At 48.8% G+C, this 57,671-nt stretch carries 59 protein-coding genes and 1 pseudogene (2 of these 60 cut by a window edge); 16 read left to right on the top strand and 44 right to left on the bottom strand.

Annotation, left to right across the window (positions count from 1 at the left end):
- From rpsA to EK22_RS09370, 23 genes are all read right to left on the bottom strand, one after another.
- A protein-coding gene (gene rpsA, locus EK22_RS09475; RefSeq protein ID WP_020160704.1) for a 30S ribosomal protein S1 crosses the window boundary here: on the bottom strand, positions 1-1,043 show its 5' portion. It extends 619 nt beyond the left edge of the window; the window shows 1,043 of its 1,662 coding nt (coding positions 1-1,043); the start codon lies at positions 1,041-1,043; its stop codon lies off the left edge, out of view.
- Positions 1,044-1,141: 98 nt separating this feature from the next.
- Positions 1,142-1,798, bottom strand: coding sequence for a (d)CMP kinase (gene cmk, locus EK22_RS09470; protein WP_020160703.1), 657 nt, complete (start codon positions 1,796-1,798; stop codon positions 1,142-1,144).
- Complete coding sequence (aroA, locus tag EK22_RS09465; RefSeq protein ID WP_036250361.1) at positions 1,798-3,117, bottom strand: 3-phosphoshikimate 1-carboxyvinyltransferase; 1,320 nt, start codon at positions 3,115-3,117, stop codon at positions 1,798-1,800. Before aroA ends, cmk begins: the two co-directional genes overlap by 1 nt.
- Positions 3,095-3,994, bottom strand: a complete 900-nt coding sequence (locus tag EK22_RS09460; protein WP_036250359.1) for a prephenate dehydrogenase — start codon at positions 3,992-3,994, stop codon at positions 3,095-3,097. The genes aroA and EK22_RS09460 overlap by 23 nt, the downstream gene beginning before the upstream one ends.
- Positions 3,987-5,099: a histidinol-phosphate transaminase gene (hisC, locus tag EK22_RS09455; RefSeq protein WP_036250356.1), complete on the bottom strand. Its 1,113-nt coding sequence runs from the start codon at positions 5,097-5,099 to the stop codon at positions 3,987-3,989. Before hisC ends, EK22_RS09460 begins: the two co-directional genes overlap by 8 nt.
- A 46-nt stretch (positions 5,100-5,145) precedes the next feature.
- Complete coding sequence (gene pheA / locus EK22_RS09450; RefSeq protein ID WP_020160699.1) at positions 5,146-6,231, bottom strand: prephenate dehydratase; 1,086 nt, start codon at positions 6,229-6,231, stop codon at positions 5,146-5,148.
- 14 nt (positions 6,232-6,245) lie between these two features.
- On the bottom strand, positions 6,246-7,325 hold the full coding sequence (gene serC, locus EK22_RS09445; protein ID WP_036250352.1) for a 3-phosphoserine/phosphohydroxythreonine transaminase: 1,080 nt from the start codon (positions 7,323-7,325) through the stop codon (positions 6,246-6,248).
- Entirely contained in the window at positions 7,325-9,925 is a 2,601-nt protein-coding gene (gene gyrA, locus EK22_RS09440; protein WP_036250351.1) for a DNA gyrase subunit A, read from the bottom strand. Before gyrA ends, serC begins: the two co-directional genes overlap by 1 nt.
- A gap of 172 nt (positions 9,926-10,097) precedes the next feature.
- Positions 10,098-10,817: a dienelactone hydrolase family protein gene (locus tag EK22_RS09435; RefSeq protein WP_020160696.1), complete on the bottom strand. Its 720-nt coding sequence runs from the start codon at positions 10,815-10,817 to the stop codon at positions 10,098-10,100.
- A 45-nt stretch (positions 10,818-10,862) separates the two neighbouring features.
- Entirely contained in the window at positions 10,863-11,345 is a 483-nt protein-coding gene (locus EK22_RS09430; RefSeq protein WP_036250350.1) for a low molecular weight protein-tyrosine-phosphatase, read from the bottom strand.
- Between the two features lie 459 nt (positions 11,346-11,804).
- The gene (locus tag EK22_RS09425; protein ID WP_036250346.1) at positions 11,805-12,419 is read right to left on the bottom strand and encodes an IncC plasmid conjugative DNA transfer DtrJ family protein; all 615 of its coding nucleotides are present in this window, start codon (positions 12,417-12,419) and stop codon (positions 11,805-11,807) included.
- 6 nt (positions 12,420-12,425) lie between these two features.
- Complete coding sequence (locus tag EK22_RS09420; protein WP_036250344.1) at positions 12,426-12,986, bottom strand: hypothetical protein; 561 nt, start codon at positions 12,984-12,986, stop codon at positions 12,426-12,428.
- A gap of 10 nt (positions 12,987-12,996) precedes the next feature.
- Entirely contained in the window at positions 12,997-14,817 is a 1,821-nt protein-coding gene (gene traD, locus EK22_RS09415) for a conjugative transfer system coupling protein TraD (RefSeq protein ID WP_036250341.1), read from the bottom strand.
- Complete coding sequence (gene mobH, locus EK22_RS09410) at positions 14,807-17,005, bottom strand: MobH family relaxase (RefSeq protein WP_036250339.1); 2,199 nt, start codon at positions 17,003-17,005, stop codon at positions 14,807-14,809. The genes traD and mobH overlap by 11 nt, the downstream gene beginning before the upstream one ends.
- A 3-nt stretch (positions 17,006-17,008) precedes the next feature.
- The gene (locus EK22_RS09405) at positions 17,009-17,710 is read right to left on the bottom strand and encodes a PH domain-containing protein (protein ID WP_036250337.1); all 702 of its coding nucleotides are present in this window, start codon (positions 17,708-17,710) and stop codon (positions 17,009-17,011) included.
- A 47-nt stretch (positions 17,711-17,757) separates the two neighbouring features.
- Complete coding sequence (locus EK22_RS09400) at positions 17,758-19,107, bottom strand: ATP-binding protein (RefSeq protein ID WP_051961831.1); 1,350 nt, start codon at positions 19,105-19,107, stop codon at positions 17,758-17,760.
- An 85-nt stretch (positions 19,108-19,192) separates the two neighbouring features.
- On the bottom strand, positions 19,193-20,269 hold the full coding sequence (locus EK22_RS09395; protein ID WP_036250334.1) for a hypothetical protein: 1,077 nt from the start codon (positions 20,267-20,269) through the stop codon (positions 19,193-19,195).
- The gene (locus EK22_RS09390) at positions 20,241-21,647 is read right to left on the bottom strand and encodes an MBOAT family O-acyltransferase (RefSeq protein ID WP_036250332.1); all 1,407 of its coding nucleotides are present in this window, start codon (positions 21,645-21,647) and stop codon (positions 20,241-20,243) included. The genes EK22_RS09395 and EK22_RS09390 overlap by 29 nt, the downstream gene beginning before the upstream one ends.
- A 345-nt stretch (positions 21,648-21,992) precedes the next feature.
- A complete protein-coding gene (locus EK22_RS24230; protein ID WP_235209266.1) occupies positions 21,993-22,730 on the bottom strand; it encodes a LysR family transcriptional regulator in 738 nt (245 codons plus the stop codon).
- Between the two features lie 15 nt (positions 22,731-22,745).
- Positions 22,746-23,675, bottom strand: a complete 930-nt coding sequence (locus EK22_RS24225) for a sulfite exporter TauE/SafE family protein (protein WP_152565064.1) — start codon at positions 23,673-23,675, stop codon at positions 22,746-22,748.
- A 13-nt stretch (positions 23,676-23,688) separates the two neighbouring features.
- Positions 23,689-24,744 (bottom strand): TSUP family transporter, encoded by a 1,056-nt coding sequence (locus EK22_RS09380; protein ID WP_081917829.1) that lies wholly within the window; start codon positions 24,742-24,744, stop codon positions 23,689-23,691.
- A gap of 54 nt (positions 24,745-24,798) precedes the next feature.
- Positions 24,799-25,158 carry a nitrate/nitrite transporter NrtS gene (gene nrtS, locus EK22_RS24920; RefSeq protein ID WP_200882589.1) on the bottom strand — a complete coding sequence of 120 codons (360 nt, stop codon included), beginning with the start codon at positions 25,156-25,158 and terminating at the stop codon, positions 24,799-24,801.
- Positions 25,148-25,408 carry a hypothetical protein gene (locus tag EK22_RS09370; RefSeq protein WP_152565063.1) on the bottom strand — a complete coding sequence of 87 codons (261 nt, stop codon included), beginning with the start codon at positions 25,406-25,408 and terminating at the stop codon, positions 25,148-25,150. The genes nrtS and EK22_RS09370 overlap by 11 nt, the downstream gene beginning before the upstream one ends.
- A 350-nt stretch (positions 25,409-25,758) precedes the next feature.
- Here EK22_RS09370 and EK22_RS09365 point away from each other — a divergent pair, with 350 nt between their 5' ends.
- From EK22_RS09365 to EK22_RS09315, 12 genes are all read left to right on the top strand, one after another.
- Positions 25,759-26,169 (top strand): heavy metal-responsive transcriptional regulator, encoded by a 411-nt coding sequence (locus EK22_RS09365; RefSeq protein ID WP_036250327.1) that lies wholly within the window; start codon positions 25,759-25,761, stop codon positions 26,167-26,169.
- 10 nt (positions 26,170-26,179) lie between these two features.
- Positions 26,180-26,620: a MerC domain-containing protein gene (locus EK22_RS23135; RefSeq protein WP_152565062.1), complete on the top strand. Its 441-nt coding sequence runs from the start codon at positions 26,180-26,182 to the stop codon at positions 26,618-26,620.
- 15 nt (positions 26,621-26,635) lie between these two features.
- Complete coding sequence (locus EK22_RS09355) at positions 26,636-26,899, top strand: thioredoxin family protein (RefSeq protein WP_036250325.1); 264 nt, start codon at positions 26,636-26,638, stop codon at positions 26,897-26,899.
- A gap of 448 nt (positions 26,900-27,347) precedes the next feature.
- Entirely contained in the window at positions 27,348-27,794 is a 447-nt protein-coding gene (locus tag EK22_RS24220; RefSeq protein WP_152565061.1) for a hypothetical protein, read from the top strand.
- A gap of 195 nt (positions 27,795-27,989) precedes the next feature.
- Positions 27,990-29,432, top strand: a complete 1,443-nt coding sequence (locus tag EK22_RS09350) for a TolC family protein (protein WP_081917828.1) — start codon at positions 27,990-27,992, stop codon at positions 29,430-29,432.
- Positions 29,429-30,916 (top strand): efflux RND transporter periplasmic adaptor subunit, encoded by a 1,488-nt coding sequence (locus EK22_RS09345; RefSeq protein WP_036250323.1) that lies wholly within the window; start codon positions 29,429-29,431, stop codon positions 30,914-30,916. Before EK22_RS09350 ends, EK22_RS09345 begins: the two co-directional genes overlap by 4 nt.
- A complete protein-coding gene (locus EK22_RS09340) occupies positions 30,910-34,065 on the top strand; it encodes an efflux RND transporter permease subunit (protein ID WP_036250320.1) in 3,156 nt (1,051 codons plus the stop codon). The genes EK22_RS09345 and EK22_RS09340 overlap by 7 nt, the downstream gene beginning before the upstream one ends.
- A gap of 162 nt (positions 34,066-34,227) precedes the next feature.
- Entirely contained in the window at positions 34,228-34,557 is a 330-nt protein-coding gene (locus tag EK22_RS09335; RefSeq protein WP_200882588.1) for a MerR family DNA-binding protein, read from the top strand.
- Between the two features lie 141 nt (positions 34,558-34,698).
- Entirely contained in the window at positions 34,699-34,962 is a 264-nt protein-coding gene (locus EK22_RS09330) for a thioredoxin family protein (protein ID WP_036250317.1), read from the top strand.
- A 154-nt stretch (positions 34,963-35,116) separates the two neighbouring features.
- Positions 35,117-35,431, top strand: coding sequence for a heavy-metal-associated domain-containing protein (locus EK22_RS09325; RefSeq protein WP_036250314.1), 315 nt, complete (start codon positions 35,117-35,119; stop codon positions 35,429-35,431).
- Positions 35,432-35,479: 48 nt separating this feature from the next.
- Positions 35,480-36,337, top strand: a complete 858-nt coding sequence (locus tag EK22_RS09320) for a transporter (protein WP_200882587.1) — start codon at positions 35,480-35,482, stop codon at positions 36,335-36,337.
- Positions 36,338-36,351: 14 nt separating this feature from the next.
- Positions 36,352-37,332, top strand: coding sequence for an NHL repeat-containing protein (locus EK22_RS09315; RefSeq protein WP_036250308.1), 981 nt, complete (start codon positions 36,352-36,354; stop codon positions 37,330-37,332).
- A 537-nt stretch (positions 37,333-37,869) separates the two neighbouring features.
- On the opposite strand, the gene EK22_RS09310 is transcribed toward EK22_RS09315, so the two are convergent.
- Genes EK22_RS09310 through EK22_RS09300 form a run of 3 tightly spaced genes read right to left on the bottom strand, consistent with a single transcriptional unit; the run spans position 37,870 to position 40,105 of the window.
- On the bottom strand, positions 37,870-38,589 hold the full coding sequence (locus EK22_RS09310) for a pirin family protein (protein ID WP_036250306.1): 720 nt from the start codon (positions 38,587-38,589) through the stop codon (positions 37,870-37,872).
- A complete protein-coding gene (locus EK22_RS09305; protein ID WP_051961828.1) occupies positions 38,574-39,212 on the bottom strand; it encodes a nitroreductase family protein in 639 nt (212 codons plus the stop codon). The genes EK22_RS09310 and EK22_RS09305 overlap by 16 nt, the downstream gene beginning before the upstream one ends.
- A gap of 11 nt (positions 39,213-39,223) precedes the next feature.
- The gene (locus EK22_RS09300) at positions 39,224-40,105 is read right to left on the bottom strand and encodes an SDR family oxidoreductase (protein WP_200882586.1); all 882 of its coding nucleotides are present in this window, start codon (positions 40,103-40,105) and stop codon (positions 39,224-39,226) included.
- Between the two features lie 127 nt (positions 40,106-40,232).
- Between EK22_RS09300 and EK22_RS09295 the strand changes: the two genes are divergently transcribed.
- The gene (locus EK22_RS09295; protein ID WP_036250301.1) at positions 40,233-41,129 is read left to right on the top strand and encodes a LysR substrate-binding domain-containing protein; all 897 of its coding nucleotides are present in this window, start codon (positions 40,233-40,235) and stop codon (positions 41,127-41,129) included.
- 30 nt (positions 41,130-41,159) lie between these two features.
- Here the strand turns inward: EK22_RS09295 and EK22_RS24215 are convergent, their stop codons facing one another.
- From EK22_RS24215 to EK22_RS09260, 8 genes and pseudogenes are all read right to left on the bottom strand, one after another.
- On the bottom strand, positions 41,160-41,420 hold the full coding sequence (locus EK22_RS24215) for a hypothetical protein (RefSeq protein WP_152565059.1): 261 nt from the start codon (positions 41,418-41,420) through the stop codon (positions 41,160-41,162).
- A gap of 40 nt (positions 41,421-41,460) precedes the next feature.
- Positions 41,461-42,216, bottom strand: coding sequence for an HD-GYP domain-containing protein (locus tag EK22_RS09290; RefSeq protein WP_036250298.1), 756 nt, complete (start codon positions 42,214-42,216; stop codon positions 41,461-41,463).
- 23 nt (positions 42,217-42,239) lie between these two features.
- Entirely contained in the window at positions 42,240-42,617 is a 378-nt protein-coding gene (locus EK22_RS23595) for an eL24 family ribosomal protein (RefSeq protein ID WP_081917827.1), read from the bottom strand.
- A 6-nt stretch (positions 42,618-42,623) separates the two neighbouring features.
- Entirely contained in the window at positions 42,624-43,049 is a 426-nt protein-coding gene (locus EK22_RS09285; protein ID WP_036250295.1) for a MerC domain-containing protein, read from the bottom strand.
- A gap of 23 nt (positions 43,050-43,072) precedes the next feature.
- Positions 43,073-43,438 (bottom strand): MerR family transcriptional regulator, encoded by a 366-nt coding sequence (locus EK22_RS23130; RefSeq protein ID WP_051961827.1) that lies wholly within the window; start codon positions 43,436-43,438, stop codon positions 43,073-43,075.
- A 2-nt stretch (positions 43,439-43,440) separates the two neighbouring features.
- Positions 43,441-45,111 (bottom strand): mercury(II) reductase, encoded by a 1,671-nt coding sequence (gene merA, locus EK22_RS09275; protein ID WP_081917826.1) that lies wholly within the window; start codon positions 45,109-45,111, stop codon positions 43,441-43,443.
- 286 nt (positions 45,112-45,397) lie between these two features.
- Positions 45,398-46,113, bottom strand: a pseudogene (locus tag EK22_RS25565) (mercuric transporter MerT family protein).
- Between the two features lie 157 nt (positions 46,114-46,270).
- The gene (locus EK22_RS09260; protein ID WP_036250291.1) at positions 46,271-46,675 is read right to left on the bottom strand and encodes a MerR family transcriptional regulator; all 405 of its coding nucleotides are present in this window, start codon (positions 46,673-46,675) and stop codon (positions 46,271-46,273) included.
- 512 nt (positions 46,676-47,187) lie between these two features.
- On the opposite strand from EK22_RS09260, the gene EK22_RS09255 reads away from it, so the two are divergent.
- A complete protein-coding gene (locus EK22_RS09255) occupies positions 47,188-47,688 on the top strand; it encodes a pirin family protein (RefSeq protein ID WP_235209265.1) in 501 nt (166 codons plus the stop codon).
- Positions 47,628-47,804 (top strand): pirin-like C-terminal cupin domain-containing protein, encoded by a 177-nt coding sequence (locus EK22_RS25245; protein ID WP_369798202.1) that lies wholly within the window; start codon positions 47,628-47,630, stop codon positions 47,802-47,804. Before EK22_RS09255 ends, EK22_RS25245 begins: the two co-directional genes overlap by 61 nt.
- 39 nt (positions 47,805-47,843) lie before the next feature.
- On the opposite strand, the gene EK22_RS09250 is transcribed toward EK22_RS25245, so the two are convergent.
- Positions 47,844-48,443 carry a hypothetical protein gene (locus EK22_RS09250; protein WP_036250289.1) on the bottom strand — a complete coding sequence of 200 codons (600 nt, stop codon included), beginning with the start codon at positions 48,441-48,443 and terminating at the stop codon, positions 47,844-47,846.
- A gap of 1 nt (position 48,444) precedes the next feature.
- On the bottom strand, positions 48,445-49,026 hold the full coding sequence (locus EK22_RS09245) for a hypothetical protein (RefSeq protein WP_036250286.1): 582 nt from the start codon (positions 49,024-49,026) through the stop codon (positions 48,445-48,447).
- 772 nt (positions 49,027-49,798) lie between these two features.
- Between EK22_RS09245 and EK22_RS09240 the strand changes: the two genes are divergently transcribed.
- Positions 49,799-50,539, top strand: a complete 741-nt coding sequence (locus tag EK22_RS09240) for a hypothetical protein (RefSeq protein WP_036250284.1) — start codon at positions 49,799-49,801, stop codon at positions 50,537-50,539.
- Between the two features lie 50 nt (positions 50,540-50,589).
- On the opposite strand, the gene EK22_RS09235 is transcribed toward EK22_RS09240, so the two are convergent.
- The 8 genes from EK22_RS09235 to EK22_RS09200 all read right to left on the bottom strand — a co-directional run.
- Entirely contained in the window at positions 50,590-51,528 is a 939-nt protein-coding gene (locus EK22_RS09235; protein WP_036250283.1) for a ParB/RepB/Spo0J family partition protein, read from the bottom strand.
- A gap of 72 nt (positions 51,529-51,600) precedes the next feature.
- Positions 51,601-52,440, bottom strand: coding sequence for a ParA family protein (locus EK22_RS09230; RefSeq protein ID WP_051961826.1), 840 nt, complete (start codon positions 52,438-52,440; stop codon positions 51,601-51,603).
- A 173-nt stretch (positions 52,441-52,613) separates the two neighbouring features.
- Positions 52,614-54,248 (bottom strand): tyrosine-type recombinase/integrase, encoded by a 1,635-nt coding sequence (locus EK22_RS09225; protein ID WP_161786413.1) that lies wholly within the window; start codon positions 54,246-54,248, stop codon positions 52,614-52,616.
- A gap of 56 nt (positions 54,249-54,304) precedes the next feature.
- Complete coding sequence (locus EK22_RS09220; RefSeq protein ID WP_036250277.1) at positions 54,305-55,225, bottom strand: DNA-binding protein; 921 nt, start codon at positions 55,223-55,225, stop codon at positions 54,305-54,307.
- A 5-nt stretch (positions 55,226-55,230) separates the two neighbouring features.
- Positions 55,231-56,547 (bottom strand): UvrD-helicase domain-containing protein, encoded by a 1,317-nt coding sequence (locus EK22_RS09215; RefSeq protein ID WP_036250275.1) that lies wholly within the window; start codon positions 56,545-56,547, stop codon positions 55,231-55,233.
- Complete coding sequence (locus EK22_RS09210; protein ID WP_152565058.1) at positions 56,544-56,834, bottom strand: DEAD/DEAH box helicase family protein; 291 nt, start codon at positions 56,832-56,834, stop codon at positions 56,544-56,546. Before EK22_RS09210 ends, EK22_RS09215 begins: the two co-directional genes overlap by 4 nt.
- Positions 56,824-57,171, bottom strand: a complete 348-nt coding sequence (locus EK22_RS09205; RefSeq protein ID WP_036250271.1) for a hypothetical protein — start codon at positions 57,169-57,171, stop codon at positions 56,824-56,826. The genes EK22_RS09210 and EK22_RS09205 overlap by 11 nt, the downstream gene beginning before the upstream one ends.
- 2 nt (positions 57,172-57,173) lie before the next feature.
- Positions 57,174-57,671 carry the 3' end of a PRTRC system protein D gene (locus EK22_RS09200; protein ID WP_036250268.1) on the bottom strand. It continues 501 nt past the right edge of the window, so only the last 498 of its 999 coding nucleotides appear in the window; the start codon falls outside the window, past its right edge — the gene reads right to left on this strand; it ends in the stop codon at positions 57,174-57,176.

Below are 57,671 nucleotides of genomic sequence, written 5' to 3'. Positions count from 1 at the left end.
TGTTTCATGCCCAAAGAGATACGACGACGTTCTTCGTCGATTTCCAGTACCATGACTTCAACTTCGTCGCCCAACTGTACGATCTTGGATGGGTTAACGTTTTTGTTGGTCCAATCCATTTCAGACACGTGAACCAGACCTTCCACGCCTTCTTCGATTTCAACGAAGCAGCCGTAATCGGTCAGGTTGTTCACTTTACCGAATACGCGCGTACCGGCTGGGTAACGGCGGTTGATGTTTTGCCACGGATCTTCACCCATTTGCTTCATGCCTAATGAAACACGATTCTTGTCCTTGTCGTATTTCAGCACCTTAACCTGGATTTCCTGACCGATTTCGACACACTCGGAAGGATGACGCACACGACGCCATGCCATATCGGTAATGTGTAACAGGCCGTCAATACCGCCCAGGTCGATAAATGCGCCGTAATCAGTGAGGTTTTTAACCACACCGGTAACGATTGCGCCTTCTTCGAGGGTTTTCAGCAATTCTTCTCTTTCAGCGCTGTATTCTTTTTCTACAACCGCACGACGTGACAGAACGACGTTATTACGTTTCTGGTCGATTTTGATAACCTTGAATTCCAGATCCCGGTTTTCCAGGAAAGTCGTATCTCTGATTGGACGCACGTCAACCAGTGAACCCGGCAGGAACGCACGCAATGCGCCAACGGCAACAGTGAAACCACCGCGTACCTTACCGGTAATACGGCCGGTAATCGTGGCTTCTTTTTCAAACGCCTCTTCCAGTTCAGACCAGGCTTTGTTTTTCTTTGCTTTATCTCGGGAAAGAAGTGTAGCGCCTAAACCATCTTCAAATAAATCAAGGGCAACTTCAATTTCGTCGCCGACTTTAACTTCCAGTTCGCCATCATTGTTCAAAAACTGCCATTTTGGAATGACACCTTCCGATTTGGAATGAGTACTGACAATGATCATATCGTTTTCGATATCGACTACTGTACCCATTAACATGGCGCCCGGGCGCATTTCTGTCTTGGTTAGACTTTCTTCAAATAATTCCGCAAAGCTTTCGCTCATTTTCAATTTTCCCAAGCCTGTCAAAATTCAAACAAGCCTTCTCGTTGTCAAAGTTAAAAAATACCACATCTAATGCATGCAGCTGTAAAAAAAGATCCTTAATGGATCAAATTTAGTATCTCGTCAATGACCGAATCAATCGTCATATCGGAGGAATCAATATAGAGCGCATCGCTGGCCATGGCCAATGGAGCCGTTTTTCGCTCCATATCACGACGATCCCGCTCTTCTATCTCACTCGTTAAGCGAGAAAGGTTAGCATCAATCCCTTTTTCCATCAACTGTTTATATCGTCTTTGCGCTCTTTCGGCGGCGCTCGCGGTTAAAAACACCTTTATTTCGGCATCAGGGAAAACTACCGTTCCCATATCGCGGCCATCAGCGACCAGCCCCGGCATCCTCCTGAAATCCCTTTGTTTTTCCAACAGCACGCGCCGCACTTCCGGCAATGCGGCAATCATTGAAGCCGCATTGCCCGTACTTTCAAGGCCCAGTTGAGGGGTAATATCCTCGCCATTGAGCTTGACGACCAGCTCATCATCACACTCAAACTCTAACGCCATTGATTGCGCTATTTTTACAATTTCAGGCTCATTAGTCAGTTCGACATGCTGTTTTAATACGGCAATGGCCAATGAACGATAGATAGAACCGCTATCGAGATAGTTCCAGCCCATTTTTTTTGCCACGGCCCGACTGACCGTGCCTTTGCCCGCCCCGCTAGGCCCATCAATCGTTAAAACCGGTATAGCCATTACCTCTCTCCGCAAACCAGATCGAGCCCCAGATGCTTGACCAGATCCTTGAATTCCGGAAAAGACGTATTCACATTCTCGCAATCATGAATGGTAATGGGGGCATCAGCACGCAACCCGGCAATTGAAAACGACATCGCGATGCGGTGGTCGCCATGAGAGATGACTTCGCCGCCGCCTATCTGTCCACCCTGAATGATCATGCCGTCCGCCGTCGGCTGCGCATCGACGCCTAAAATTTGTAAGCCATCAGCCATCACCTGAATCCGGTCCGATTCCTTGACCCGAAGTTCCTCCGCGCCTGTCAAGCGTGTTTGACCTTCCGCGCAGGCGGCTGCCACAAACAGCACCGGAAATTCGTCGATGGCCAACGGCACCAGCTCTTCCGGTATATCGATGCCTTTTAACGGACTGTAAACCACATGCAGATCGGCCACCGGCTCGCCACCGACCACGCGTTCATTGAGCACATCGATCCGGGCGCCCATCAATCTCAGGATATCGATCACGCCGGTACGCGTTGGATTTATGCCAACATGTTTTAACAATAAATCGGAACCCGGCGCAATGGATGCGCCGACCAGGAAAAACGCCGCCGATGAAATATCGCTGGGCACATCGATATCAGTCCCTTTCAAACACCCTTCGGCATTAATGCTGACCTTGCTGCCCTGCTTTCTTACCGGGTAAGAAAAGCCGGTCAGCATGCGCTCGGTATGATCGCGCGTCGGAGCGGGCTCGGTTACAGTGGTTTCACCCTGCGCATACATGCCGGCCAGCAGCAGACACGATTTGACCTGGGCGCTGGCCATCGGCATGACGTAATCGATACCGGTCAATTGCCCCGCCTTTCCGGTAATATGCAAAGGCGCCGTGCCATTCTCCGTCGTTTTTATATCAGCACCCATCGATGCTAACGGCTCGGTGACTCTTTTCATGGGTCTGCCTGACAGCGATTTATCGCCCGTCAGGATCGAATTGAACGCCTGCCCTGCCAGCAGACCGCTCAGCAGACGCATGGATGTGCCCGAGTTGCCTAAGTAAAGTTCTTTTGCGGGTGCTTTCAGGCCGTGTTTGCCGACGCCGTGAATCGTCAGCTCGCCGTTGACCGGCCCCTCAATCTGTACGCCCATGTCGCGAAAAGCCTGCAGCGTTGCCAAGGCATCTTCCGCTTCGAGAAAGCCCTTGACGTGCGTTACGCCCTCTGCCAACGCCCCCAGCATAATCGAGCGATGCGATATGGATTTGTCGCCCGGCACGCGTGCTTCGCCCTGTAATCGGCCACCCGGCTGAACCTTAAATGTTATTGTTTTCGACATTGTTACCTTCAAACTGATCAAGAAAGCGTTGCCGCGCATTTCGGGCATACGTAAAAGTTTCAAAAAGCTGCCGACTGTCATCGTTTGCCAGCATTTGTTCTATTTTATCCAGCTCATTCTTCAATTGTTGAATTAACGGGATGATTTGATTTTTATTAGCCGTGCAAATGTCCAGCCACATAGTCGGATCACTGGACGCAATACGCGTAAAATCCCTGAAGCCGCCGGCGGCATATTTGAAAATCTCGCTTTGTTCATCCTTGCGCCCGAGCATGTCCACCAACGAGTACGCCAGAACATGGGGTAAATGACTGGTGGCCGCCAAAACCGCATCATGCCGGTTAACCTCCATGATGGATACGGCAGAGCCCAAGCCTTCCCAGAAATGCTGGATTTTCTGCAACGCGTCCAGCCGGGTATTTTCAACCGGTGTGATAATCAGGCGCTTGTTCAGAAACAGATCGTCCACGGCGGCTTCCACGCCGCTTTGTTCCGCCCCGGCAATTGGATGCGCCGGCACCAGATTATCCGGTACGTTGCCAAATACCTGCCGTGCCGCGGCAATGACGCTACCTTTCGTACTGCCCACATCGGTATAAATGGCTTTTTCCGTCCAGAAAGGCTTCAGCAAAGATAATATACCGGCCATCGAACCAACCGGCGTGGCGATCACGACGCAATCGGTGTCTTTCAGCGCCGACTCGATGTCCAGATAGTAATCATCGATGACTTGCAGTCGTTTCGCCGTCCGCAGATTATTCGAATCCTGCTCGCGGCCATAGCCGACAATGTGCCGGCTCAACCCATGCAGCCTTGCGGCCCGCGCTATGGAGCCACCGATCAGCCCGACACCGATAATACAAAGCCGGTCAAACATCGCTCAATATATCGCTCAAGGCATTAAGAAAAATCCGGTTTTCCTCTTCCGTGCCTATGCTGACACGCAAATGGCTAGGCATTTCATAATTGGCCACGGGCCTGACGATGACGCCTTTTCTCAGCAAGGCCTCATAAACTGGCAATCCGGGCTGTTTCAAATCGACCGAAACGAAGTTGCCATGCGAAGGAATCCACTCCAGACCGAGTTTTCTGAAGCCGTCCGTCAACTGCTGCATGCCTCGTGCATTGCCAGTAATCGTCCGTTCTAGATGTTCAGCATCGGATAAAGCCGCTTCCGCGGCCGCCAAGGCCAGCATGTTGTTATTGAAGGGTTGCCGCACCCTATTCAATATATCGGCAAGTTCCGGGCTCGACAGACCGTAACCGACGCGCAATCCGGCCAGCCCATAAGCTTTGGAAAAAGTGCGGGTAATCAACAGATTGGGGTATTTTTTCAGCCAGCCTATCGAATCAACGGGATCCGTGCTATCGACAAATTCATAATACGCTTCATCGAGCACGCACAGACAGGTTTCAGGCAATGCCTTGATAAAACACTCCAGACTGGATTGATCGACCCATGTCCCGGTCGGATTATTGGGATTGGCGACAAAGACAAGCCGTGTTTTTTCATTAACGGCTTGCAGCATCGCGTCCAGGTCATGACCGTAATTCACGGCAGGCACAACCACGGCCTTGGCACCGACCGCCTGCGTCACGATCGGATAGACCGCGAAGGCATGCTGGGAAAACACCACTTCATGTTCCGTCGTCAGAAAAGCGCGCGCAACCAGCTCCAGAATCTCATTGGAACCATTGCCCAGCGTAATCTGGCCGGTCTCGACCCCGTACTTACGAGCCAGCGCCTGTTTCAAATTAAAGCCGTTACCGTCCGGGTACAGCGCCAATTGCGACAAAGTAGCCTGAATGGCGGCCAGCGCTTTTTTTCCGGGCCCCAACGGGTTTTCATTGGAAGCCAGCTTGATAATCCGGGTCAGCCCCATCTCCCGTTCCAGCTCTTCAATCGGTTTACCGGGAACGTAAGGAACAAGTTGCTGCACACCCGGTACGGCAAGATCGCAAATAGTATTGATATTAGTCATTTGTTATGTTTAAAGGCACGTGGTGCCATGCCATAAGGATAAAAATTTAAAGGACGGCTTTAGGATAGGAACCCAGGATATTGAGCATATGCACATTGCCTTTCAATAGTGCCAGAGCCTGAGCCACATCGTCATCCTCACAATGCCCTTCAATATCGATAAAAAAGACATAATCCCACAATCCCTGGCGCGAAGGCCGGGACTCGATATGAACCATGCCGATGCCGAATCTCGCAAAAGGCTCCAGGATCTTGTGCAATGCACCGGGTTGATTGCCCGTGGAAACGACCAGCGAGGTTTTATCGTTGCCCGTCGGGGCCGATGTTTGCTGCCCTATAATAATAAAGCGCGTCGTATTGTTGGGCTCATCTTCAATATTCTTTTCCAGGATATTGAGACCATACAGCTCGGCAGCCACCTGACCGGCAATCGCGGCCGCCTGTATCTTGTTCGACACCAGCCTTGCCGCCTCGGCATTGCTGGTGACGGCAATGCGCTGGGCCTGCGGCAAGTGGCGGTCCAGCCACTGACGGCATTGGGCCAGCGATTGCTGATGAGAAAAAATCTCGGTGATATCAGCCAGGCTTTCGACATTCCCCATCAGGTTATGATGCACCCTGATCTCAACCTCGCCGCAGATTTTCAACGGCGATGAAAGAAACCGGTCCAGGGTATGGCTGATCACGCCTTCCGTTGAGTTTTCCACCGGCACCAAACCGAACTGGCAATTACCGCTCTCGACCGAATTAAAAATCTCGTTAATCGTGGTGGAAGGCACGGTTTTAATGGCATGACCGAAATGCTTAAAAGCTGCCTGCTGGGTAAACGTGCCTTCGGGACCCAAAAAAGCCACATCCAGCGGCTTTTCCAGCGCCAGGCACGCCGACATCAGTTCTCTGAAGAAACGCACAGCGGTATCATCGGGCAACGGCCCCTGATTTAAATCCTTGATGCGCCTTAAGACCAGGGATTCGCGGTCAGGCCGATAAAAACTGCCGTTCTCGCCTTGCGCAATTTTGGTTTTAGCGACTTCCATCGCACAGGACGCACGCTGATTGATCAATTGCAGAATCTGCTGATCGATCGCATCAATCTTGTCTCTTAATTCAGAAAGTGGAGTGACTGAGGTCATTGGAGCGGCTCTCGTTAATGGGTTCTTTCAAATTCTGCCATAAAATCACATAGCGCCCGTACGCCTTCCTCGGGCATGGCATTGTAAATACTGGCACGCATGCCGCCGACCGAACGATGCCCTTTCAGTTCAAACAAGCCGTTCGCTTCCGCCGCCGCAAGAAAAGGCTTATCCAGATTCTGGTCGGCCAGAATAAACGGCACATTCATTCTTGATCGACAGGAAGGGTCCACCGGATTCCGGTACAGAGAAGATTGGTCGATAGTCTGATACAACAACTCGGCCTTGGCCATGTTACGCTGCTCGATGGCGTCGACGCCGCCCTGTTTCAGTAACCATTTCAGCACCAGTCCGACCAGATACCAGTTATAGGTCGCCGGCGTATTCAGCATGGAATGATTTTTAGCCTGATCGGCATAATTGAAGACCGGCGGCGTTTGCTTGCCGGACTTGCCTATCAGGTCGTCCCTGACGATCACAACCGTGACGCCGGCAGGCCCCATGTTTTTCTGGGTACCGGCATAAACCAGACCGAATCGGCTCAGATCGAATTTACGCGACAGGATATTGGACGACATATCCGACACCAACGGCAAACCGACGCTGTCGGGAATGTCGGAGAATTCCACACCATGGATGGTTTCGTTGGCCGTATAGTGCAGATAAGCCGCCTGTTCGTCCAGCACCCAGTCTGAAGGATCGGGAATGTTAGTGAATTTCGATGCCTCCGAACTCGCGCTGACGATGACCTCGCAATAGTTTTTCGCATCCTGTATGGCTTTTTCCGACCAGGCGCCGGTATTGACATAACAGGCCCTGGTTCTGCCATTCAAGATATTCTGCGGGATAAACGAAAACTGGGCCGTGGCGCCGCCCTGCATGAACAAGACCTTGTAATTGTCCGGGATAGCCAACAAGGTTCTGAGATCGTTTTCAAGCTCCTCTGCGATAAGGGAAAAAAACCGGCCGCGATGACTCATCTCCATGACGGACATGCCGCTATCGCGCCATTCCATCAATTCTTCCTGAGCCTGACGCAATACCGGCTCGGGAAGTGCCGATGGACCCGCACTGAAATTATAAATTCTGGACATTAGGATTCCTCTTCGGATTCAACTTCATTAGGCGCTCCCGATTCCAATTCCGCCACGTCTTCGTCGTCCTCGCCGGCCAGCCCTTCGATACGATCGACCCCGACGACTTTTTCTTTTTTATCCAGACGAATAACCGTGACACCCTGGGTATTTCTGCCGATTACCGAGATACCGTCGACGCGCGTGCGCACCAGTGTACCGGCATTGGTAATCAGCATAATTTCATCATGATCATTGACCAGCACGGCCCCGACCACCGCGCCGTTACGCTTCGACGTTTGGATGGCGATCAGCCCCTGGCCGCCGCGCCTGTGGCAGGTGAATTCTTCCAGTCGGGTGCGCTTGCCGTAACCGTTCTCGGTAATGTTCAGCACCATGCCTTCCGCCGCGATAATCAGGGAAATCACTTTCTGCCCTTCCTGCAGACGAATGCCGCGCACGCCGGACGCGGTCCTGCCCATGGAACGCACATCGGATTCATTGAAACAGACGGCCTTGCCATCACTGCTGAACAACAGCACGTTCCGCTGACCGTCGGTCACATCCACGCCGACCAGGGTATCATTTTCCTTCAAATCGATCGCGATCTTGCCGTTGGCGCGCTGGCGCTCGAACTCCAGTAACGGCGTCTTTTTGACCGTACCGCTGGCCGTCGCCATAAAAATGAACTTATTATCGGAAAATTCCCGGATCGGCAATATAGCATTAATACTTTCGCCCTGCTCCAGCGGCAACATATTCACAAACGGCTTGCCGCGCGAGGCGCGGCTGGCCATCGGCAATTGATAGACTTTAAGCCAGTAAACCTTGCCCAGCGACGAGAAGCATAAAATCGTATCGTGCGTATTGGCAACGATCAGCTTGTCGATAAAATCGGTTTCCTTGGTCGCCGTTGCCGACTTGCCCCGGCCGCCCCGCCGCTGCGCCTTGTAATCGCTCAACGGCTGAGCCTTGACGTAACCCTCATGCGACATGGTGACTACCATGTCCTCCTCGGTAATCAGATCCTCATCGGACAGATCCAGATGCGTTTGAATGATTTCAGTGCGCCGTTCGTCCGCGTATTGCTCCTTGATGGCGACCAGTTCCTCCCTGATGACTTCCATCAACCGCACATCGCTGCCGAGGATAGCCAGGTATTCATCGATCTGCTCCAGCAGTTGCTTGTATTCATTGACTATCTTGTCCTGCTCAAGTCCCGTCAAGCGATGCAGACGCAAGTCGAGAATAGCCTGGGCCTGTGCTTCGGAAAGACGATAAAGGCCATTGGCCAGGCCGAATTCGGGCGCGAGATCCTCGGGCCATGAACGGTCGGCATCGGCTCGCTCCAGCAGCGATGAAACCAGACCCGCATTCCAGGTTCTGGCCAGCAGCCCTACCTTGGCTTCAGACGGATTGCTGGCCGCTTTAATCAGGTCGATCATCTCGTCGATATTGGCCAGAGCGACGGCCAGGCCTTCCAAAATATGCGCCCGCTCGCGTGCTTTACGCAAATTGTAAAGCGTTCTGCGCGTGACGATTTCGCGCCGGTGATCGATAAAAGCGTTGAGGACCTCTTTCAGATTCAGACAATGCGGGCGACCGTTCAGCAACGCGACCATATTGATGCCGAAAACGGTCTGGAACTGTGTCTGCTTATAGAGATTGTTCAGGACCACTTCCGGCACTTCGCCGCGGCGCAGTTCGATAACCATGCGCATGCCGTCCTTGTCGGACTCATCGCGCAGGCCGGAGATGCCTTCGAGTTTGCCGTCTTTCACCAGCTCGGCGATTTTTTCCAGCAAACGCGCCTTGTTGACCTGATAGGGCAATTCGGTCACGATGATCGCCTGACGACTGCTGTCGCCAATATCCTCGAAATGACAACGCGCGCGCAGATAGATCTTGCCGCGCCCGGTCGTATAGGCATTATAAATACCGGAAGCGCCGTTTATGATGCCGGCGGTGGGGAAATCAGGCCCCGGAACATATTTCATCAATTCCTGAATCGTGGTTTCAGGCTGATCGATCAAGGCCAGACAGGCACTGATGACCTCGGACAGATTATGCGGCGGAATGTTTGTCGCCATACCGACGGCGATACCGGACGAACCGTTGACCAGCAAGGCCGGAATGCGCGTCGGCAGGACGGTGGGTTCGGATTCCGACTCGTCGTAGTTGGGCGCGAAATCGACCGTTTCCTTGTCCAGATCGGCCAGCAGTTCATGGGCGATTCTCGCCATGCGTACCTCGGTGTAACGCATCGCGGCGGGCGAATCGCCATCGACGGAACCGAAATTGCCCTGGCCGTCGATCAGCATATAACGCAAGGAAAAAGGCTGCGCCATGCGAACGATGGTGTCATAAACCGCCGTATCGCCATGCGGGTGATATTTACCGATAACATCACCGACTACACGCGCTGATTTTTTATAAGGTTTGTTCCAATCATTGCCCAATTCACTCATCGCATACAAAACGCGACGATGAACCGGTTTAAGGCCGTCTCTGACATCTGGAAGGGCTCGACCTATAATCACGCTCATGGCGTAATCGAGGTAAGACTGTTTCATCTCGTCTTCGAGATTGACCGGGATAATTTCTTTAGCGAAGTCTGACATTGATCCGTTTATACACGTTAATGCCGCACATAGCGTGCCGGCATGATTTTCCTTCATAAAGCAACCGCAAAGCGTTCAAAAATTCCTTTTAGCCCATGCGGTTGCACGGGATTAAATAACCGGTGGATTATAACAAATTGTCATTGTAGAGTCGAAGTGTTACAGCTTTTAGTTAAAGGAACAACTCCGCCAGAAAATTTTGCATCGCCTGCCAGGAACGGCGATCCGCATCGGCCTGATAAACCGTGCCGAATGCCGGGTCGTTGGCGACCGGATTGGTAAACGCGTGCATCGTATGGCCATAGGCATGCACCTGCCAGTCCGCGCCGGCCTCGGTCATTTCCTGTTCAAACGCCAGCACTTGCTCGGGCGACACCATGGGGTCGTCATGACCGTGCAGCGCCAGCACTTTCGCCTTGATGGCAGTGCCTCGGGTATTGTCCGGCGCGCCCAGCAAGCCGTGAAAACTGACCACGCCCTTGATATCGGCACCGGTTCTGGCCAGATCCAGCACGCACAAGCCGCCGAAGCAAAAGCCGATCGCGGCAATCTTGCTGTCATCGACCCAGGGCAACTGCTTGACGGCATACAGCGCTGCCTGTATGCGTTTTTGCAACAGAGCTCGATCGGCCATGAAAGGCTGCATCAGCCTGGCGTTTTCCTCGGGGCCCGAACCCAGAACCCCCTTGCCGTACATATCCAGGGCGAAGCCGACATAACCCAGTTCGGCAAGTTTGCGCGCCTTTTCGGCGACAAACTCATCCCGGCCGCCCCAGGCGTGATTGATTAAAACCGCCGGGCGACGGCCTGACAAGGCGTCGTCAAACGCGAAAAATGCCTCCAGTTGAACATCGCCATCCATGTAACCTATGGTATTCGATATGATTGCCATTATGCTGTCATCCTAATCAATGTTTATGAAAATCGGTGCCTGAAACTACAGGTGGCCAGCGCTCCGCAGGCTCTTCAGAAAGCCTTCCGACGCTTCCTCCACCATGTCCAGCACCCGTTCAAAACCGTAATCGCCGCCGTAGTAGGGATCCGGTACTTCACGAGTCCCCAAATGAGGCGCATAGTCGAGAAAATATTTGATTTTGTCTTTATAAGGCTCGGGGCAGGCATTGAGCAATATCGAATAATTATCGTTATCCATAGCCAGCAGGAAATCGAAATCCTCGAAATCGCCCATAATGACTTTCCTGCCCCGAATATGGGCTAACTCCACTCCGCGATCGCGAGCCGCTTTTTGCGCGCGCAGGTCGGGCGCTTCGTCGATATGATAAGCATGCGTGCCGGCCGAATCGACCAGAAAACGCTGATCCAGATTGCGCTCTTTCAACAGTTTCACGAAAACGCCTTCCGCCGTCGGCGACCGACAAATATTGCCCATGCAGACAAAGAGAACTTTAATTTTATTCATAATAAACAATAACTTATATCAATTAACACCCCCAAAAATACACGCGTAAACAGCCAATTGCGATCTAATTAAAACAATAAGTTATGCAATTATTTTGGGGAAGGATTTATATTTCACATGGCATTATAAGGTATGTTAAATCCAGACCCAAAAACCTTCGCTGAGTGCCCAATTACAGATGATTTCGTGAGCCTCAATGCATTGCATAAAAATGAATACTTCAACTCACATCTTCAACTAAGGAGTCAATGAACTATTCAACCCCCGTGCACTACATCACTACCAGGAAGTAGTTTTTTAAAAATATCCCATCAACTCAGCAATTTCTGCCGACTATCTAGATCCGTCTGCCGCCATCGGCGCGCGGATTTCGGCCTAAGCCCTCCAGCAATGGCAGCCTGAACAGGTATAAATTCGTCAACCCCAATCAGCGCTTACCTCAGAATATTGCTTTTTTGATCAGTAATTCGGATAGTGCGCGATTGCCAAACTAATAAAAACGCTGATCAGAACAGCAATAGTCGGAATAATGGGTAACGGTATTGGGAGAGGACAAATCAACCATAAAACCAGCATGCAACTTAATGCTAAAAGCATGTGTGCCGATGTGTTGTAAATAGGGGGCACAGGAGATGTAAAAGTCTCCGATTTCAGCCGTCTTTCAAAAACTCCAGCAAAGAAACCCATAACTATAGGGATCACTAACCAGCTTCCCCACTTTGATAAAATGACCATTCTCAAGGCAAAGCTGTAGGCTTGCAGTTTAACTGAAGCAGCCCAATCCCCAGGAATATCGGCGATCGCCTCTCCGATATGATCGCCACTATTTCGGTATTTATCCGAATCGTCATGTCGATCCCTGAAGTTATTGGCGAAAGTTGAAACCGAGGTAAGATTTTTTTTGTATAAATCAATTATTTCTTTATTGATTTCTTCTCTTTCTCCCAAAATGCTGATTGCTGAATTGTAATCGGCTTTTATATAGTTTGAAATTGTCTTAGGATTCAATAGCGCTGGGAGCAACAGCGGTGTAAAAAACATAATCATCAGCCATATGAGGAAATGTTTTCCCATCTCACGTTATTCCAGTAATCCAGCTAACTTTAACTCATTCATGGTAAACACCCTTGAAGCGCATAGTAATTCGCTTTGGGCGCTGGAAAAGGCGCGGTGTGGCTGCTTGACCCATGTCAATTCTTCGCTGGTTGTCGATTTCACGATTTCATCCAAGTAACCCTCAATGCTTGGATCGTAAATTGTCCACAGGCCGCTACGTTTGATCATGAGCGTCAAACCAAGGCACTGAACCAATTCGGCCGAAACTCGCGTGATAAATGCTTTTTGTTCAGTCAGATCGTTGTTATCTCTTGAGATAGATTTTTCAGCCTCCGCAAAGCCAGCGTCGAGACAATTAACCAATAAACTTTCACCGTCTTTCCTATGGTCTGGCCAATACAGTGTCAACAATGAGGTTAATCGCTGCGAAGCTTCCCGAAGATTAGGCCATCTCGTAAATAACTCCTGAGAGCTGGGATAGCGTTTCGTTGCCCTACAGGCCCTTTTCATTTCAATCGAAGCGGATTCAAGCGGATGTGGCAAAGGTTTTTTCAAAAAAATTATTTCGGCTGACTGATCATGCATGTTTTTAATCCTAATGGGTAATGATGGGCAGTCGTCCCTTAATGACCCTGCCGCCGGCGATTGATGCAATATAATGAAAATTGGGCAGATGCCCGAGAAGATGTTGCGGGAATAGGTCATGCTCACCAAAGCTCAATGATTGCCCACTATTTCCAGAATAATTGATGATGTTTTCGGCCGAATTAACCGCGCTTGAGATATTTTGTTGCACGGTTTTGATATAGGTTTGTCCAAATGTTTCCACAACAAATTGTTGGGTGTCACCATCCTTGATCCGGAGCGTGATGAGGTTATTGCAGTTGCCAACGACCTGTCTTGCTCTTGCCTCGTCTCCCAGCCTGGCCACAATGTCAGGTAGCGTTTGTGTCGCCATGACAACCTGAAACCCGGCGCCGCGGCCTTTATTAAGTATTTGGATGAAAGGCAAATTGACGACTTCGGCCGCCTCATCGACAAACATGGAGATTCGTCCTGGCTTTTTCCCGCTGTTGTAGATCATCCCGGCCACGGATGCGAAGTCAGCTAGAACTATCGAACCAATTGCTGAAGACACAATGGAATCCGATAAGGAATCTAGTCCTACGTATAAAACATGCTTGCCGGAAATGATCGTTGATGTATCAAATATCTGTCGGGAATCGCGGGTGTCATCTTCGTTTGGTGATAAAAGTTCGCCCAGGTCTCCAGATGTCAACATGTTTAGCACGGGGATAAGAGAGGCAATCATCTTCGAAAAATGAAGCCGATTGTGTTCGACAAGCGACAACAATCCATCGATCCCTTCAGAACCATTGGGCCCGTTACTCATCGTTGCGCGGTACCATTCAATCGTGGCCAGCCAATCTGAATTTGTAATTGTCTCCATTTTTTTCGCTTTGCCGGCCCTGGCCTTGGTAAAGAATGGTTCCGCGCTTTCTTCTTTCCAGTTAGGCTCAACGCGATTCGCATGTGCCTCGATCGCTTGTACCAATAGCGATTCTGCCCCACCTTCGATGTAATATCGCAGCCGTTTGATTGATGGGCGTTTGCCAGTTTCAAGAAGACCTTGTGCAACCAGATTTAGCGCCCTGAAAGCAAACGCAGTAAATGCATCCGACCCCCCCGTCTGAGATGGAAGTAATGAGGCTATCCTGGACGCAATTTCGGTTGTGCGAGTGAAGTTCCGCATTGGATCTAAACGGATTGAAGATTTAGGGAATGCCGGATGAAAGAACAAAAATGAATCATCTCGTCCTGCTCTTGCGCATTCGAGTTCCATGCGATCACGCAATTCTTTGTCGCCCTTTGGATCGATCATAATCACTGTATCGCCCCGGTGAATGGCTTGGGTAACCATTACTTCATAGGCTCTCGTTTTTCCTGCACCCGTCGTGCCAAACATGATGGTGTGACCTTCAAGCGATTTAAGCGAAATCAAAACGTCTTTTTCTTTTCCTAAGTTCAAACCATGAATCCAAGGACTCCCAGGACTCTCTTGGTCATGGTTTATTTTGGCGCCCGACAACATGTAATCAACTGCCCGTTGAGTATGAATAGGCATCCAGTCGAATCCCCAGCCAAACCACATTTTTTCTGGCTTGACCAATTCCAGAAGTTTTCCAACATCCATAAACGTCAGCATTTCGCCAACTTTTCCACGTCCAACTAAATCAAGCCCCTTAATAGCTGACTGAAGAGCCATGAAACCAAAACAGAGCCAAGGAATCATCATTGAGTTTCCACCAGGCAATACAATGTATCCGGCAAATGACGTTGCGGTAGCCACAAACCAAGCAGCGGCGATATACAATTCGTAGGGTTTGCGTATATAGGGATCGTAGTTATTTGCCATTCAGCAAGTCCGCCCTTACCAGGAAATAACGCGATTGAGGTTTTCCTGAGCTATCAAGGCCTGTTTCATAACCATCGATCATTTCAAGTAAACCAGATGCTTTCAGTACAGATATGCAGTCTTTCAGGTCCATTTTTGTATCTTTCAATCCTATTGATTTAATTTTTGTTAACCCGCCTGGCTGTGACTCAAGATATTCAATGGGTAGTTTTTTCAGTCTGTTTAAAATTAAACCGGCTCTCCCTGATCCATCATCGCTTTTTGCGTTCTCTTTTTCTTTTGTCTTTTTACCCAACAAGCTATCTAACTCGGGCACATTTGATTTTCCAGCTTCCTGTTCTTTCAGATTTGACTTGATTTTTTTAGGCTCATTTTTTGATGATCCAATTAAAAAACCTAAGGGATCTTCAGTACCATTGTTGTCCGTATGGATTTCTTTATTGGCATCCTGAATCGTTACTTGATTCTTTTCCGGTAGTTTCGCCTTCTCGTCACGCTCAAAAGCAAGTTCACCATATTCGTTTTCTTTTGCGGGTAGATAGTCGGCCGCATAATCATCGTCATAATTGTTTATTGCCAAGGTATCGGTATGGCTTTTATTATCAGAACTAAATTCATTATTTCTTTTATTATTTGAATTCCTCTTGGTTTTGTTTTTTGTTTGAGTTATTTCAGATTTTTGAAACAAAATGCTCGTATCGATTAACTCGTCATGAGTTGGCAAGACAGTCTGCACACCACCATCTGCATTGATATCGGTATTTTGGAGCTCGTCATTTTCATCGATCCCTTCTTGGTTGGGATCTGTTTTTCTCTCATGCGTATGCTCGATTTTTTCCGAATGAGTTTTGTCGAATTGATTCTTCGATGTATGTTCATGAGCTTCACTATCAATATTTGATTGGTCTTGTAATTCGATTCGGTCTGCCGAATTTTCGTTGTCATCAACTTTGATCCGAAGGTTTCCATCGATCGGTTTATGTTGAGTTTTTACAAACAGAATTTCATACCGGGCTAATTTAAGCGCTTCTAGATGCTTCTTCTCTTTGCTCTCAGCTGCAGGAACTTCAATATCAAACAGGTATCCGCCAAGTCTACTTTCCTCAATGATTCCGGCATCCAGGAGGATATCGGCCAATATCTCTTGCGTACTCGGAATAAATGGGCATTCCGCGGACTTTAATTGAACTTGCATATCGTTTGCTGCCAATGGCCACACCAGAAACACCCCGTCCTGACCGTGCCAAATACGGCCATTCTCATCATTGGGCACCCAACGTTTTTTCTGAACCAAATGCCGCATGGCATCGATCAACCAGGGTTCCAGATGCATGCCCGCCAATGGTTTGCCATAACGATCCGCATAGCTCCATTCATCTCGTTCCATGATTTTGTACTTCACCGTGTCAACGATGTTAGCCAGGGGATTGCTATGGTCTTTTTGGTCTTGCATTGCTGCATAAAGCGTTTTGTAAATCGCCTTTTCACCGGTAGCAAAAATATCCGTTTGTTCCTTCTGAATGGATTTTCCTGCCATGATATAAACCGTTGACCGATCTTCCTTATCGCTCCATCGGATGTGATAGCGTTTCAATTCATTTCTTTGAAGCCATTCATAAAGTGATTCAGCACCTGGTCGCCATTCAATACCCTTATCCTCGGCATACACCGATATTTTGGATATGGCTGTTATTGCCTCGCTAAATAAGCCTGTCAGGAATGCAGCGTGAGTCCAAAGAGATTCTTCGTCTTTTCTTATTTCAGGCGTTGCTCGTGTCAATATTCTTCGTTCTGCGTACCTGATTGAAAACAGAGAGACTTCCAGGCAGAAAGAAAATAATCCTCCCAACAACTTGAAATGATTTTTCTCGGAAGCAGGCAGCAAGTGCGTCATTTCAGCAAGATGCCTTACTGGGGACATGATCTTTTTTTCTACTTCATCCTTGTTATGTGCTCCAGCCAATCCTCTTGCCAAAATGATTTGCTTGATCATGTCCTTATTTTTTTCGACCAGCAAATCAGTTGGAATTACCGGTATACCAGTTGGAAATCCCGGTAATCTCTGAGAATATTCCTCAAAGATATCCAGGCTAATTGACTTGGTATTTACAACATCCGATTTCTCAAGATTTAACTTGCTACGTGGAAGCTTTTTTTTCGTAAAAATCGCAGCAATTTTTTTGATCATTATTTATCCATGAAACTTGATGTGATTATCGATGAGAATCTGAATATTTCGACGCATCCTTATAGGGTCGATGGTGTTTTTGAACTCTATGTCTACTGTTCCGTTCGTGCCGGCAGAATCCAAATGAACTGTGCCAATTCCCATCAATCTGTCTAATATGCCTTGTTGAACACCGATTGTTTTTATATCGCTAAATCGTATTTGTACTTGGGACTGAGCAAGAATCCCTTTTTTGAGGATGATGCCATCCTCATCAATGTAAAGTTTTTCGGCAAAATAACTGTAAATAAACCTCAGTCCATAAAGGATCAACAATACACCGCCCAATCCAAGTAAATCGCCAACGCCTTTTAAATTAAGCCATTCTGGTAGCGTTTCGATGCTCAAGCAATAAAACACCCAACCCATAACTCTGTATGGGTTCATAATTAGCAACAGTCCTAAAAAAATTTCAAAATAATTCGTTATGAATCCCCGCCAAGCTTGACGAAGCTCGCGCGCATTGAACTCACTTTCTATTTCTCCTTTTTTATTTGATTTTTTGATGCTTGATTGAATCCGATTTGCCGTAAAGCCCAAATGGTTATCAGGCATTACGGTGTATTCGTCGCCCGTTTCCCGTGACAACAATTCGCACATGTCCATCGCATCGTCGAAACTTGCAAACGAATTCATCCTTAAATTCATCAGTTTGTTTTTTGGCATTTCTGGTTCTCCTGAAAGTTCTTGGTTCTAACTTAATTACGCAGCATTCAATGGGTTTGGTTTTGAACGCGGGAATTTGGAACTCTGACCATCGTAAAACGCGATCGTGTCTCGCCCTTATTACTCATCTGTGCTCCGATGACTTGAAATGGCTTGATGTATTGCATGTATTTTGATTCCACCTTCATTTTTCTTACTAAGTTGTCCCAATACATTTGATCGACGCCCAAGATGATCTTTGTGGCAACGTTTGAAAAAAAGTCTTCAGAAAAGTGTGTAGGTGATTGACTTGCGCAGATGAGACCAAGGCCAAACTTCCGACCTTCTTTAGCAATGGTGTTCAGGATGTTATTTTCATCGTCTCTAAAGAACAGATGAGCCTCATCAATAATCATGATGTCCCTCAATAGACCTTCTTCCTCTCTTCGAACCGGGCCTCTTTCGAGTGCGGATGAAAAAATTTCTTGGAGTTTGAATTCAACAAACATGCGCTTTTCATCCTCTCGCAACGCTGTAATGTCGTAATGCCAAACTGGATTTGATGAATCAAATGGTGGTTGTTGATTTTTGAATATCCCGCTTGCTTTGAGGTTGTCGAATCGCTCAACAACCGATTTCAAAACTTCCTTTGATTCATATTTGATGAAGTCTTCCAGTTCCTTGCCGGTTACCAGGTTCTCTATGTAATCTTTATATGACTTGATCGCTTTTTGACGCAGATCCATCGCTTTCTCTAGCAAATCGCCATCAGGCTTTGCGCTAGGCGCTGAAAGCTGCTTGTTTATTTTGTAGAGCTTCGTTGTGATTTTGTTTAGTTCTTCCAGGGCTCGTCCAGCTTGTGTGTCACTTCCAATAATGAGCTGTTTGAGTTTTACAAATGCGTAACGGCAGGCGTCATCCATGGTCGGGTACCGTTTTGGGTACTTACGATCAATTCCATCATGCAAAACCCAGGATTTGTAATTGTCGGCAAAGAATCCATTCGCGGCATAGAGATCGGTAATCAAATGCCTCATCACTGCCTCTTGCCGTGAACCGATCGGACGGCATCCGTTGATCGTTGCAATAAAGTCTTGCACACGCTTTCTCACGCCACCGAAATGGCGGTCCTGACTTACTACAAATGGATTTAGCCCGTATTCGGTGGATTCCGAGAACCTGACGGACGATGTTCTGCTCAGATTAATATCACCATGCACGTCCATGATATGAATCCGTGGCGCCGGTGAAAAACGATGCATTTGTCGAATCACATGTCGCAAAAAAGTTGTTTTCCCCATGCCTGTTTTTCCCATAACCAGCATATGGGCATTCACTAGGCAATCGAAATCGCAAAACACCGGGGACGCTTGATTTTTTGACAAGAGATAATCATCTTGTCCGAGCTCTATCTTCATTTGGTCAACATCAAGTAATGATGTTGCTATTCTAAAAACGCGTTTGTGCTTACATCGGGGTGAAAGGCGCGATTTTTCAGTCTCTTTAGCTTGACCCGATAATGCCTAACCCGCAATCAAGCACCTTACCTGCCTCAACGTCTCTAAAATGCTTATAGTCGTAAAATCGTCGATTTACGTCCTCATTAATCAGCAATCGAGTGCAATCATTGAGGTTTGCTTGACCAGTTAATTCGGTCATCCTTTGCTTGAATTCATTTAGACGATCATCTCCGTATGCGTTTGCAACATAGGGATGAAGTGGGTTCAGATAAAACCTCGCATTCACTTTTTCTTGCTTAAGCCATTGAACCAGCCCCTTTAATTCGCTAAAGCGGTTTTCGATCCAGGGCGGTGCATTTAACGGTTTGGCATCGATTGGAAATTGTTTGCGAATGAAAGCTTCGTGATCTTTTTTGATTTCGCGGTCGTAACGGTCGAGGTAATATCGTCCTGTTCCCTCTATGTCATACCTTACCGATGGCTCACCGCGTAAGACAGTGACAAGCCGGCTAAATCCGTCTGACAGACTCGATGCGAATAAATAATCAAACAACACCTTCTGTTTACTGCTTTCATCGGCTAGCGGGTGTAGTTGGTAAGCCGGACCATACGACTTGATGTCCGTAAAGGCAATTGGCTCCAAACCATAGACAATGTTGTTTATTAGTACACCTTCGCGCTTCAAACCTTTCAGCGTAGCCAAGATTTCATCAGGTTTTGCGGCCAGAAACGCGAGATTGTAAAAGTGTGTCACAGGCAAACGTGTTTCCATTAAAGACGGTTCAATCATGCCCATGATTGACGATCCCACAATGAATGCGTTCGGTAATTCCCGTTTTGGTTTTTGGCGATCGTCTAGCGATTCGTTAATTACCGAAACAATATTTTCAGCTGCCAGGGGTGATCTGTCCCTCGCTTCCCTTACAAGATGCGCGACCTTTAAGTAACGTTCGTTTGTTGTCGACGATGTGTATCGAGCCCCAATCGAGTGCTTGTCATTGAATATCTGGTACGGGTTTACCACTACATTCCAGGTGGGTAACGCCCATGCAACAGCTCCGGTACAAAACAAGCTGGCTTTCCAAAATGAATCAAAACTGCCAATAGATAAAGCTTTCATGTGAACCTGACATCCAAATGCTGGTGAAAAATAGAGCTGATAAATAACCCACTGTTTTTAACGAGGGCTGTAGTGATTGAACATCTTTTTGTGCGTTCACATAATTCATGCACACGAATAGCAGAATTCCGATTTGAATGAACTCCATGCCCGAAATTAGACTGGTTTGTGCGCAGCTATTACAAAGGCCAGATAGCATGCTTGGGATTGCAACACCGTTGATGCCAACCATCCCTTTCCAGATTGAAATAGCATGGCCAACCGATTCGGCTCGAAACACAACCCAAGCCGCTGTCACCGACAGAAACGTTAAGCCGATTGCCGCAGTTTCCGGAAGCGCATATCGTGTTCGCTCCCAAATTCTGTGCATGCCAATGAACAAACCATGCAATAGCCCCCACAAAACAAACGTCCATGCGGCGCCATGCCAAAAGCCACCAGTGATCATTGTCAACCCAGCAGCCATAACGCCTTTAACGAAGCCATTTCGATTGCCTCCAAGCGGGATATACACGTAGTCACATAGAAATCTCGATAGGGTTATGTGCCAACGTTTCCAAAAGTCGGCGATGCTTGTTGCTAGGTAAGGGGAAATGAAGTTTTGAGGCAGAGTGATTCCAAACATCAGGCCTATCCCTATGGCCATATCGGAATATCCGGAGAAATCAAAGTAAATTTGCAATCCATATCCCAGAGAAGCCGTCCAGGACTCAAAGAACTGTAATGTCGTGTCGGCGGCAAATAGCGGGTCTACTTTTTCGGCAATTCTGTCGGCAATGACACTTTTTTTGAACAGCCCGATTACAAACAAAAACAAGCCTTGGGAAAACTGACGTGCATCAAATGCAATCCGCTCTTTGAGTTGCGGCATGACATCCGAGTAATGAAGTATTGGCCCCGCGATAAGGTGAGGGTAAAAAGAGATCGAGAAGGAAAACCGTCTCAGGTTGAAGTCTTCTACATAGCCTTTGTAACAGTCGACTAAGTAAGCGATAACCTGAAATGTGAAAAATGAAATGCCTAGCGGCAGGACCAATTTCAAGGCTTCAACGCCTGATCCGGTCAAGTCATTCCAGTTGCCAATGAAGAAATCTGCGTACTTGAAGTATCCCAGCAAACCAATGTTGTAGAGTAATCCGACAGCCAGCAAAAGCTTGGATTTTGTTTTGGAGATCTGCCATCCCAAGAAGAAATTCCCAATAGCATTACCAATTAGCAACGGCACGTATCGCGTATCCCACCATCCATAGAAATACACGGAACAGATGATGGCCAGTAATTGCGCGTCATTTTCACGCTCCAGTTTTTGGAGCATCCACCAGGCTGCTAAGGAAAATGGAAGGAAGAAATAGATGAATTCTGGCGAATTGAATAGCATGATTTTTTGACATTCCTGATTATCGGAACAACCATGCTATCTTTTGCGAAAAATATCTGTCGGCGTAAAAGAGTGCTCAAAAATGACTCTTTTGGTTGCCTGTTTAGATGTCTCATTTTGGGACAGGCTCAAATGATGACGTGTTTTCTGTGATTGACATAGCATCCACATGCATCAAAGAACGGTGAATTCTGGGGGTTTATGGCCAAAACCGCCTTTATAACTTCAAAAAAAACCTTTGCCACGTCTCTGACTAGTAGCCAAGGTCGTCATTCATTCGGGACGGTCCATCCATTTCTGCGTTGCAAGTCTCCACCGACTCCCTGATTATCTCGGCGATATGGTTCACTCCAATACCAACAAAGTCTGGAGTGGCAAAATCATGTATAACGGAACTTCAAGTGTTCCGCCTTCACGCAAAGGTAGAGGCTTGAGCAATCCTGTCTTTAACTCCACACGGATATGCTCTTCTGGAAGCCAAGCAAAACCGAAACCCATGGAGACGGCTTGGATCGAAGTGGCATCTTGGCTTACCGTCCAGCGCTGGTCGACTTCGACGGACACTGCGCGCCGGTCGCGCTTAGTGCCCGAATCCCGTATCACCAGATGCCGATAGGCACACAGGTTCCGATTGCTTAACGCGCGGCCATAACAATGCAAAAGATGATCGGCATGCACGACCGCGACCAATCGAACTCGCATTAAGAGTTCGCCTAGAAAACCTGGCGGCTGTTGAGGGGAAATAACCAAGTCGGCTTCCCCTTTGAGCAGCGCGTCGGCTGTCCCGCCCAACACCGATTCAATCAACTCAACCCGTGTTCGCGGACTTTCATGGCCGAAGCGATCCAGGCAGACCAGCAGTAACCGTGAAGGAAAAAGGATTTCTGCCGCAATGCGAATCTCCGCCTCCCAACCTGTCGATAGCGTATGCGCCGCTTGCTCCAGATCGCTTGCCTCATCGACTAATGCCAATGCGCGTCGGTAAAGCATTTGGCCGGTCGGCGTAAGAATGGCTTTGCGCCCCTGAATCTCGAACGCTTTCACGCCCAACAGCGATTCGATTTTTTGTACCGCATAAGTCAAGGAGTGTTTAAATTCTTAGCGAAAATACATCATATAGCTCGCCTGTAGGGTAATCATCAAGCCATCAAGCAGCGCGATAAAGGCGAAACCCTTTTTCGTAGCACGCGGAGAAATCCATTGCGCGAGAAATGGCCCCAGCCGCCCGCCCCAGAGTACACCGAGCATGGTGAATGCCGCCATATCCCAGGGTACGCCGCCAAAATACAAGGCATGGACGAAGGCCAGCAAAAGCGAGTTTAACGACAACAATACCACGCCCAGACCGATTGCCCGGTTAGCGTTAAGGCCGTAGGCGAGCATACAAAAGGCAGCGATGATTTCACCCTCGCCAATCGCAACCCAGCCGGTAATCATGCCGCCGATAAAAGAAACCAAAACGATTGGGATACGGGCTTTTGCTGGAAGTTCCGTTCGCCCGCCTTTTCGATCAAGCGTGATGAGCGTTAGCAAGCCCGCTATGAACGCAATGGGACCAAACAGCCCTTTAACCAGCATCGGCTGCGGGTGGATCAAGAATGTGGACATCATCGTCCCGATAATAAGCGCGGGCACGGTCCATTGCAAAAGCGATAACGGCACTTCGCCGCGCCGCAGCCAACCGGATGCGCCGCTGCTCATGCCGACGGCTTGCGTGACGAACGTGAGTTTCAAGGCACTGACGGGATCCACTTGGTAAGCGAACATCAGCACGGGGATAAAAACAATGCCGCCTCCAATCGCGGTAGCGTTGCCGATAAATGCGCCGAGCACACCGACAATAATCAGCGGCCAATGGCTGGCGGCAAGTCCGATGGGGTCTGGAAATATAGTCGCGTAACCAGCAAGCCAGATGAGGGTGAATACAAAAAGCCAAGGCGTGAAATACGCAAAGTTTTTCGCCGATGAATTGTTGCCCAGCGTAACCGCAGGGGCAGAATAACAAAGGGTTTGTTGGTTCTTTCTCATAAATGCAAGAGAATTAAACGACCGCCTGCCAAAGCAGCCGTATCCCGACCGCGAACAAAAACAGCGCAAATATCCGTTTCAGTTTCTCGGTCGGCAACTTATGCGCGAGTTGCGCCCCCATTGGAGCGAATATCCGGCTGCTGGTTACGATGCAGAGAAATGCCGGTGTATGGATATAGCCCATGCTCCAACTGGGAAGACCGGCGTTGTCCCAACCCAGGATGATGTAGCCAAGAGAACCGACAATGGCGAGGGGCAAGCCACAAGCGCTGGAAATGGCCACGGCTTGGCGTAAGGGAAACCGGCGCTTGACCAGGAACGGGACGGTGATGACCCCAACGCCGGCACCCAGTAGGGTACACAGCACACCAATAATGCCGCCGGCTCCGGCCAGGTTTCGCTCGCTTGTCGGCTGGTCAGGATCAAGCTCTGGCGAGTAGGACTTTAGCATCTGAAAAGCTACCCATAGCGGAAAAAAGGCGAACAATGTTTTGAACAGATCGGTTGGCAGGCTGTCGGCGACAACCGAACCCATTAGAGAGCCAACCAGAATACCGGGCACCAGTTGCTTCACAACCGGCCAATCGACTGCACCAAGGCGGTGATGGGCCTTAAGAGAGGCGGCCGCAGTGAAGATGATCGTGGACAAAGAAGTCGCCACAGCCATCAGCATGACCGATTCCGACGCAAACCCTTGCGCCGAAAAAAGCCAGACCAGGAAAGGGACGATGATGATGCCGCCACCGATGCCGAATAGCCCGGAAAGGAATCCCGCGGCGGCACCCAAAAGCAGATAGAAAAAGTACGAAAAATCGATTGACGCCAAGGCGAGGGCCGCAATGATCCAGAAGAGATTCTTATAGGCACACAGGCTTCGTACCTCAGTACAAATCGAACATATCTGGCAGACCTGGGTGGAAGCATCGCTCAGCTTGCGATAGGCGAATACAAGACAATTGGCGGCGATGGCGATGAGCAACGGGCGCAGGGTATCCAGCGTCTTCAAGTTGCTGGCGCCCACGCTGCCAAGACCCGCCACCATAAACGCGAACGGAGTTCCGCCGTACAAGGAAGCCCAATCCCGGCAATACTGCCAGCGCTATGAGCGTGGATTTAAATTGCATCATGGTGTTTTTCCTTTCAAAAAACTAAAAGGCATCTTGCCTATATGTCTCTTAAAAAGAGTTAACGAATATTGAGCCAATTCAAGCCCTTTCTTTTTAATAAATTCCCACATTAATTTATTAATACTGGGCTTGTTTTCAGCAGCGCAAACCGCTTCAGTGCTTGAATAGGTTGAAACGCAATAGGGTACTAAATAGGTCAGAGTAATTTTGATAAACTCCTTTATCTGTAATCCATTGCTCAGTATTACATCGCCCTGATTGATCAACATTAGAATTGAACCAACCACCAACGCAACTTTGATCGCACGCGTTAGAATATTTTTTTGCAAGGCAATATTTAGCCATTCATTTATCATCTGTGTCATCCTTTTCATCGGAAATAGATTCCAGTTGTTTTCTTTTTTCTTCTTTTTCTCCTTCATCCAAAAGCCCAAAATCTTCTTCAAAAAGATTAAAACGAAAGCCCATGAACTTAAGTACGACAGCGGCAATAAGAAAACCAATAACCGGGTAGAAGAATAATTGCGTGCCCCACGGTATGTCGTGCGGGTCTTTCAGGTCAATACGTAAAATTTTAGTAAAAACAAAGAACATAAAATCAGTCATTTTATTCACCCTAAAATAGGTTATGAACAACAAACAGTCGCTGATTAAAATTTAACCCTTGTTGAATTAATCAATATGAATGGCTAAATGCATCGCTCAGTCAGAATCTACAGTGAGATATAAACGTATTTGTTGCCGAATAAAAAGGGTCGATTGTTTTTCCTTTTCAGGAGAAACAATCGACTGGCCACTATGAAAAAAGTCAAAGCTCGGTTGAAATCATAAATGCCGTACCCTAGACCAGAGTCAAGCGGAAAATTAATCCAGCCAGGCAACAAGAATTTATCCTTGCCCTATTGACTCTGGAGTAGGGTGCAGGGTTTATGATTTCAAACAATGGAGTTAAGGCTATGAATATCATGACTATCGGACAAATTGCGCGCAATTCCGGAACCAGCATTGAAACCATACGGTTTTATGAGCGGGAAGGGTTGATCGAAAAACCATCCCGGACAGAATCCGGCTATCGGAGCTATCAGCCGGACGTTACTTCTCGTTTGAGCTTCATTAGACAGGCCAAGTCGCTTGGGTTTTCTCTGATGGAAATCAAAGAGCTGCTTTCCCTCAAGTTTAGCCCTGACACGAACTGCGGCGATGTGAGGAGTCAGGCCGAGATAAAGATTCTCGACATCGAACATAAGATCGATAGCCTGCAAAGAATGAAGCTGGCGCTGGTCAAATTGGTCACCGCGTGTCCTGGCAGCGGACCTACCACTGAATGTCCCATATTAGAAGCCATGGAAACGAAAAAGTTAGGGTGAGGAAAACAAGATGAGTCGGGGAACCCGCTATATGAAGTTGTTGTCTCCACTGCCCGCCATTGGTATTGCAGTGCTTCCCAAGTTGACGTGCGCTGCCTGCTGGTCGATTTATTCCGGTTTTCTGAGTTCGCTAGGGCTAGGGCTGGGTTTCGTCAACTACACGCCTTACCTGCTTCCGCTGACCGTTTTCTTTCTGGCTCTAAGCCTCGCCTCGCTCGCTTATCGGGCCCGCAATCGTTGGGGTTATAGGCCATTCATTCTAGGCCTGCTGGCGGCCGCTATGGTGATAGTCGGCAAATTTGTCTTTGATTCGGATATGGCCTTCTATTCAGGCGCCGCGTTTTTGGTGTGCGCGTCGTTCTGGAATGCATGGCCGAAATCATTAAGCGGTTCGTGTCCTGTTTGTGCTCCAAACGAACTGCTATCCATCAGCGAGCACAAAAAACCTTAGAAATGAGTAAAGATTATGAATACAAAACGCAAGATTGAAATCTTTAGCGCGGACTGTCCCTTGTGCGAGGAGACAGTAGAACTGGTCAAGCGAATCGCCTGCCCAGCGTGTGAAATTACCGTGCTGGACATGAAGGATGCGGCTGTGGCCGATCGTGCTAAAAGCCTGGGCGTTCGGACTGTGCCGGCTGTCGCGGTCGACGGCAAGCCTGCCGAGTGCTGCATCGGGCGCGGTCCGGATGAAGCCGCTTTGCGGACAATGGGAATAGGACAGCCTTGAGCCGCGCGTAGGCATGCGCGGCTCAATCCGTCGGGAGCGGATTGGGCCAAGGAATCAAGTCAACCAAACGCGAGATCAAGTCCACCATTTCTGCTGACGCTCCATTTCGTGCTAGCGTTGTTGTCTTCAGGTAATGTCTCGGTTTTTTGCAGTATGAAACCATATAGGTTATTTGGTTATTTTCAGCTCCTTTAGGAACGGGGATTCAATAACTCCGGAACTTTGAGTTGTAAATTAAGTTAGGAATTTTTATCTGTCCCGGGAACGCCAAGCCCTATGAGGTGAAAAGGGGCGACCGCGATTGATGCGCTTCACTGCGTCGCCCGCCAACAGTAGGCGCTTTAGGCGAAGCATTGGGTTAGCTGGCAAATGATTTGCAACCAATAAATCATGGTAACGGCGTAATTTTTTCTTGTACGTCTGAATAGCCTTCAATTAGAATTAAAACATGGCTATATTCCGCAACCTGACATTTCAGCGCGTACTGAGTTTGATCTTCTTATGCACTGCGCTGCTTTCACAGACGCAGATACTTTATGCCTGTGAGCTAATGGATGGCAAACCGAAACTGGTTTGCTGTTGCGGCGAGTCCATGTCTGATGGTTGCCCGATGAGTGAATCTTGCGCCATGCATGCAAATACCGATGAAGGCCATTGTTGTGAGGTGAGTCAGGATTCATTAACGGATGATGTAGTCATGACGCACAGCTCCTCAATGGTTGATTTCCTGACCTTGTTGCTGGACGGGCCACAGCCTCCGCCGGTCATTGACTATCAGGAATTACTATCCGCTTCTCTGCAAGCCACTCTAGGGCTTGCAATCCCTCCGTATGAACCGCTGCTACTGGGTAGCGGCAAACAAACGTATCTGCTCACCCGTCGTCTTCGACTATAAACCGGGTTCTCTCTTTACACACATCTGTTCACCCGCAACTTTAAGCGGGTGTGTGTCTGATGTAACACGCCCACTGTAAAACACCTGATCCCTTTTTGCGCCTTCCAGACCACCGGTCTGTATGGCGACGAAGGACATTATCCGTATTTGCAGAGTTGGTTTACATCTGAATTGATTTATTCATAAGAGACTCTCATGAAATCTAACTATCATCCTGTCTGTTTGATGTTACTGGTTTTGGTTCTAAGCCAGGCAACAAACTCACTTGCCGCTGAAGCCATTTTTAATCAGGCCGGCGAATCATCCCGGACTGTCCCTGCCCACCCCCCTTCGGGTGCTTCGCATGCAAATCCTCTCCAGGCGGATTTGTCATTCCGGGCTATCCCTGCCCGTCCCCCTTCGGACGCTTTGCGTGCAAATCCGCTTCAGGCGGACTTGTCATTGTCATCAACGCAATTGGTATCCGCCGTACTGGCTGCAAACCCGCAACTGGAAGTTGTCCAGGCAATCTGGCAGGCAACGTCCAGCCGGATCGAGCAGGAATCCGCTCTGGATGATCCCTTGCTGGTGCACAGTATGGCGCCGCAGACGATCGGCAATCAGCGAACCGGCTTTTCACAGAGTACTGAAATCTCGCAGAAAATACCCTGGCCGGGAAAACTGCGTCTGCGTGGGGAAGTGGCGGGCTTTGAAGCCGATGCGGCTAATGAAAATATTGCAGTCTTGCGTCTGGTACTATCCTCTACGGCTAAATCGTTATTCGCAGACTGGTATTACATTCATCAGGCCATTGAGATTAACCGGATTAACCAGACCCTGTTGACTGAATTCCGGGACATTGCCGTCACCCGTTACAGTACCGGTCAGGCCAGTAAACAGGATGCCTTGAGCGCCGAAGTGGAGATTGCATTGCTTGAGCATCAGGCTATTGTACTCGAACGCGAACGACGAACGCTTCTTGCCCGCCTCAATACGCTGCTTAATCGCCTGCCCGGCGAGTCCATTCCGCCTCCTTTGGAGTTGCCTGAGATCAGGGCACTACCTGATGTAAAATCATTACACGACAACGCCCTGCAAACACGACCTGAACTTAAAGAGCTGGCGGCGCGCATTCAGGCGTCCAAAAGCCAAACCGAACTGGCGAAAAGAGCATACTATCCCGATTTAAATCTGTCAGCGGGCTATAACAGTTTTTGGGATAAAAACGAACAGCGTTTTATCCTGGGTGTCGGGATCAACCTTCCGCTGGATCAAAGCAAACGTCATGCCGCCGAAGATGAGGCGCGGGCCAGGATGAAACAGGCCGAGTGGAACAGCATTGATCTTGTCGCAAAGATCGGGGAAGAGGTGCAGATCGCCTATGACCGTACCGATGAGAGCATGCATGTGTTCCAGCTGTATCAAAATAAGCTGCTGCCGCTGGCCGATGAAAATCTCGAAGCCGCAAAAGCGGATTATCAGGCAGGCAGGGGCGATTTTCTGACGCTGATCAGCAGCGAGAAAAATCGCATGCAGACCCAGTTGCAAACTGAGCAGGCGCTGGCCGATACCCATCGCCACCTTGCCGAGCTTGAACGCGCAGTGGGCAGCCTTGAACCTTTATCCGCACTCAATCAGATCGTGAGTAAAGCCCCATGAAACGAACAAACAAAATTCAGCTATTTTTAGCGGCCGCAAGCTTATTGGTTTTATCCGGCAGCCTCATTATTTTTTTCACGCATAAGACTGACAAAGCGGACGCTATTCAAAATAGTGGGCAAAACCATCCGGCCGGACCCTTCAACGTACAGGTGGCGCTGGAACCCGAAAAACCCAGAATCGGCAATAACCAAATAACCCTTGTTGTCCGCGACCAGGATAACCGGCCGGTCACCGATGCCGCCATTCAGGCGGTGGCGGAAATGCCGGCCATGGGCGCCATGGCGGCCATGCCCATACCCATCGAAATTAAAAGCGTGAAACCGGGAGTTTATCAAGGCCAATTCGAACTGCCGATGGCTGGCGCCTGGCCGTTGACGTTGACGATAGACTCCACTACGAAGGGGCAGGCCCGACTCACTTTCGATATGGGCACCAGTCGGAAAGGCATGTCTTTGACGTCGGCAACCCCTGGCGATAGCGCGCCGCAACCCAACGCTACAACCGCCTCGCCGGCGTCAACATTCACGGTGGACGCTTACCGTCGCCAGCTGATCGGCGTCACCACCGGCAAGGTGATGCACCGGAAGCTCATTAAAACAATCCACTCCCCCGCTCAGATCACCTATGACGAAACCCGCCTTACCGACGTCAGCCTCAAATTTGACGGCTGGATCGGCCGGCTTGACGCCGATTATGTGGGCAAGCCGGTAAAAAAAGGGCAAGCGTTATTCACCGTTTACAGTCCGGAACTGGTCTCGACCCAGGATGAGTATCTTGACAGCTTGCGGCGCAGCCGAACCGGTCCAGGCAGTCTTACCGCCGCGGCCTATCGCCGCTTGACCCTTTGGGGCATTGACGCCACCCAGATCCGAGCCCTGGAGCGACGCGGACAGGCGGCGGAATATGTGCCGATCCTGTCGCCGGTCACCGGCACCATCATCGAAAAGCACATCGTGCCTGGCACGGCTTTCAAGGCGAGTGCAACGTTGTTGCGCATTGCCGATTTGTCCACGGTCTGGATCGAAGGCCAGGTCTACGAGTCCGAACTGCCCTGGGTCAAGGTCGGCATGAAGGCCGAGTTCGTGCTGGAGGATGCGCCCGATTCCCCCTTGACTGGCAAAATCACCTTCATCGAGCCGACGGTGGAAAATAAAACCCGCACGGCGCGCGTGCGCGTGGAATTGCCCAATCCCGATGGCGTGCTGCGCCCCGACCGCTATGCCCGGCTGAATCTGCGGATCGATCTGGGGGAACGCCTGGCCGTTCCGGAACAGGCGGTAATTTACGCAGGGAAAAGCCGTGTCGTTTTTGTCGATCTCGGTGACGGGCGCTTGTTGCCCAAAAAAATCAGGACAGGGCTTAGAAACGATGACTTTATCGAGGTGCTTGACGGTTTGGCGGCCGGTGATGTGATTGTCACTTCCGGTAATTTCCTGATTGCCTCGGAAAGCAAACTCAAAGCGGGGCTGGAACAATGGTGAATGAACATAACACGGTTAGCGTCGGCCCTATTCAACGAGTGATTGCCTACTGCGCACGCAATGCGTTTGCCACCCTGCTATTGGTCGCCATCTGTGCTTTTTGGGGCTACCGGGCCTTAATCAGCACACCGTTGGACGCCATCCCTGATCTGTCCGATGTACAGGTCATTATCTACACGGACTGGCCCGGACGCAGCCCCGATCTGGTCGAGGATCAGATTACGTATCCGCTCACCACTACGCTGCTGGCGGCGCCCAAAGTCCAGTTTGTGCGCGGTCAAAGCTTTATGGGGCTAAGTTTTGTTTATGTCATTTTCGAGGAAGGCACCGACATCTACTGGGCGCGTTCGCGGGTGATTGAATACCTCAATTCAGCGGCGGCCAAGCTGCCCGAAGCCGTGCGGCCTACGCTGGGGCCGGATGCCACCGGCGTGGGCTGGGTCTTTGAATATGCGCTGGTCGATAAATCCGGCCATAATAACCTGGCGCAGCTTCGTAGCCTGCAGGACTTTAAGCTGCGTTATTGGCTGGAGTCGGTTGAAGGCGTGGCGGAAGTCGCCTCCCTTGGCGGCTTTGAGAAGGAATATCAGGTCACTGTCGATGCCGACAAGCTGGCTACCTATGGCATAACTATAAACCAGGTCGCACAGGCCATCCGCCGCTCCAATAATGATGTCGGCGGACGGGTGCTGGAGATCGCGGGTCATGAACATATTATCCGCGGGCGCGGTTATATCCACGCCGTTGCCGACATCGAGCGCATCGCCCTGGGCGCGAGCAAGGCGGGTGTTCCCGTCACTGTCGGCACTGTAGCCCAAGTCAGTCTTGGCCCGGCGTTGCGGCGGGGACTGGCGGAACTGGACGGCGAAGGCGAAACGGTGGGCGGCATTGTCGTCATGCGCTACGGCGAGGACGCACTCAATGTCATCGAACGGGTTAAGCAACGTCTTGAAGACATTAAGAAGTCTTTGCCGCAAGGGGTTGAGATTGTCACCACCTACGATCGCTCGGATTTGATCGAACGGGCGATCGCAACGCTCAAGGATACCCTGATCGAGGAAATGATTGTGGTCTCCTTGGTCATCATGGCGTTTTTACTGCATTTTCGCTCGGCCCTGATCGCCATCCTGACCTTGCCTATCGCTATTTTGCTGGCTTTTATTCCTATGTCGATGCAGCATATGACCGCCAATATCATGTCACTGGGCGGTATTGCCGTGGCTATCGGCGCCATGGTCGATGCCGCCATCACCCTTATCGAGAACATCCATAAACGCCTGGAAAATCAGGAGGAAATCGCCGAATCCGAACGCCGTGCGGTCATTATCCACGCCATGCAGGAAGTGGGGCCGAGTATCTTTTTCGCCTTGCTGATTATTACCGTCTCCTTTCTGCCGGTATTCGCACTGGAAGGCACGGAAGGCCGGCTTTTCAAACCTCTGGCTTTCACCAAGACCTATTCCATGGGATTTGCCGCCCTGCTTGCCGTTACCTTGATTCCCGCTTTGTCGGTACTCTTGATTCGCGGCAAAATACGCGGCGATAAAAACAGGCTCACCCGAATTATGATTGACATATACAGTCCGGTAGTTCACTTTGCGCTGCGTTTTCGCGGCTGGGTCATCGGGGTTTCGGTGCTCTCGTTGCTGCTGACCGTTCCGGTTTTTTTCAAACTGGGCAATGAGTTCATGCCGCCGCTCAACGAAGGCAGCATCTTGTATATGCCCACAGCGCTGCCGGGAATGTCCATCACCGAAGCGGGAAAGGTGCTGCAATCGATGGACAGGCAACTGAAGACTTTTCCGGAAGTGGAACGGGTGTTCGGCAAGATTGGCCGTTCCACCAGCCCGACCGACCCTGCGCCCTTGTCGATGGTGGAAACCGTCATTACCTTGAAACCGATGGATCAGTGGCGCAAGGACATGAGCTGGGACGGGCTGATTGCCGAAATGGACGCAACCATGCGCTATCCCGGTATGCCCAATATCTGGTGGATGCCCATCCAGACCCGTACCGAGATGCTGGCAACCGGCATTCGCGCCGGTCTCGGCATTAAGGTTTTCGGCGATGACCTGGCGACGATCGAGTCTGCCGCCCTGCGCATCGAGCACGCACTTCAGGATGATGATCGCACCCGGCCCTTTACCCGCAGCGCCTTTGCCGAACGGCTGACCGGCGGTTACTATCTCGATTTCACGATAGACAGGGACAAAATCGCCCGCTATGGCTTGACCGTCGATGCTGTGGAAGACGTTATTAGTACCGCCATCGGCGGACTGACGGTGTCTCAAACCATCGAGGGACGTGCACGCTATGGCATCAACCTGCGCTATGCCCGCGACTTTCGCGACAACCCTGAAGCCTTGAACCGGGTATTGGTGCCGACACCCGACGGCGCGCAAATCCCCCTCGGCCAGCTGGCCCGGCTTGAATTTGTCACAGGTCCCCCCATGCTGCGCAATGAGGACGGTTTTATGGTTTCCTTTGTGCTGGTGGATGTCAAAGGCATCGGCATCGCCGATTATGTCGATCTGGCGCGGCAGGTGGTCCATGAAAAGGCGGCTATCCCGCAAGGCGTCAGGGTAGAGTGGGCCGGGCAGTTCAAGTACTTTGAGCGGGCCATGGCCAAACTCAAGGTGCTGGTGCCTTTAACCCTGGCGATTGTGTTTTTGATGCTGTTCCTTAATCACGACTCGATCGGCGAAACCTTGATTATTCTGCTGGCCATTCCGTTTTCGCTGATCGGCGCCGTGTGGCTTTTGTACTTACTTGAATACAATCTGAGCATTGCGGTCTGGGTGGGCATGATTGCGCTGGCCGGTCTCGCCGCCGAGATGGGCGTACTGATGCTGCTCTATCTGGACTTAAGCTGCCGCCAACGCAGCGCGGAAAACCGCTTGCAGTCCCGGCAGGATCTCACCGAGGCGATTGTTGAAGGCGCTGCGCGTCGCATACGCCCGAAGCTGATGACCGGCATGACTACACTGATAGGCCTGACCCCTATCCTGTGGAATACAGGAACCGGCGCCGATGTGATGAAGCGGATCGCCGCGCCGATGGTGGGGGGAATCATCTCTGCCTTGCTGATGGTGCTGATTGTTTTTCCGGCGGTATATTCTTATTGGAAGGGTTGGCGGCTCAAGTCCTAGGAGCGATTACAGGCAAAAGAATTTAGCCTTGACTCTGGAGTAGGGTTCAGGGTTTATGATTTGAAGCATTGGAGTTAAGGCTATGAATACCATGACTATCGGGCAAATTGCGCGCAATTCCGGAACCCCATTGAAACCATACGGTTTTATGAGCGGGAAGGGTTGATCGAAAAACCGCCCCGGACAGAATCCGGCTATCGGAACTATCAGCCGGACGTTATTTCCCGTTTGAGCTTCATTAGGCAGGCCAAGTCGCTTGGGTTTTCCCTGATGGAAATCAAGGAACTGCTTTCCCTCAAGTTTAGCCCTGAAACGAACTGCGGCGATGTGAGGAGTCGGGCCGAGATAAAGATTCTCGACATCGAACATAAGATCGATAGCCTGCAAAGAATGAAGCTGGCGCTGGTCAAATTGGTCACCGCGTGTCCTGGCAGCGGACCTGTCAGTGAATGTCCCATATTGGAAGCCATGGAAACGAAGAAGTTAGGATGAGGAAAACAAAATGAGTCAGCAAACCCGGTGTATGAAGTTGTTTTCCGCGCCGAAATCATTAAGCGGTTCGTGTCCTGTTTGTGTTCCAAACGGACCGCTATCCATCAGCGAGCACAAAAAACCTTAGAAAGAGTAAAGACCATGAATACAAAACGTAAGATTGAAATCTTTAGTGCGGACTGTCCCTTGTGCGACGAGACAGTAGAACTCGTCAAGCAAATCGCCTGCCCATCGTGTGAAATTACCGTGCTGGACATGAAGGATTCGGCTGTAGCTGATCATGCCAAAAGCTTAGGCGTTCAATCGGTGCCAGCCCTCGCAATCGACGGCAAGCTTGCCGAATGTTGCGTCGGGCGCGGGCTGGATGAAGCCGCTTTGCGAGCAATGGGGATAGGACAACCTTGAACCGTGTGCAGTCAAATAGGGTGGGCAGGCGTCTTTTTGCCCGCCCTCCCCATGAACACCCGCATCGCGAGCCATTCGGACAAACCGTAACGTTTGTTCACATGGATGTAAGGTTTACCATTCAAGCATCTACAACCGCACGGAGGTTTCTATCATGAAAAATTTTTGGCAACGAACAGTTCTTGTCCTGGGTCTGGTGCTGATGTCAGTGAGCGCGTTTGCCGCGCAACAGGCCTACAAACTTCGCGTGGACGGGCTTGCATGCCCGTTCTGCGCCTATGGCGTCGAGAAAAAATTAAACGCCATCAAAGGCGTTCAGCGGATTGGAGTGGATATCGCCACCGGCATCGTGACCGTCACAATGGCTGAGGGGGCAACTCTCGATGAAGCTACTGCGAAACAAGCCGTCAAGGATGCCGGTTTTACTCTACGCGGGTTTGAGCCGATGCCGGCTACGCATACCCAATAGGGCCACATCATCAAGAGATTCGTACCCCTCCTCATCGTTCTTGCCGCATTGAACACGGTCGGCATCGCGTGGAGCGCTCCCATCACCTTCAATACCGCACTCCCGGTCTACGAGGGCGGCTGGGTCCTGCGCGAGCAATTCGTCTTCAGCAAAAACGCCGACGATCCTACGCCCGCCAACCGCGACTTGGAGGCTGTGGGGGGAGTATCCGTACTGGGCTACGGGTTGACCCGAGACCTCGCATTATTCGGCGTGCTGCCCTATTTTGACAAGGACCTCGACCTGAAAATGGGCGGGCAGAGCATTAACCGCGGCAAGCAGGGGTTCGGCGATCTCACGGTGTTTGGCCGCTACACCGTATACGAAAACAACGCTCCGGGGCGCACTTTTCGCATCGCGCCGTTCCTGGGCGTGGAAGCGCCGACCGGCAAGGACGACGCGCGGGACGCTTTGGGCCGTCTTCCGCCGCCGGTGCAACCCGGCTCCGGCTCGTGGGACGTGCTCGGCGGCGCCGTCCTCACCTACCAAACCCTTAACTTTCAGATCGACAGCCAACTGAGCTACAAAGCCAACCGCAAAGCCAACGGCTTCGAATTCGGCGATGTTTTTAAAGCCGACGCCTCGCTCCAGTATCGGCTGTGGCCACGCAAACTCGGCAGCGGCGTTCCGGCTTTCCTCTATGGCGTTCTGGAAGCCAATCTCGTCCATGCCGACAAAAACCGGGGCAGTGGCACGACGGACCCGAATTCGGGAGGCACCACGCTGTTTCTGTCGCCCGGACTCCAATATGTGACCAAAAAATGGATCGTCGAGGCCGGCGTGCAGGTGCCCGTTGCCCAGAACCTCCACGGCACGGCGCTCAAGAATGATTACATTTTCAACGCGGGTTTCCGCATCAACTTCTGAGGAGATATCCGGGTATGAAGCCGACGACCGTTCTGAAGATATTCCGTTACCTTGTCATCGTTCTTGCGCTCCTCATTGCGGGCGGCTGGCTTGCGTTCGCGCCCTCGGCGCAGGAGCCGCCTTATCAATTTGTGTCCGCGTGGGGCGAAAAAGGCGGCAGTCCGGGGCAGTTTAATGACCCGACCGGAATCGCCGTGACCGACAGCGAGGTGTTCGTCTCCGATGCCAGGAACGGCCGGATACAGGTGTTCGACTTGGACGGCCACTTCAAACGCCAATTCGGCACGCCGGGGAATGAACCGGGCCAACTCGGCCGGCCGATGAATATCACTGTCTATGGCAACGAGCTTTATGTTGCCGAGTATTTCAACGACAGGGTGCAAGTGTTCGGGCTGGACGGCACGCCCAAGCGGATCATAGGCAAGACAGGTGGCGGCCCCGGCGAGTTCAACGCGCCCGGGGGCGTCGCCGTGGCGCCCAACGGCGATCTGTTCGTCGCTGATTTCTACAATCAGCGCATTCAACAGCTCAAAGCCGACGGCAGTTTCGTGCGGCAGTGGGGCACGACGGGCAAGATCGGCATTTGGGCGGGACAGTTCAATTATCCTACCGACGTCGCCCTCGCCCCCGACGGCAGGCTTTATGTGGCGGACGGCTATAACGACCGTATTCAGGTATTCGGTTCGGATGGCGATTTCCAGCGCAAATGGGGCGGACCGTTCGCGATGAACATTTTCGGTCCATTCAACGGCTGGTTCGCGACGGTAACGCGAGTAACCGTTGATCAGTCAAGCAACGTATTCGTCGCTGACTTCTACAACCATCGGGTTCAGAAATTCAGCGCCGACGGGGAATTCCTGACGAGCTTCGGCGCCAAGGGCCAAGGCCCTGGTCAGTTCAATCATGCGATCGCGGTGGCGGTGACAACTGACGGCATAGTATTTATTGCCGACTTCGGCAACAACCGAATAGAGAAATGGAGGCGAGATAATTAGGGGGCAAAAGAACCCAAACCTCGTTTTAACTACAGCCTGATGTAGAATTTGTACCAAGGTGCCTCTATGGATGGAAATCTGCGGCCAATGATAACCGCTGCCCAGTCCTCGGGCTTCTCTCCAAATTTGCTGGCCTCGCTTGGTGTAATAAACCAATTCAGAAGTGACTACGCTGGCTGCTGTCAACTTATCAAGTAGCCCTAACTCGGCCAACTCTCTCATGGCATGGGGCAAAATATTAACGCCGACTCCTAATTCATCGACTGACAGGGAGGATTCAAATATATCAATATCATGGATTCCAGCATCCAGCATTGATAGTGCTAATGTGAGTCCACCGACGCCAGCTCCGATAATGGCTATTTTCATAATATTACCTATAAAATTAATTGGGTGATTTTTGTGGTTAAAAAATTAAGTCACTTTTATGTGAATTATTTTCTGTGATTTTTTAATTCATCACAGGACAGTACATAATTGCCAATACTCAGACATATAGCTTGAAAAATAAAGCGACGTGTATTGAAACAGTGATATTTATTTCATCGGCACCTCAATACAAAGCACTTCTGATTGTTCACAGGCACCAATAGATAGCCTGTCTTCATCTGTTATTCCTATTCCATCTCTTTTGTTTAAGTGTTGTGAGCCAATACTTACCTTGCCAGAGATAATGAAAAAATAAACGCCATTATTCTCATTGTATTTTTCATAATTAATAAGTTGGCCGGCATCTATTCTGGCAAAAGAGAAAAAGGCATCTTGATTAATACCCACAGAATTCATAGTCCCAATAGTCCCCATAGGGGCAATAATTAATTGGAAATGATTGTCTATTTTTCGCTCGTTAATTTTTATTCGGTCATATTGTGGAATAATATTCAGTGTTTTTGGCATCACCCATATTTGCAGGAAATTAACTTCTTCATGCTCGGAATTATTATATTCAGAGTGAGTAATTCCTGTACCTGCGGATATAACTTGTATTTCACCAGCCTCAATAATTTGTTTGTTTCCCATGCTGTCCTGATGCCTTAATGAACCTGCTAGTGGGATGGATATTATTTCCATATTTCGATGAGGGTGTGTTGCAAACCCGGCAGAAGACTGAACAATATCATCATTAATAACTCGTAATAAACCAAAGCCCATTCGTTCAGGGTTATAGTAACCAGAAAAGCTAAAGGTATGGCGGCTATATAGCCACCCATGTTTTGATGCTCCCCTGGAATCTGCAACATCTAGCATTCTGGACATTGTTCTAACGCGCCTTGATGATTAAACATATCAGCTACCCTGATGTCATTCAGATCCAATTGCCCGGGTCTGTTCCATGCCTCTTTCATCGCCTTTCCGATTGTTACAAACATTGAAATCACATGATCTTCGGGCAGCTTGATCAGCTTGGCAACTTCATTAAAATCAAACCCGATCATAGGACATGAGTCATAACCCATGGACTTAGCTGCCAGCATTAAAGTTTGAGCCGCAATGCCGCATGACCTCATAGCTTCATCACGTTGCACTTGAGGGTTATTTTTGTAGTAGTCTTCCATTACAGGCAGTACATAATCCTGTGCTTCTTTAGGTGCATTTTTCCAGTAACGACTAGGTGCTTTATTCCATGCCTTTAAATCAGCGCACAAAATAATTAATAGAGATGAATCGGTTACTTGTGGCTGCCCATAAGCAGCTTTACTGATTTTATTTCTCAAATTAGTATCACTAACGATTACAAACCTCCAGTTTTGAGCATTAAATGCAGTGGGTGACAACATAGCCAAAGAAATTAATTGTTCTTTTTCAAAACTTGTCATTTGAAAGTTTGGGTCAAACTGCTTAATAGAACGTCTGCTTTTAATTGCTTCTAATGTATTCATGCTGTATCGGGTTAGTTGAATACGGACTGATTGGCTTCGATATAGCTCCGCATGGTTGTCAGCTGTCTCCCCAGTAATTGTTCACCATCCGGCGAGACCTGGGCAGCCTGGTTGGAAGCGAAGACCTCGAACAGTTCCAGCAGCCCTTTGGCCTGCCATTCCGGCCAGCCGGAGTCGAGCAGGGAACTGAGCGTCGTATCTTTATCGGGAGAGATATATTCCACCGCTTTGCCGGTTACGTCGCTGAAGATCTGTGCCATATCTTTGCCAGAAAGCAGCTCGGGGCCGGTGATGTTGTAGACCTTGCCCTCGTGCCCGTTGGTGCACAAGATTTTGGTTGCGATATCACCGATATCTGCGATGTTCAAAGGAGCAAACTTGCCGTCGCGAATGCCGAAGTAGAAGGCGCCCTGCTTGATACCATCCGCCCAGCCGGGGAAGTTTTCTTGAAAGAAAATGGTGCGCAGATGGGTCCATTTTAGACCCGATGCCTCGAGGTATTTCTCGCCATAGCGAAACTGCTTGGCGAACAGGATGGCTTCATATTCAGCTCCGACCACCGAGTAGAAGAGCACATGCTTTACAGAACCGGAAGTCACAGCGGCGTCAATCGCATTCTTGGCATGCTCTTCGCGATTTTCGACATTACCGATAATCAGGAACAGCTTTTGAATGCCATTGAAGGCTGCTGGAAGGGTTTCAGGCTGATCCAGATCGAGGATGACGGTCTCGATGTTCGGGAACTGCTCCATCAGAGCCTTGGCCTTGGCCTCGGTCCGCACGCCTGCCCGGATGATGTACTTGTCCTGATGCTTTTCTGTCAGTGACTTGATGGTAACGACACCGTTTTGTCCAGCAGCGCCAATGATTAACAGGGTTGGTTTGATCATCATAATATCCTCTTAAATGTTAAACAATTTGAAATGTCAAGGTCATTATAGAGTTGCCTAAAAGAATAAAAAGCGATAAATTCTGCTTAATAGATTCAAAATATTTGAATAATAAACCCGAACAGACAGCATGAAATATCCTATCACCCTCGATGCGCTGGAAGTGCTGGATGCGATTGATCGAAAAGGCAGTTTTGCAGCAGCGGTTAATGAACTGTTCCGGGTTCCTTCGGCCATCTCTTATACCGTACAGAAACTGGAACAGGACCTGGATGTGGTCTTGTTTCGCAAGGAAGGCAGAAAAGCCGTATTAACGCAGGCCGGAAAAGTACTGCTTGAACAAGGCCGGGAAATTCTGGAAGCAACGGAACGCTTGGCTATAGCCACGAAAAAAACCCATAGCGGTTGGGAACCTGTTTTCAATATCGCGATAGATTCAATTTTGAGTTTTGATTTCATCTATCCATTAATAGCCAGGTTTTACGAGGTACTGCCGGATATTGAAATCAATATTTATGAAGAAGTATTAGGCGGCGCGCAAGAAGCGATAACCAGTAATCGAGCTGATCTGGTAATAGGCGTAGCCGCCGAACCCACGCCGAGTCAGAGTGTTAAATATCAAAAGATTCAGCAGATTGAATGGCTTTTCGCCGTTGCGCCGGGGCATGAGCTGACCCAAGCGCCACTGCCGCTATCCCGGCAGCTGATTGAGCAACACCGTTTTATCGTGGTAAGGGATTCGTCCAGAAACCAGGCGCCACAAAGCCATCGCGTATTCAGCAAGCGTCCGGTATTGAGCGTGCCATCGGTGACGGAAAAAATACACGCCCTGTGCTTGGGTTTAGGTGTCGGTTTTTTACCGGCTCACCGGATTCAGGATGTACTTGAACAAGGTCTGCTTATCGCGCTGCCGGTAGAAAACACGATACCGATAGAGACTTGCCACATGGCCTGGAAAACAACAAATAAAGGTAAAGTCTTGAACTGGTTTATTGAGTATCTATCCCGGCATGATTTCACTTTGTAGTGGTCAAGTTTTTTCTGACACCGAAATAGATTATTCATCTGCCATTTTTCGTTCAAAGACGTTGGCAAGCAGTGCTAAAAATGCAAAACACCAACCGGTTAAACGTCTACCCGGCGAGAGGGACTGATCGGAATATTGCTGCGTTAAAGAGGTAGCACAAGATGTGTTATCGCATTCGGATAAGTGGCCTATTTTATTTAAACTTGTTTTCATTGCTCCGCCTTTCTTTGTTTCACAAAAAACCATTATTTTTCCGGATGGATCGCCGATTGCATCTCTTCTGTCTTGCATTCATCATCCGCACAGGCAGGCCTTCCCGGCCCGCTCATGGTTAATTCTCCAGACTGGAGAATATCGATCTCGCAGGTAACTCGCATTTGAGCGCCACCATTTCCCGCAGCACCGCTTCCTCGGCAATAAAAGCCTCCACCGCCGAAGGGTCGAACTGAGTTCCCGACCGCTTGAGAATTTCCCGCTTCGCTGTATCGTAATCGCTCCCTTTTCGGTAAGGACGATTGGAAGTTATGGCGTCCAACGTGTCGATGACGGCGAACAAGCGAGCACCGAGGGGAATCGTTTCTCCGGCCAAGCCCCCCGGATAACCGCTGCCATCATAACGTTCCTCGTGATTGAGAATAATCTCCGCGGCTTCCTGCATGAACGGCAAACGGACTACGATGGCGTGTCCTTTTTCAGGGTGGGTGCGCATTTCCGCCCATTCGTTTTCGTCGAGCGAGCCTTCTTTCAGCAAAATGGCATCCGCGATGCCGATTTTACCGATGTCGTGCAAAAGCGCGCCCCAATAGCATTGTCGCAACCGCATGGGATCGGAAATGAAACGCCGCGCCAGCACTAGAGTATGACAGGCCACCCGTTTGGAATGCAGGCCGGTTTCATGTTCGCGAAGATCGAGCATCTCTACCAAAGCCTCGGCGAATGCCGAATACACGTCGTCTGGCCAAGAAGCCGCCTTGCGTCCGTCCAGAAAACAATTCTCGCAGCAGCAACGGCCGCCGCTGGCGATATGCAGTTGCCTACCGATCCGGCGCCCGCAACTCGTACAGGTTAAATCCGATGTATTGGCCATGATCCGCCTTTCTTTGTTTCAATTCACATACTGCAACAGCCCATATATTCACCAAAAACACCGGCATAATTTGTTTGCCACGCTAAACGCGCAATGAAATAGTGCGGATCTTTATTGAATACCTCCAGGCAATGAGGGCAGCGACAAAACGCAACCGGTTTGCCGTTAAAATTTATTGCCACTGTGGCATTAACCGGTTTTTCCGCCAAACAAACAGGGCAAACCGTCAAACCGTCTGTTTCGGCCAGGCATGCTTCAGGGGCGGTTATGAATATTTCCAGACACCCCTTACAACAAAACCAGTATTGCTTCCCTACATGGTTATGTTGAACGGCTTTTTTCTTGGGGATGCCTAATCTGACTAATGAACATCCGCAAGCCGGGCAAATGGGGGTTTCCATCGTTTGTTACCGGTCTTCGATCTTGCATTCGTCATCCGCACAGGCAGGGCTGTTGCTTCCGATCATAAAATCCCAGACATTGGCGACGACAAAAAGCGCAAGCCCTATATAGACCAGCATCACGGCGACCGGCAATATCCCCGTCACGGTAAGCCCTAAGCCGACGGTACTGACCGATGCGCCGATGCTGCCGGTCCAGAACGCGAGCATCGCTTCCTCCGAGGGTGCTGCATGTCTCCTCGCGGAACGATAAAGCGTCCATAAATTTAAAGCGGCGAACCCCACAAACATCGGCAACAAAAAGGCGTCGTTTATCAGAAAGCCAAGCCCGACGGCAGCCACGGCGCTGAGCACAACAGTGACGCCAAGACAGCAGGCCGCGGCAACTGCGGCGCCGAACAAACCGCCATATTGACTTAATTTTTCATTCATTTTAATGCTCCACAATATTTTGCTTAAAGCGAGACCACAAAATGTTGCTTCAGGCTTTGTTCAAAACAATTCAATCTATTCCGGCATGCTTCAATATACTGAGTCAATTCAGCCAAACTTATTTCCATAGCGTCATCATCCCTGTTTGCACGAGCTTCCAATAAACGGTCGATCTGCTCTAATGGAACACCTACATCGCGAGCCATTCGAATAAACCGCAACCGTTCAATCACCGGCTCGTAAAACAAGAACATTCCCCCGGCTGTTCTGACGCTAACCTGAATCAAGCCGCGATCGATATAGGTTCTAATACAATGAACGCTGATACCGGTTTGCTTTGCCAGGGTCGAGAGCCTGATCAGCTTGTCATCCTTAAAACAGGCATTCATCCTTAGCCCGCGCAACAGGAGAGTTCTTTCACGTCCTTGCTAAATGTTTGCGCGCACAGTTTGATGCCTTCCACCATCGTCAAATACGGAAACAATTGCCCGGCCAGATCTTCTATCGTCATCCGGTTATGGATGGCCAATACCGCCGTCTGTATCATCTCGCCCGCTTCCGGCGCCAGGATTTGCGCGCCAAGCAAACGTCCGCTGCCCGCTTCCATGACCAGTTTGACAAAGCCTCGGATTTCAAAATTAGCCAGGGCGCGCGGCACATTTTCCAACGGCAACAGACAGCTGTCGGTTTCTATATTCTTCAGGTGCGCTTCGGCTTCACTCAAGCCAACGGTGGCCATTTGCGGTTCGGTAAACATTACCGCCGGCATCGCCGACAGATTGATGGCTGCATCGCCGCCGGTCATATTGATGGCGGCGCGGGTTCCGGCGGCTGCGGCAACATAAACAAACTGCGGCTGGTTAGTGCAATCGCCGGCGGCATAGATATGCTCGACATTGGTGCGCATGTGATCGTCAATACTGATAGTGCCATCCTTATTGACCTTAACCCCAGCTTTTTCCAGACCCAGACTTTCCGTATTAGGCGGCCTACCGGTGGCAATCAGCAAATGGTCTCCGATAAGAATTTGGCCTGACCTGATTTTCAGGGTAAATTTTCCTGAACCGAACAAACTCTTTTTATAGCTCACGGCTTCTGGCTGAGTATTGGTTAGGATGTTCATGCCTTCCTCTTCCATGACGGCTTGCAATACCGAGCCTATTGCGGGATCTTCCCGATACATGAGCGTATGGCGAGCCAGCAGCGTTACTTTCGACCCCAGCCGCAAAAAGGCTTGCGCCAGTTCCAGGGCGACTATCGCTGAACCAATGACGATCAAATGCTCCGGTAGTTTTTCCGCCACCAATGCTTCGGTGGATGTCCAGTAAGGCGTGCCCGCCAGTCCCGGAATGGGCGGTATGCCCGGAGACGATCCGGTGGCAATAAGAAAGCGGTCGGCTGTAATTTCGGTGAATTCGCCATGTTCCCGATCGACAATGAGCGTATCGGCGTTTTTAAACCGTGCCTGCCCTTTGATCAGATTAATCTCCGGATGGGTTGCTAAAATATTTTCATATTTGGCCGCTCTGAGTTCGTCGACTCTCGCTTGCTGTTGGGCAACCAGTTGCTTGCGGTTTATCACCGGTTGTTGTTTTTTAATGCCGGCAAAAGCGTGATTTTTTTGTAAATAGGCAATATGCGCCGCGCGGATCATGATTTTGGAAGGCACACAGCCGATATTGACGCAAGTGCCGCCAATGATGGGATTGCGTTCAATCATCGTCACTTTGGCGCCGTTTTCCACCGCTTTAAGGGCGCAGGCGAAAGCGCCCGAGCCGGTACCGATGATTGCAACATGCAGCGGTTTGCCTTGGTTTGCCGCCGCCGTTTTTTTATCGCCTTTGGCGGTTTTGCCGTCGATTTCTTTAACCCGATAGCCTTTTTGTACGATTTGTTCAAGCAGCGATTCAAGCCGGGCATCCCCCGTAACCGTCAGGGTGCCAATGCCTTCCGGGTAAGAAACTTTAATCTCGACGCCTGCAAGCGTATTCAAGGCTTTCTCGATGCCCTCGGCACAGCTTGGACAGGTCATGCCATCGATTTTCAGTTTTTTGGTCCACATGAGGATTTCCTTAATTTAACAACACCGTGGTAAAACTACACAGTCATCGGTTTCGGCAGTTTTGTCGTCAAGCTCTTTAACCCGAAACCCAAGTCGCGTAATTTGCTCAAGCAGCGATTCAAGACGGGTATCCCCGCTAACCGTCAGCACGGCAATACCTTCCGGGTACGAAACTTTAATCTCGACATCCTCAAATGCATTGAGTTTTTTTCGATGCTAACGACGCAGCTTGGGCAGGTCATGCCATCAATTTTCAGTTTTTTGATCCACATAACGATTCCTTGAATTATTTTGGCAGATGAACAGTCGCCGGGTAACCGGCATTTGTAGTCGCCTTAATCAAAGCTTCTATGCTGGTTTTCTGTGGATCGAACGTCACATCGGCCGTTTTTGCATCGGCATCGACGCTTACCTTTTGTACGCCCTCGACACCCTGCAGGGCTTTTTTAATCGTGATTTTACACATCGCACAGGTCATGTTTTGCATATCCAATGTGACCGCTTGACTGCTGTTTTGCTTTTGCAATTGAACAGGAACAGCCGCTTCGGCATGGGCCGTCTGCATTAATAAAGGCGCAGCCAATAAGCTCAACGTTAACAATAAAGTTTTGATAGTCATCATTATTCTCCTTAATCCATAAAAATCGGGGCATACCAGGGAAACGCCAGCAGCAGCAAGATTAACGCAGAGCCGCTCCAAAACATCATCCGTTGTTTGTGCTTAACTTCGGATGACGCACAGGCTTTGCCTGCTTCGCAGCTTTCCGGGATCATATAAAGTTTGCGATAGCCCAGACCGATAAAGATCAGGGTCAGAATAATAAAATAAGGCCTGACCGTTTCCATCGAAGTGAAGGCGCTCATCCACGCGCCGCCGATCCCTAAGGATAAAAGCAACAAGGGGCCGACACAGCAGACCGATGCGCCGACGGCGGCCAGCACGGCGCCAATCCCTAACCAGGATGGGTCTTCTTGGGGCGGTGTTTCATTTTCTGTCGTCATAAGCATTTTCCTAAATAAAAACAAAGCGTCTGATAATCGGCATTCGGCAAAGGCCTAGCGAATGCAGAGAATGTCAGGTTTAATAAAGCACGAAGAAAAGTTTAAACCCTGTTCCATAGAACAGTGTCAAGCAGAATTTACATTATTTTTTGAATACTCAGGATTTTGAGTCCGAGTTATTTGAAAGTGCATCGATGAGGGAACAATGTTCTGCAGAAGAATCGCTCTGGCAGCGTTTTACCAGCGCCTCCAATACATTATGAAGCGCCGTTAAATCTTTTATTTGCGCATCGATTTGCAGGCATTTCTGTTCGGCAATTTCTCGCACGTTGGCGCAATGACCGGCATCGAGCGACAACAGTTGGGCAATTTCTTTTAAGGTAAAACCCGCTTGTTGCGCGCGTTTGATAAATCGGATTCTGGCTATGGCATTGGCCGGATAATGCCGGTAACCGCTAAAGGGTTTGCCGGGCTCATCCAGCAAACCGATACGCTGGTAATAGCGGATGGTTTCAATGGTGACTTCGGCTTGTTTCGCTAGATTTCCAATTGTAAGTTTCATCTTTGCACCAACAGGTGTGTTTCAGAAAGCGACCAATGATGTGACGCGCGATTGATGGGTCCGATGCAAAACGCACAGCCTGATCTGCATCCAGCATAGCGGTTCACAAGCCACATCAAGGGCGGGAATGTCATGTAGTAGCGTAACGTGCTTTAGTGAGCATCTTTTCCTAAATATCTATTTTGTCAACTTGTTCTCTGGCAAAATACTCTAAAGTTATCAAGCAATCATGGACTGTATTACGCATATCCAATCAGTCATTGAATATAGTCTAATATGAACGTCTTCTTTTCAGCCAATTGTGCACAGTTACAAATGTATAGTGAAGAGCACTAAGCTAAAATCAACAAAATCGGTTGAGAATTTTGCCGCATACCGACATAAAAAACTACCCGAGATTGCCTAAAAATAGGTTTTATCTTGAATGATTTCAGTATGAAACTTTAATGAATACTCAGGGAGAGTTAATTCTTTGATGTTACTTATTTACGAAGGAATCCTTACTGTCACCCATGTTGCATCAAGACCACCTTGGCTATCGCGGTGATTTGAAGCCTGGTTCGGTGCAATGGATGACCGCTGGCCGTGGAATCATTCATTCCGAAATGCCGCAACAAGAGAGCGGCCGCATGCGCGGGTTCCAGCTTTGGGTGAATCTGCCCGCTCGGGAAAAAATGAAACCACCTGCGTACCAGGATATTCAACCCGAGGAAATTCCCTTGCTTACTCTGCAGACCGGAGGCCGGGTAAAAGTCGTCGCGGGGACTGCTCAGATTGAAGGTCAAGTAGTATCCGGCTCTATCCAGGGAATGAGTACCGACCCTTTGTTTCTTGATGTTCGGCTCACAGCAGATGGTCATTTTGTCCAGCCGATTGCTCAAAGGCATAACGAATTCCTTTATCTTTACGAGGGCTTGGCCAAAGTCGGTTGCTGGCAACCCATGCCGTCGGCGTGCTCTCCGAAGGGGATCGCGTGGAAATTCACGCAGGGAGGAAAGGAGCCTCTTTTCTGAGGCTTGCGGCCAAACCCTTACATGAGCCGGTTGTCCAGTATGGCCCTTTTGTGATGAACACACGCGATGAAATTGGACAGGCACTTGCGGATTATCGGGATGGGAAGTTGATGTAAGCCCGACCATCCAGCAGCAGTTCTTGAGGCACAGTTTGGTCAATAACTTCGCAGTTCTTTCTTGCTTCTTTCCTTGATGACAATAACGCTTAGAGCACTTAATGAACGATGCAATTTTTTGTTGTCCCAATTTTCATGTATCAAGTCGCTGATTACTTCATGAGCCAGTTCAAGCTCCCTATAGTTCATTAAATACGGACTCACTGGCAGCAGCCTTGGCTCAAAAAGCCTTTGAACTGATTTGTCTTCCAGACGAGTCTGTTTTTCATTTAGAAGATTTGCTTTCTCTACTTCTTGTTCAGGGCTTAAGTATTTCGGATGGTGGGTTTCCCGAATGCGTTCAGTAACCAAAAACCATGTGCCGTCGTCGAAGTACTCTTGTTCATCCGGATAGGTAACTTTTCTGTTCTTTCTAAACCTTTTGTTGGCTATCTTTTGATGGTTTTCATCGATCGCCTGCAATTGCTCGCATTCGATCCGCAATAGCGCATGGCTCTTATCTTTATTGAAACCCGAGCTGTTCCCTCTCTTATCGACACACTCTTCAATAGACAAATATTCCAGGACGTCACGATCACGGTTGATGTTGGTGCATGCCGAAATCAGTAATGCCTGTATAAGTACCAAAGCCAGTTTCATTTTACCCTTGACGTTGCTTAAGCTCGCGTCCAATTACCGATTGCAGCTCTCGGTAACGCCATGGGCTACAGAGTGTTTTATGCCCGATCGTTGAATTAGCAGCCATTAACCCATAGAGATCAACCAAGTTCGTGTTGGAAATCTCGTTTAATCGGTTTGGCAAAATCTTCACTTTGTCGTTACGGGCCTTAATCGATTTTTGCCCATCTATTTCCGCCCATAGTCTCGTTCGGTATTTGTTGGCTAGATCTTGAGGTATCCGCAGTTCTGGATAATTCTCATCAATGTAAAGTCCTTTTACAAATTCCCAGCAAAGTGAATTTTCCTCTAATGGTTCTTTCGAGGCATGCCTTCCGTGCTCGGAACTCCCATGAAGGCTTGATTCAGAAAATTTTTGAACCATCACAATCCGATGGCATTCATGATGGGCTTGCAAATATCCTTGCTCTCCACTGATTTTAGTTTCCGTCATTCGCTTCATTGCGCATGCATCCAGTTCTGCGTTTTTTTCCAGCGCAAATCTTTGAGCTTGAGTACACCCAGTCAACCAGCCCGCCATCATTAAAACAACCAATCTAACCATAACCTTTCTCTCGAGCTCCCTCGGGCGTTTAACTATCGAATTTACCCTGATCCAGCATCTCACACTCTTAAAACAATGCAAGGGTGCATCGATGTCATCTTTCTAATCCTGGGGGGGCGGTGGTAAACCCGTGAATTAACCTGAAATAATGAAAAATTTATTTAGTAATTCACTAAAAAAATTCATTTATTTACATGATTGGTGATGATTACACCTATTATCATCACTAAGCGCGAAAACCTGCCAATGCAATTTCAACGCAGCATTTTCCAGGCTATTTGAATCGCTGCATCTCGCTAAAGGGCTAATTTATAAGGATTCTCCCCGCTGGGAGGCATCGAGAGTTACGCAAGCAAGCGTCGGCCGAGTAGTCCCCGGTAATCAGATGGCAGGATCGTTTCCCGATCAGGGAATCTTCAGGGCGCCTCGACCGGGTGTCGCGTGATCTGATCTCGACAAACGTCGACTACGACCAACATAGAAGGCAAAGATCGCGGAGGCAATCAACTTGATGGTGTATACGTGATTAATGACCCAGTATGACCAGCGAATTTTTCCGCCGGCAGTCAGCACTCGCCGAATTTTGACAATGGCCGTTATACCTGGCTTGTTTTCTCGGCACGTTTTGGATACTCTTATTAACAAGGTAATCTGACCGAACCTGCCGCCGGGTTAAACAGATATTGCGAATTCAAGCAATTCACTTGTCGACCTCAATCATGGTTGATGCGTAATCGGCGGACATCGACCGAAATTTGATTGGAGGTTTTTCATGGCTTCAATTCCGCTTTCGGAAATTTCTTTGAGTTCCTTAAAGAAATCGTTACGGACGCAATACCCTGATGTTCGATCATCACATTTAAGTGAAGCACTTGCTGCTTCATTACGTCGTCGCACACATGCATCGCTGCTGTCTGAATTACCCAGTTTGGCCGTTGATCCTCCAATTGAACTGCTTGACGACACTCTGTTTGATCAACGTCTTCAAGAGCTTGGTTATCCGGCTGACCCAGAGTTCAGTTTCGAATATCTAGAAAAAACGCATGTGATCCGTACTGCAGATATGTCTGCTTGGGACATCGAGTATAAGAGTGCACGCGAAATGGCTTGGCGCAATCTAATGGTGCTAACGATCAACGCAGGAATAGAACTGAAATTATTTTCCTTGCGTCCTAATGACAATCGCTGGCTAGGGGCTGACAAGAAGGAATCCTATCTGTATGACTTTTTGTTGCCGAATGGCTTGCCAGCTAAAGGCTGCGTGACTGATGCCGGTTGGGGTGAATTATCCATACATGCCGCTGTTAACCCTAAAGAAGAATGGGTTCGGGCGGCCAATGCAGGGTTTCATGCGGGTGATGCTTTCGCCGCTAGTTGGCTGGAGCGTAAGAACGGTGCATGGCTTCAATCTTCTACTTCTATGTTCAATTGCAAAATGGCGATTTTACATACACTCGCTGAACAAATAGCAGTGCCTCTGGGATACGGTGATAGAGACAGGGTTATCATGTAGCCATCAACCCTGACAGGAGCAGGGTTCCCCCGATTCGTCGGGGGATCATGTCAATGTTTAAGCAGTTCACTGACAAATTCATGAAGCGACTTTTCCTGATCGCTACTCAGTGCGGCGCATGACAATGTCAGCGTGATCTTTTTCCCATTGTTTTTCAACTTGCCAACTGCCTTACCTTTGGGGTCAAGAAATAACATTGGCTCAAGATTGAGTTGATTTGCGTTTGATGATTTTGACTTTTGATCATGTGATTCTGATGTCACCATTTTTTCGATCTCGGAAGCGACTCTAATCTGAGTCAATTCGCCAGCTTCAATGAGATCAATCGCTTTAAGTGTCGCTTCACGATATTTCAGGTTTTCACCTGGTTCATTCGCAAAGAGTCTTTTGAGTTCCTCGGCCGCGGTTCGGTTGAGTAAAAAGGGTTTACTATCCAATATCGATCTCAACCAACCCGGCAGCTCCATAAACGCCAGATAACGATACAGTTCGCTGCGCGTTTTTTTCAGATAACGCGCTAACTCAGTTCGGCTACCGAAATTTTCTTTAACACCATGAATAGCAAGGGCCACTTCGTAATCGCTCAACCCTTCCCGATCAAGGTTCTCAGCCACTGCTATCAGTCGCATTTGCATATCGTCCGCGCATTTCACTATAGCGCTGATATGTGATTTTTTTAGAAGTTGATGCGCACGCCAACGCCTTTCGCCAGCGATAATTTGAAATCTGCTTTCATGCTTTCTTACAACGATGGGCTCAATCAATCCATGTGCATCAATGGATTCGGCAAGTTGCTCTATCTTTGTCAGATCGAACTCTCTTCTAGGTTGCCACGGATTGGGATTGATCAATTCCATTGCGACAGGCTGACTTTCCCCTTCGCTACTGGTTAAAGAAAAAATCGGATCAGAAGACATGTGCTGATCGAGATTGTTCTTTGATAAAGACTTCAATTTATCAAGAGGAGATGGTTTTCTGGTTTCGTTCATTTTTAGCGATCCTTGGTTGTCTCATTTTGGGACAAGGGTAAATATCAATTTACATCATGATGCTCATCAGATTTAGTTGATAGAGGCTTCTTGATTGCCTTGCGCAAGCCCCAACTTGTCGATCAGGTAGCGCGCCAATTCTTCAAAATCTTTGGCTACTTTCCCGTCTTTTTCCATTTTTCGTATTGGCATTCGTGCGATAGAGGCTTCACCGACCTTGGCACCTGCATGGATCACCATCGGCAATATGTTGCCGATTTTTTCCTGAACCGTTTCAAAAATGGCCTTGCAAGCTCGTCTTCGCTCGTCGTGTCTTGAAATCAACACGCCGATATTGATCAATTCAGGATTGATGCTTTCTTTGATCCGATTGATATACGCTGTAAGGTCAGCTACCCCATACAAAGGGTACTGACTGCTCGTTTCAATTGGCACTATGTAGTGGGTTGATGCGGCCAATGCATTGCCAGTCAGTAATCTGAGTGACGGTGGGGTGTCGATGATGATGACATCATACGCCTCGCGTAACATCCCTATACGCCGACGCATTTCCTCATATGGTCTGGGTGAATAATTTCTCAATGACTCTTCGACCGATTGATCCAATTCGAGAGACCCTGGAATCAGATGCACATTTTCAAATCCTGGGTTTGTTTCAATTTGGATAGCTTCCATGATTTCTTCAAGGCCGCCACGAAATAGTACGCTTGAATTTTTGCTTAATGTGGAAGGGTGCGCGACACTCACATGGGTACTTGCATTCGCCTGTGGATCAACATCGATCAGAAGTACATTAAATCCTTGTGCGCCAAGTTCGGCCGCTAAATTAACGGCTAGTGTTGTTTTGGCTGAACCGCCTTTTTGAATGGCTACGGTGATAACCGGCGCTAATCTTGTGTTTTTCTCGCTCATTATTTTTTCTCGTTCAGTAAATTGAGTGATTTATTTGCATGTGTCTCATTTTGGGACACAGCGATTCCTGCGAATCACAATTCATTTTCCGCTTCTTCCAAATAATGCAACTCCTGAATAAAATCTTTTTCCGGAAATATGTCTCATTGTGGGACGGTTCTTTTTGATTGCCACTACGAGGCCTTATCTTTATCGCTAATTCCGAGCATGGCTTTATAACGCTCATCCCGATCGGTATGGACATAAATGGACGTTGTAGCGATGTTGCTGTGACCAAGGTTGTCTCTGACGATCGCCAACGGAACTCCGTTAGCGACTGCATGACTGCCGTGAGTATGCCGAAGCCAGTGGGTGCTGGCTCGCCTTAATTTTTCTGCTGCCAAAGGATCTGTATTGGCCACATGAGTTGCTGTGTCTTCGAAAAACCTTTTGAGTTTTTGATAAAGACCTGACGCGCTTAATGGTGATCGATTTTCCCCTCTAAGCTTCCCAATAATGGGCGTGTCTTCCAATACATAGCCAACTGGACCAAGCTTTCTATCCCTCAGATGCGCATTGATTCCCTCCATGAGAACGGGCGACAAAGGCACCTCTCTGTATTTATTGCCTTTGCCGATGACATCAAGCCACCATTGATCACCGTCGAAGTTAGATACTTGCTTCAGGTCGCCAATCCGTGCTTTCACTATTTCGTGAAGCCGAAGTCCCGTTAGGTAGGCAAACTTTAGAATGAACGTCGTGCGGCGGTAATCATTTCGTTGCGATTCTGTTAACGCTGAATTGTTTGCCTGCTGCTCTGCATATAAATTGATTTGTTCCCACAACATAGGAGACAATACGTGATCTGTGCCGTTGGTTCTTCGTCCATATCCTTGTGTGCTCAGCCCGGAAAAGGGATTGCTGTCCAAATAACGTTGGCCAACCAGCCATTCGCAAAGGCCGCTTAAAATCACTTCGGCCTGCCGAATGCTTGAGGGTTTGAGAACCCCTTTGAGTGGCCGCCATTCCTGTGACCATCTTGGGGCGGGTCTGCCAATCCACCGATCAGCGGGCTGGGGGTCGGCAAGGAACCGTCTGTATTCAGCGCAATCAGGCGTTGTAATGGAAGAAAGTGCTTTCCCTTTTTCAAGGATCGCCCACAATAGAAATCTTTCGGCTTCTTTTCGATACGCGCGGTGTGTGGATGTATCTTCATCCCATAGGGATAACCACGCCATAATTGACTCGTAATCGTTTCGAGCATCAATTCTGCATCGCTCTACTGGGGCCCGGTTGCTCCCAATTTCACCTGTTAAATGAGCTGGTGGTGTGAAACGCTCCAAGGGGGCTATGCGGTTGCTCACAACAGCCACATCAAGACATGTCGCCTTTTTAGACGAAAGATCCAACGTCATGCCTAAATCAATCTCTGACGCCGCAAAAAAATCGTGTACTGCGTCCGCGGATTGCTTACCTAAATTGGGTACCTTTTTCCACCAACTGCCACCGTGCTGGTTGATGAACTCAGCTAGTTCGGCAAGGGTTTTTATTTTTTTGATGTTAGCTAATCGAGCTGAAATTTGCTGAGGAAGCCAGCGGTTGTAATGATCATCAGATTGAGGACTTGGATCAGGTTTCGATTTGAGCATATCAATGGATTTGAGTGCTCGATTCGTCCAGTCCTGGCTGTATTCTCTTTCGTTGACCCATAACTTAGCATCTGCAACCAAATCAAGTTGTTGTGCTTTTCTGGCAAGTTTTTCGCGCAGTTGTTTGACTGCACGCATTACCTCATTTCGATCCGCATCGTCGAGATACAGTTCTCCCATAACATCCCATGAGACGCCTTGAATCCAGCTGCGTATCAAAGCCATTTCTCGCGGATTCAAAGCGCAACCTTTTCACTTGAAGGTTTTTCGGATGGACGACGCTGTTTTTTTACCATCGCTTGCAACTTGGATGTTTTGTCTTTTTCCATACTTAAAGCTTTTTCCATGTCTACCACGTTGCCACGCAACTGATCAATTTGATCTTCCAGCTTACCCTGGCGTTCTAACTGATCGCCAACTTGGTTCATGACTTGTGTCAATCTTGCACGTAACGATTCCTGATCGAGTTTTGCTGTTTCCAACGAACGATTCAGATTGGCAACGATTCTGGCTTGCTCATTCCTGGCAGCATCTTTTTCCTCCTCGATCCGTTTCAAATGCCAGAGATGATCTCTCTCCGATTTTTCTGTCCATTCTTTAGCTTGTGCTTCGTGAGCTTTTCGCGATTCCTCTAATGCTCCTTCACTCCTTGAAAGATTTTCTCTAGTAACGCCAAGTTCCGATTCGGCTTCTTTCAAACTAAATGCTGTCTCGTTTAATTTTTCCGAGATTTCTTTATTCAAAGAAATTTGAGATGAAATCTCCTGGCTCAATTTTTGATTCTCATTTTTCCACTCATCTGTTTTTGCCTTGATTTCTTGTTCAAGGAAGTCGATGCGTGATTTCCACTCTAATTCTTTTACGGTTATCTCTCGATTCCTTTCCTCATACTTTTTTTTGGCCTCGCCAAGAGCTAACTTCCATAATGATTCGGCGGCGTCGACAATAACCGCCGGCATATTGGGATGCTCCAATTTTTTGCGATGCCTTTCGACAAAATGGAGAGTCCAATCATTCATGGCCCTCTTGATCACAGCAGGGCTATTCACATGAATGCGATCTCGGATGGCATCAATAGTCGGGAAACGTCCTTCTTCCAGGAAGACCGTATCGCAACATTCATAGGCCAATGAGTAGGTGTCTGATCGCTTTTCCATACTGATCACCGTCCCATATACATAGCCAAATCAAAATTTAATTGAAGGGTTCTCTGCGCTCTTGTTGCTGCGACATAGAGTATGTTCAGATCCTCTTCAATAGGTCGTAATAATTCGTATTTTTCCGGTTCGCTAATTTTCGATAAATCCGGTATTTCGCAAAGCTCAATAAAGTCATCGTCTAGCTGTACATTTGCCCATTCCAGGCCTTTCGCTTTGTGCGCTGTTGATATGACAACGGCGGCATATTCCATGGACGCAGCGGCGCCTACTTTCCGTTCGATTTTGTCGATGATGTCCGGGATGCTATCGCCGTATTCTTCAGTTATCCGGGAACGCGGCTTTATCTCCGCATCTTCAACTTCTTCCGCATAAAACTTCAGTTCTGCGAAATCATTGAAAGAGCGAATAAACGGGTCCCTAATCAAATTGAATTGACGCTTCCATAAATAGTAGATGTCCAGGATCTGATTGAAGCGATATCCTTCACTACCTCCCACATGCCGCCAGCTGCTGCCACTATTAATAGCGCGTGCAGTTTGCGAGAAGACGCCGGCATTTGATCGACTGATAATCGTTTTTGGCTCGCTATCATTTATTTTTCCGATTCTGTCATCGCCTGATAATCCTTGGACTCTGATTGATTCACCTTTCATGGCCAAGATCTTGTTGGCAACGTGTGCAATGTTTTCGCCGAACCGGAAAGAACCCGTCAGATATCGATCGACGCCACCTTGCTTGATCGCAAATCCAAGTGCATTACGGGCGCCCCGCCACCCATAGATAGCTTGGTGTGAGTCGCCAACGAATACCTTTTGCGCCGTTTGCTTGAATATGATCGACATGCTGACCGGGTTCATGTCTTGGCTTTCATCGACCAATAAATAGTCATATTCAGAAAGAACGGGGTCGGATAACTGAAAGAGTTTCAGATAGCCATCGTGCAAAATCCCGACATCACGATCATTTATATCGATCATTTTTGACCATAGTCTTTTGGCCTGGATCATGATCAATTGCTTGGTGGCGTTATCATCGATGCTGCCGATCTCATTAAACACTTTGCTCAAGCGACTGTAATTATCGTGTACGTGTTTCGCTTGGTTTTCCCTGTCTGGGCTGTAGAGATACTTGATCAGAGTGTCGAATACCACGCTGGCAATAACCATGTCATCGTTATGACTTCCGTTGTAACCAATCTCTCGATCCAGTTCCTCTCGAAGCTGTAATGCTTTCTCGACTTCGTGGGGTTTTAGCCCTCTAATCAATTTGTGCTTGTAACGTATCCCGGTATGACGGTAGGCCAGAGAATGAGATGTCATAGGCTTAACCCGAGTGTGCCTTTTAACTTTTGCTCGGCTTCGATTTGCACCGATTTATTGAGAACCAGGTAAAGCATTCTTTTGTGCCTTCTGGTTTTGGCAAATTCAAGCAAAGTGGAAGTTTTACCGGCTCCCGCAAAAGCTCTTACGACCAGAATAGGGGCTTCGGTTTCAACGATGGTTTTTTGTTCTTGCGTCAACTGCATGATTTTCTCGCTTCTCAGTATTTTTTCTAAAAAAATCTCATGCTTTGAACAAAACGCAAGTCGCTTTTCATTAAAGTCCACCGCCAGCAATCCCAAATAATAGTTGGCTGCCTTTTCCTTTCTTTAGCTCATTATTTTGTTTCGCGTTCTCCTTTCTTCCTTCGGCTCTCTCTGCCACGCTTGGAAAATTTACCGATAATGATTCCGTTCGAATGTTATCTGGTTTAACAACAATATTATCTTCAGGCGTTTTTTCGGTATGCGAACTATTGGCAAATGTTTTTTCCCCGAGCAATCCTTGAGTAGCTAATTCTCGAAGAAAGGTCGCTCTACGTCTGCTTGGTTTATTGACTAAATATCGATAAAGATCAGAGTCGGCGCTTTTATCAATTACAATCTTGACTGTGATTTTTTCCATGATTATGCCCCGATACTAGCTGCACGCTGTTTGCCGGCCAAATAGAAACCTTTAACGTTCGAATATATACTGCTATCAGGTACGACAATCTCTCTACCAAGAACCTTTTCAAAAATCCCTTGATAGCATTTTGCACCGCCGCCAACTAATAAAATTACATCGATATCATCTAATGACCCAACGCTTCTAACGACCGATTGAATTGCTGTTGTGATGTGATCTTCCATTTTGGGTATTAAATGTGAGAAGTCATATTCAACACCTTGGATTCTGGTTTTGAATCCCTTTTGAATTCCGGCGTCTACCATACCAATATTTGAAAATGAATCTTTCCGATCAACTGCTATAAGCTGTGTTAGTTTCTCCAGTATTAGTGACATTCCACCTGGTGTGCTACTGCTTCGCTCTTCATTCATTTTCAGACCGCGGCAAGTTAACCAGTCCAATGTGTAATAGCCCACATCAAGCGTCAGCGACATAATTTCGTCGAGATTTCTATC

This window comes from Methylobacter sp. BBA5.1, assembly GCF_000746145.1.
GTDB lineage: Bacteria > Pseudomonadota > Gammaproteobacteria > Methylococcales > Methylomonadaceae > Methylobacter > Methylobacter marinus.
Note: the sequence above shows the minus strand (reverse complement) of the source record. Positions and strands in the feature narration are given on the sequence as shown.

What these genes read in the sequence shown, in the direction of transcription:
- cmk (WP_020160703.1), bottom strand. Translation starts at nt 1,798, where the DNA reads ATGGCTATACCGGTTTTAACGATTGATGGGCCTAGCGGGGCGGGCAAA.
- aroA (WP_036250361.1), bottom strand. Translation starts at nt 3,117, where the DNA reads ATGTCGAAAACAATAACATTTAAGGTTCAGCCGGGTGGCCGATTACAG.
- EK22_RS09460 (WP_036250359.1), bottom strand. Translation starts at nt 3,994, where the DNA reads ATGTTTGACCGGCTTTGTATTATCGGTGTCGGGCTGATCGGTGGCTCC.
- hisC (WP_036250356.1), bottom strand. Translation starts at nt 5,099, where the DNA reads ATGACTAATATCAATACTATTTGCGATCTTGCCGTACCGGGTGTGCAG.
- pheA (WP_020160699.1), bottom strand. Translation starts at nt 6,231, where the DNA reads ATGACCTCAGTCACTCCACTTTCTGAATTAAGAGACAAGATTGATGCG.
- serC (WP_036250352.1), bottom strand. Translation starts at nt 7,325, where the DNA reads ATGTCCAGAATTTATAATTTCAGTGCGGGTCCATCGGCACTTCCCGAG.
- gyrA (WP_036250351.1), bottom strand. Translation starts at nt 9,925, where the DNA reads ATGTCAGACTTCGCTAAAGAAATTATCCCGGTCAATCTCGAAGACGAG.
- EK22_RS09435 (WP_020160696.1), bottom strand. Translation starts at nt 10,817, where the DNA reads ATGGCAATCATATCGAATACCATAGGTTACATGGATGGCGATGTTCAA.
- EK22_RS09430 (WP_036250350.1), bottom strand. Translation starts at nt 11,345, where the DNA reads ATGAATAAAATTAAAGTTCTCTTTGTCTGCATGGGCAATATTTGTCGG.
- EK22_RS09425 (WP_036250346.1), bottom strand. Translation starts at nt 12,419, where the DNA reads ATGGGAAAACATTTCCTCATATGGCTGATGATTATGTTTTTTACACCG.
- EK22_RS09420 (WP_036250344.1), bottom strand. Translation starts at nt 12,986, where the DNA reads ATGCATGATCAGTCAGCCGAAATAATTTTTTTGAAAAAACCTTTGCCA.
- traD (WP_036250341.1), bottom strand. Translation starts at nt 14,817, where the DNA reads ATGGCAAATAACTACGATCCCTATATACGCAAACCCTACGAATTGTAT.
- mobH (WP_036250339.1), bottom strand. Translation starts at nt 17,005, where the DNA reads ATGATCAAAAAAATTGCTGCGATTTTTACGAAAAAAAAGCTTCCACGT.
- EK22_RS09405 (WP_036250337.1), bottom strand. Translation starts at nt 17,710, where the DNA reads ATGCCAAAAAACAAACTGATGAATTTAAGGATGAATTCGTTTGCAAGT.
- EK22_RS09400 (WP_051961831.1), bottom strand. Translation starts at nt 19,107, where the DNA reads ATGAAGATAGAGCTCGGACAAGATGATTATCTCTTGTCAAAAAATCAA.
- EK22_RS09395 (WP_036250334.1), bottom strand. Translation starts at nt 20,269, where the DNA reads ATGAAAGCTTTATCTATTGGCAGTTTTGATTCATTTTGGAAAGCCAGC.
- EK22_RS09390 (WP_036250332.1), bottom strand. Translation starts at nt 21,647, where the DNA reads ATGCTATTCAATTCGCCAGAATTCATCTATTTCTTCCTTCCATTTTCC.
- EK22_RS24225 (WP_152565064.1), bottom strand. Translation starts at nt 23,675, where the DNA reads ATGAGAAAGAACCAACAAACCCTTTGTTATTCTGCCCCTGCGGTTACG.
- nrtS (WP_200882589.1), bottom strand. Translation starts at nt 25,158, where the DNA reads ATGATAAATGAATGGCTAAATATTGCCTTGCAAAAAAATATTCTAACG.
- EK22_RS09370 (WP_152565063.1), bottom strand. Translation starts at nt 25,408, where the DNA reads ATGACTGATTTTATGTTCTTTGTTTTTACTAAAATTTTACGTATTGAC.
- EK22_RS09365 (WP_036250327.1), top strand. Translation starts at nt 25,759, where the DNA reads ATGAATATCATGACTATCGGACAAATTGCGCGCAATTCCGGAACCAGC.
- EK22_RS23135 (WP_152565062.1), top strand. Translation starts at nt 26,180, where the DNA reads ATGAGTCGGGGAACCCGCTATATGAAGTTGTTGTCTCCACTGCCCGCC.
- EK22_RS09355 (WP_036250325.1), top strand. Translation starts at nt 26,636, where the DNA reads ATGAATACAAAACGCAAGATTGAAATCTTTAGCGCGGACTGTCCCTTG.
- EK22_RS24220 (WP_152565061.1), top strand. Translation starts at nt 27,348, where the DNA reads ATGGCTATATTCCGCAACCTGACATTTCAGCGCGTACTGAGTTTGATC.
- EK22_RS09350 (WP_081917828.1), top strand. Translation starts at nt 27,990, where the DNA reads ATGAAATCTAACTATCATCCTGTCTGTTTGATGTTACTGGTTTTGGTT.
- EK22_RS09345 (WP_036250323.1), top strand. Translation starts at nt 29,429, where the DNA reads ATGAAACGAACAAACAAAATTCAGCTATTTTTAGCGGCCGCAAGCTTA.
- EK22_RS09340 (WP_036250320.1), top strand. Translation starts at nt 30,910, where the DNA reads ATGGTGAATGAACATAACACGGTTAGCGTCGGCCCTATTCAACGAGTG.
- EK22_RS09330 (WP_036250317.1), top strand. Translation starts at nt 34,699, where the DNA reads ATGAATACAAAACGTAAGATTGAAATCTTTAGTGCGGACTGTCCCTTG.
- EK22_RS09325 (WP_036250314.1), top strand. Translation starts at nt 35,117, where the DNA reads ATGAAAAATTTTTGGCAACGAACAGTTCTTGTCCTGGGTCTGGTGCTG.
- EK22_RS09315 (WP_036250308.1), top strand. Translation starts at nt 36,352, where the DNA reads ATGAAGCCGACGACCGTTCTGAAGATATTCCGTTACCTTGTCATCGTT.
- EK22_RS09310 (WP_036250306.1), bottom strand. Translation starts at nt 38,589, where the DNA reads ATGTCCAGAATGCTAGATGTTGCAGATTCCAGGGGAGCATCAAAACAT.
- EK22_RS09305 (WP_051961828.1), bottom strand. Translation starts at nt 39,212, where the DNA reads ATGAATACATTAGAAGCAATTAAAAGCAGACGTTCTATTAAGCAGTTT.
- EK22_RS09300 (WP_200882586.1), bottom strand. Translation starts at nt 40,105, where the DNA reads ATGATGATCAAACCAACCCTGTTAATCATTGGCGCTGCTGGACAAAAC.
- EK22_RS09295 (WP_036250301.1), top strand. Translation starts at nt 40,233, where the DNA reads ATGAAATATCCTATCACCCTCGATGCGCTGGAAGTGCTGGATGCGATT.
- EK22_RS24215 (WP_152565059.1), bottom strand. Translation starts at nt 41,420, where the DNA reads ATGCAAGACAGAAGAGATGCAATCGGCGATCCATCCGGAAAAATAATG.
- EK22_RS09290 (WP_036250298.1), bottom strand. Translation starts at nt 42,216, where the DNA reads ATGGCCAATACATCGGATTTAACCTGTACGAGTTGCGGGCGCCGGATC.
- EK22_RS23595 (WP_081917827.1), bottom strand. Translation starts at nt 42,617, where the DNA reads ATGGAAACCCCCATTTGCCCGGCTTGCGGATGTTCATTAGTCAGATTA.
- EK22_RS09285 (WP_036250295.1), bottom strand. Translation starts at nt 43,049, where the DNA reads ATGAATGAAAAATTAAGTCAATATGGCGGTTTGTTCGGCGCCGCAGTT.
- EK22_RS23130 (WP_051961827.1), bottom strand. Translation starts at nt 43,438, where the DNA reads ATGAATGCCTGTTTTAAGGATGACAAGCTGATCAGGCTCTCGACCCTG.
- merA (WP_081917826.1), bottom strand. Translation starts at nt 45,111, where the DNA reads ATGTGGACCAAAAAACTGAAAATCGATGGCATGACCTGTCCAAGCTGT.
- EK22_RS09260 (WP_036250291.1), bottom strand. Translation starts at nt 46,675, where the DNA reads ATGAAACTTACAATTGGAAATCTAGCGAAACAAGCCGAAGTCACCATT.
- EK22_RS09255 (WP_235209265.1), top strand. Translation starts at nt 47,188, where the DNA reads ATGTTGCATCAAGACCACCTTGGCTATCGCGGTGATTTGAAGCCTGGT.
- EK22_RS09250 (WP_036250289.1), bottom strand. Translation starts at nt 48,443, where the DNA reads ATGAAACTGGCTTTGGTACTTATACAGGCATTACTGATTTCGGCATGC.
- EK22_RS09245 (WP_036250286.1), bottom strand. Translation starts at nt 49,026, where the DNA reads ATGGTTAGATTGGTTGTTTTAATGATGGCGGGCTGGTTGACTGGGTGT.
- EK22_RS09240 (WP_036250284.1), top strand. Translation starts at nt 49,799, where the DNA reads ATGGCTTCAATTCCGCTTTCGGAAATTTCTTTGAGTTCCTTAAAGAAA.
- EK22_RS09235 (WP_036250283.1), bottom strand. Translation starts at nt 51,528, where the DNA reads ATGAACGAAACCAGAAAACCATCTCCTCTTGATAAATTGAAGTCTTTA.
- EK22_RS09230 (WP_051961826.1), bottom strand. Translation starts at nt 52,440, where the DNA reads ATGAGCGAGAAAAACACAAGATTAGCGCCGGTTATCACCGTAGCCATT.
- EK22_RS09225 (WP_161786413.1), bottom strand. Translation starts at nt 54,248, where the DNA reads ATGGGAGAACTGTATCTCGACGATGCGGATCGAAATGAGGTAATGCGT.
- EK22_RS09220 (WP_036250277.1), bottom strand. Translation starts at nt 55,225, where the DNA reads ATGGAAAAGCGATCAGACACCTACTCATTGGCCTATGAATGTTGCGAT.
- EK22_RS09215 (WP_036250275.1), bottom strand. Translation starts at nt 56,547, where the DNA reads ATGACATCTCATTCTCTGGCCTACCGTCATACCGGGATACGTTACAAG.
- EK22_RS09205 (WP_036250271.1), bottom strand. Translation starts at nt 57,171, where the DNA reads ATGGAAAAAATCACAGTCAAGATTGTAATTGATAAAAGCGCCGACTCT.